Origin of the sequence: Terrimonas pollutisoli (assembly GCF_029360765.1) — a bacterium.
In the GTDB taxonomy this organism is placed as follows: domain Bacteria; phylum Bacteroidota; class Bacteroidia; order Chitinophagales; family Chitinophagaceae; genus Terrimonas_B; species Terrimonas_B pollutisoli.
The window spans coordinates 57,672-115,342 of record NZ_JARKNA010000010.1; the positions used below are offsets into that span (position 1 = coordinate 57,672).

General features: G+C 41.9%; 43 protein-coding genes (2 of these 43 cut by a window edge). 15 read left to right on the plus strand and 28 right to left on the minus strand.

Annotated features, from left to right (window positions below):
• Window positions 1-195: the beginning of an alanine dehydrogenase gene (locus P2W73_RS16170; protein WP_276503116.1), read on the minus strand. The gene continues 1,020 nt to the left of window position 1, outside the view; only the first 195 of its 1,215 coding nucleotides appear in the window; it begins with the start codon at window positions 193-195; the stop codon falls past the left edge of the window.
• A gap of 42 nt (window positions 196-237) precedes the next feature.
• Complete coding sequence (gene tsaE / locus P2W73_RS16175) at window positions 238-657, minus strand: tRNA (adenosine(37)-N6)-threonylcarbamoyltransferase complex ATPase subunit type 1 TsaE (RefSeq protein ID WP_276503117.1); 420 nt, start codon at window positions 655-657, stop codon at window positions 238-240.
• Between the two features lie 126 nt (window positions 658-783).
• Between tsaE and P2W73_RS16180 the strand changes: the two genes are divergently transcribed.
• On the plus strand, window positions 784-2,934 hold the full coding sequence (locus P2W73_RS16180; RefSeq protein WP_276503118.1) for a heavy metal translocating P-type ATPase: 2,151 nt from the start codon (window positions 784-786) through the stop codon (window positions 2,932-2,934).
• A gap of 66 nt (window positions 2,935-3,000) precedes the next feature.
• The gene (locus P2W73_RS16185) at window positions 3,001-4,980 is read left to right on the plus strand and encodes a RecQ family ATP-dependent DNA helicase (RefSeq protein ID WP_276503119.1); all 1,980 of its coding nucleotides are present in this window, start codon (window positions 3,001-3,003) and stop codon (window positions 4,978-4,980) included.
• A gap of 15 nt (window positions 4,981-4,995) precedes the next feature.
• Here P2W73_RS16185 and P2W73_RS16190 read toward each other — a convergent pair whose 3' ends face one another.
• The 4 genes from P2W73_RS16190 to P2W73_RS16205 form a co-directional block, all read right to left on the minus strand.
• Window positions 4,996-5,643, minus strand: a complete 648-nt coding sequence (locus tag P2W73_RS16190) for an SDR family oxidoreductase (protein WP_276503120.1) — start codon at window positions 5,641-5,643, stop codon at window positions 4,996-4,998.
• 51 nt (window positions 5,644-5,694) lie between these two features.
• Entirely contained in the window at window positions 5,695-7,245 is a 1,551-nt protein-coding gene (locus tag P2W73_RS16195) for a helicase HerA-like domain-containing protein (protein ID WP_276503121.1), read from the minus strand.
• Window positions 7,246-7,334: 89 nt separating this feature from the next.
• On the minus strand, window positions 7,335-7,868 hold the full coding sequence (locus tag P2W73_RS16200; protein WP_276503122.1) for a Uma2 family endonuclease: 534 nt from the start codon (window positions 7,866-7,868) through the stop codon (window positions 7,335-7,337).
• A 48-nt stretch (window positions 7,869-7,916) separates the two neighbouring features.
• Window positions 7,917-8,294 carry a co-chaperone GroES gene (locus P2W73_RS16205; protein WP_276503123.1) on the minus strand — a complete coding sequence of 126 codons (378 nt, stop codon included), beginning with the start codon at window positions 8,292-8,294 and terminating at the stop codon, window positions 7,917-7,919.
• Between the two features lie 145 nt (window positions 8,295-8,439).
• Between P2W73_RS16205 and P2W73_RS16210 the strand changes: the two genes are divergently transcribed.
• Window positions 8,440-9,135 carry a response regulator transcription factor gene (locus P2W73_RS16210; protein WP_276503124.1) on the plus strand — a complete coding sequence of 232 codons (696 nt, stop codon included), beginning with the start codon at window positions 8,440-8,442 and terminating at the stop codon, window positions 9,133-9,135.
• 91 nt (window positions 9,136-9,226) lie between these two features.
• On the opposite strand, the gene P2W73_RS16215 is transcribed toward P2W73_RS16210, so the two are convergent.
• Window positions 9,227-11,641: an outer membrane beta-barrel protein gene (locus P2W73_RS16215; RefSeq protein WP_276503125.1), complete on the minus strand. Its 2,415-nt coding sequence runs from the start codon at window positions 11,639-11,641 to the stop codon at window positions 9,227-9,229.
• 185 nt (window positions 11,642-11,826) lie between these two features.
• Entirely contained in the window at window positions 11,827-12,861 is a 1,035-nt protein-coding gene (ruvB, locus tag P2W73_RS16220; protein WP_276503126.1) for a Holliday junction branch migration DNA helicase RuvB, read from the minus strand.
• 52 nt (window positions 12,862-12,913) lie between these two features.
• Here ruvB and P2W73_RS16225 point away from each other — a divergent pair, with 52 nt between their 5' ends.
• Window positions 12,914-13,255, plus strand: coding sequence for a hypothetical protein (locus P2W73_RS16225; protein WP_276503127.1), 342 nt, complete (start codon window positions 12,914-12,916; stop codon window positions 13,253-13,255).
• 12 nt (window positions 13,256-13,267) lie between these two features.
• On the opposite strand, the gene P2W73_RS16230 is transcribed toward P2W73_RS16225, so the two are convergent.
• A complete protein-coding gene (locus P2W73_RS16230) occupies window positions 13,268-13,999 on the minus strand; it encodes a peptidoglycan DD-metalloendopeptidase family protein (protein ID WP_276503128.1) in 732 nt (243 codons plus the stop codon).
• A 162-nt stretch (window positions 14,000-14,161) separates the two neighbouring features.
• Here P2W73_RS16230 and P2W73_RS16235 point away from each other — a divergent pair, with 162 nt between their 5' ends.
• On the plus strand, window positions 14,162-15,202 hold the full coding sequence (locus P2W73_RS16235; protein ID WP_276503129.1) for a hypothetical protein: 1,041 nt from the start codon (window positions 14,162-14,164) through the stop codon (window positions 15,200-15,202).
• Between the two features lie 123 nt (window positions 15,203-15,325).
• Here the strand turns inward: P2W73_RS16235 and P2W73_RS16240 are convergent, their stop codons facing one another.
• Window positions 15,326-15,802 carry a hypothetical protein gene (locus P2W73_RS16240; RefSeq protein WP_276503130.1) on the minus strand — a complete coding sequence of 159 codons (477 nt, stop codon included), beginning with the start codon at window positions 15,800-15,802 and terminating at the stop codon, window positions 15,326-15,328.
• Between the two features lie 86 nt (window positions 15,803-15,888).
• On the minus strand, window positions 15,889-18,855 hold the full coding sequence (locus tag P2W73_RS16245) for a leucine--tRNA ligase (RefSeq protein ID WP_276503131.1): 2,967 nt from the start codon (window positions 18,853-18,855) through the stop codon (window positions 15,889-15,891).
• A 288-nt stretch (window positions 18,856-19,143) separates the two neighbouring features.
• Between P2W73_RS16245 and P2W73_RS16250 the strand changes: the two genes are divergently transcribed.
• The 3 genes from P2W73_RS16250 to P2W73_RS16260 all read left to right on the plus strand — a co-directional run bounded on the left by P2W73_RS16250 (window position 19,144) and on the right by P2W73_RS16260 (window position 21,348).
• Window positions 19,144-20,016 carry a cell division protein FtsX gene (locus P2W73_RS16250; RefSeq protein WP_276503132.1) on the plus strand — a complete coding sequence of 291 codons (873 nt, stop codon included), beginning with the start codon at window positions 19,144-19,146 and terminating at the stop codon, window positions 20,014-20,016.
• A 159-nt stretch (window positions 20,017-20,175) separates the two neighbouring features.
• Complete coding sequence (locus tag P2W73_RS16255; RefSeq protein WP_276503133.1) at window positions 20,176-20,415, plus strand: DUF3098 domain-containing protein; 240 nt, start codon at window positions 20,176-20,178, stop codon at window positions 20,413-20,415.
• A gap of 108 nt (window positions 20,416-20,523) precedes the next feature.
• Window positions 20,524-21,348: an undecaprenyl-diphosphate phosphatase gene (locus P2W73_RS16260; RefSeq protein ID WP_276503134.1), complete on the plus strand. Its 825-nt coding sequence runs from the start codon at window positions 20,524-20,526 to the stop codon at window positions 21,346-21,348.
• A gap of 300 nt (window positions 21,349-21,648) precedes the next feature.
• On the opposite strand, the gene P2W73_RS16265 is transcribed toward P2W73_RS16260, so the two are convergent.
• Genes P2W73_RS16265 through P2W73_RS16275 form a run of 3 tightly spaced genes read right to left on the minus strand, consistent with a single transcriptional unit; the run spans window position 21,649 to window position 28,316 of the window.
• Window positions 21,649-21,978 (minus strand): hypothetical protein, encoded by a 330-nt coding sequence (locus P2W73_RS16265; protein WP_276503135.1) that lies wholly within the window; start codon window positions 21,976-21,978, stop codon window positions 21,649-21,651.
• A gap of 22 nt (window positions 21,979-22,000) precedes the next feature.
• Window positions 22,001-27,751: a beta strand repeat-containing protein gene (locus tag P2W73_RS16270; protein WP_276503136.1), complete on the minus strand. Its 5,751-nt coding sequence runs from the start codon at window positions 27,749-27,751 to the stop codon at window positions 22,001-22,003.
• Between the two features lie 40 nt (window positions 27,752-27,791).
• Complete coding sequence (locus P2W73_RS16275) at window positions 27,792-28,316, minus strand: T9SS type A sorting domain-containing protein (RefSeq protein WP_276503137.1); 525 nt, start codon at window positions 28,314-28,316, stop codon at window positions 27,792-27,794.
• 528 nt (window positions 28,317-28,844) lie between these two features.
• Between P2W73_RS16275 and P2W73_RS16280 the strand changes: the two genes are divergently transcribed.
• Window positions 28,845-30,176, plus strand: coding sequence for an MFS transporter (locus P2W73_RS16280; RefSeq protein ID WP_276503138.1), 1,332 nt, complete (start codon window positions 28,845-28,847; stop codon window positions 30,174-30,176).
• A 68-nt stretch (window positions 30,177-30,244) separates the two neighbouring features.
• Window positions 30,245-31,108 (plus strand): MBL fold metallo-hydrolase, encoded by an 864-nt coding sequence (locus tag P2W73_RS16285; protein ID WP_276503139.1) that lies wholly within the window; start codon window positions 30,245-30,247, stop codon window positions 31,106-31,108.
• 29 nt (window positions 31,109-31,137) lie between these two features.
• On the opposite strand, the gene P2W73_RS16290 is transcribed toward P2W73_RS16285, so the two are convergent.
• Window positions 31,138-31,950, minus strand: a complete 813-nt coding sequence (locus P2W73_RS16290; RefSeq protein WP_276503140.1) for a DUF3108 domain-containing protein — start codon at window positions 31,948-31,950, stop codon at window positions 31,138-31,140.
• Window positions 31,951-32,022: 72 nt separating this feature from the next.
• Window positions 32,023-33,042 carry a lysylphosphatidylglycerol synthase transmembrane domain-containing protein gene (locus P2W73_RS16295; protein WP_276503141.1) on the minus strand — a complete coding sequence of 340 codons (1,020 nt, stop codon included), beginning with the start codon at window positions 33,040-33,042 and terminating at the stop codon, window positions 32,023-32,025.
• A gap of 105 nt (window positions 33,043-33,147) precedes the next feature.
• Between P2W73_RS16295 and ruvC the strand changes: the two genes are divergently transcribed.
• Window positions 33,148-33,726: a crossover junction endodeoxyribonuclease RuvC gene (gene ruvC, locus P2W73_RS16300; protein ID WP_276503142.1), complete on the plus strand. Its 579-nt coding sequence runs from the start codon at window positions 33,148-33,150 to the stop codon at window positions 33,724-33,726.
• A gap of 6 nt (window positions 33,727-33,732) precedes the next feature.
• Here the strand turns inward: ruvC and P2W73_RS16305 are convergent, their stop codons facing one another.
• The 9 genes from P2W73_RS16305 to P2W73_RS16345 form a co-directional block, all read right to left on the minus strand.
• A complete protein-coding gene (locus tag P2W73_RS16305) occupies window positions 33,733-34,128 on the minus strand; it encodes an HIT family protein (RefSeq protein WP_276503143.1) in 396 nt (131 codons plus the stop codon).
• A gap of 145 nt (window positions 34,129-34,273) precedes the next feature.
• A complete protein-coding gene (gene greA, locus P2W73_RS16310) occupies window positions 34,274-34,744 on the minus strand; it encodes a transcription elongation factor GreA (RefSeq protein WP_276503144.1) in 471 nt (156 codons plus the stop codon).
• Window positions 34,745-34,886: 142 nt separating this feature from the next.
• A complete protein-coding gene (locus tag P2W73_RS16315; RefSeq protein WP_276503145.1) occupies window positions 34,887-35,816 on the minus strand; it encodes an NAD(P)-dependent oxidoreductase in 930 nt (309 codons plus the stop codon).
• Window positions 35,817-35,866: 50 nt separating this feature from the next.
• On the minus strand, window positions 35,867-36,619 hold the full coding sequence (gene rsmA / locus P2W73_RS16320; protein ID WP_276503146.1) for a 16S rRNA (adenine(1518)-N(6)/adenine(1519)-N(6))-dimethyltransferase RsmA: 753 nt from the start codon (window positions 36,617-36,619) through the stop codon (window positions 35,867-35,869).
• A 217-nt stretch (window positions 36,620-36,836) separates the two neighbouring features.
• Window positions 36,837-38,882, minus strand: coding sequence for a T9SS type A sorting domain-containing protein (locus P2W73_RS16325; RefSeq protein WP_276503147.1), 2,046 nt, complete (start codon window positions 38,880-38,882; stop codon window positions 36,837-36,839).
• Window positions 38,873-39,199, minus strand: a complete 327-nt coding sequence (locus P2W73_RS16330) for a hypothetical protein (RefSeq protein ID WP_276503148.1) — start codon at window positions 39,197-39,199, stop codon at window positions 38,873-38,875. Before P2W73_RS16330 ends, P2W73_RS16325 begins: the two co-directional genes overlap by 10 nt.
• 259 nt (window positions 39,200-39,458) lie before the next feature.
• Window positions 39,459-41,462, minus strand: a complete 2,004-nt coding sequence (locus P2W73_RS16335; RefSeq protein WP_276503149.1) for a T9SS type A sorting domain-containing protein — start codon at window positions 41,460-41,462, stop codon at window positions 39,459-39,461.
• A gap of 92 nt (window positions 41,463-41,554) precedes the next feature.
• On the minus strand, window positions 41,555-41,974 hold the full coding sequence (locus P2W73_RS16340) for a hypothetical protein (RefSeq protein WP_276503150.1): 420 nt from the start codon (window positions 41,972-41,974) through the stop codon (window positions 41,555-41,557).
• 228 nt (window positions 41,975-42,202) lie between these two features.
• The gene (locus P2W73_RS16345) at window positions 42,203-45,625 is read right to left on the minus strand and encodes a PQQ-dependent sugar dehydrogenase (RefSeq protein WP_276503151.1); all 3,423 of its coding nucleotides are present in this window, start codon (window positions 45,623-45,625) and stop codon (window positions 42,203-42,205) included.
• Window positions 45,626-45,647: 22 nt separating this feature from the next.
• On the opposite strand from P2W73_RS16345, the gene P2W73_RS16350 reads away from it, so the two are divergent.
• The 3 genes from P2W73_RS16350 (at window position 45,648) to pdxA (ending at window position 50,306) form a co-directional block, all read left to right on the plus strand.
• Window positions 45,648-45,854, plus strand: a complete 207-nt coding sequence (locus P2W73_RS16350) for a hypothetical protein (protein WP_276503152.1) — start codon at window positions 45,648-45,650, stop codon at window positions 45,852-45,854.
• Window positions 45,855-45,986: 132 nt separating this feature from the next.
• Window positions 45,987-49,124, plus strand: coding sequence for a T9SS type A sorting domain-containing protein (locus tag P2W73_RS16355; RefSeq protein WP_276503153.1), 3,138 nt, complete (start codon window positions 45,987-45,989; stop codon window positions 49,122-49,124).
• A 93-nt stretch (window positions 49,125-49,217) separates the two neighbouring features.
• Window positions 49,218-50,306 carry a 4-hydroxythreonine-4-phosphate dehydrogenase PdxA gene (gene pdxA, locus P2W73_RS16360; RefSeq protein ID WP_276503154.1) on the plus strand — a complete coding sequence of 363 codons (1,089 nt, stop codon included), beginning with the start codon at window positions 49,218-49,220 and terminating at the stop codon, window positions 50,304-50,306.
• 45 nt (window positions 50,307-50,351) lie between these two features.
• Here pdxA and P2W73_RS16365 read toward each other — a convergent pair whose 3' ends face one another.
• Complete coding sequence (locus P2W73_RS16365; RefSeq protein ID WP_276503155.1) at window positions 50,352-53,132, minus strand: PQQ-dependent sugar dehydrogenase; 2,781 nt, start codon at window positions 53,130-53,132, stop codon at window positions 50,352-50,354.
• A 266-nt stretch (window positions 53,133-53,398) separates the two neighbouring features.
• Window positions 53,399-56,287 carry a PQQ-dependent sugar dehydrogenase gene (locus tag P2W73_RS16370; RefSeq protein WP_276503156.1) on the minus strand — a complete coding sequence of 963 codons (2,889 nt, stop codon included), beginning with the start codon at window positions 56,285-56,287 and terminating at the stop codon, window positions 53,399-53,401.
• 535 nt (window positions 56,288-56,822) lie between these two features.
• Between P2W73_RS16370 and P2W73_RS16375 the strand changes: the two genes are divergently transcribed.
• The gene (locus P2W73_RS16375) at window positions 56,823-57,203 is read left to right on the plus strand and encodes a hypothetical protein (protein WP_276503157.1); all 381 of its coding nucleotides are present in this window, start codon (window positions 56,823-56,825) and stop codon (window positions 57,201-57,203) included.
• A gap of 368 nt (window positions 57,204-57,571) precedes the next feature.
• On the opposite strand, the gene P2W73_RS16380 is transcribed toward P2W73_RS16375, so the two are convergent.
• Window positions 57,572-57,671 carry the 3' end of a winged helix-turn-helix domain-containing protein gene (locus P2W73_RS16380; protein ID WP_276503158.1) on the minus strand. It continues 191 nt past the right edge of the window, so only the last 100 of its 291 coding nucleotides appear in the window; its start codon lies off the right edge, out of view — the gene reads right to left on this strand; it ends in the stop codon at window positions 57,572-57,574.

The window sequence follows — 57,671 nt, forward strand, 5'->3', positions numbered from 1 at the left end:
CTCGATTACTACCTGGTGGCCGTTGCTGACCAATACACTGACTGCATCGGGAGTTAAAGCAACACGATTTTCCTGGAAAGCAAATTCCTTGGGAATCCCGATCATCATACCCTCTGCTTTCGGTTTGATGTCTAAGGTTTCCTCTAATGTTTCGTAGCTGAATGAAGTGCTTATCCTTGGTTTTTGCTGGCTCATGGAAGTTGGCAGTCAGTAACAATACTGTTTTTTCAAAAATAGTTAATTCCTATCTATTCTGAGCCGTCGTGAAGAGGAATCTACAGTATCGATGTAAACATGCACCGTATCCTCTGGGAAAATACCCTTAGCCTTCTCAGGCCATTCCACCAGGCATATATGATCACTGTATAAGCAATCTTCTACTCCCGCTTGTATGGCTTCTTCTTCATCTTTCAGCCGGTATAGATCGATATGAAATATCTTACCGGTTCCATTTGCGTAGATATATTCATTGATGATGGAAAAAGTGGGACTACCTACTACATCTTTCACTCCTCTCACATCACACAAGGCATGAATAAAGGTGGTTTTACCGGCTCCCATGTTGCCATGAAAAGCAAATACCCTGGCATTTTCTACTAATTTCCAAAACGTGGTTGCAGTTTTTTGAATGGTCTCCAATGAAAAAATAAGTTCCATCCGGCAAATTTAAAAGAATAGCAACCCTGTTGCCAATATTCATTGTTGTAAAAATAACCCCGTTATTACTGCTCAGTAAATTTGCAACAAGATAGCCTGCCTTTTGTTATATCAATAGTAGTTATTATGGAAAAAATTCAATGGAAAGTAGAAGGCATGGATTGCAATACATGCGCAATCAATATTCACCGTTACCTGGAAAAACAAGGTATGAAGAACGTGAAGGTGAATTTTGCTACCGGTGATGTAATCTTTGATAAAGAAGGGGCTGTCGCTGAAGACAAAATCAGCAAGGGCATCAACGATCTTGGTTATAAAGTGGTGGACGAAAAATTGGCTCGTGATGGCCATAGTCATTCTCACAAACACGAAGAAGGTGGTCGAAAAATTTTTCATTCTCACCTGCAGCGGTTCTGGTTTTGTTTTCCCTTCACTGCCATTCTTATGCTTGATATGATACCCGGTGTACATTTCCATTGGCTGATGAATCCGTGGTTGCAATTAGTTCTCACCCTACCAGTTTTTATTGTTGGCATGAGCTTTTTTGGTAAAAGCGCCTGGAAAAGTATTCGCAATGGCATGCCGAATATGAATGTGCTAATCGCTATTGGCGCCTTGTCATCATTTATCTATAGCCTGTATGGCACATTGACCGGGCAGGCCGAGCAGTATATGTTTTATGAAACGACGGCCACTATTATTACGTTGGTCTTCCTCGGAAATTATATGGAGGAAGCGTCGGTGAAGTCCACGCAAAAAGCATTAAACAAATTGGCCCAATCACAGAAGGTAATGGCCAACATGATCACATACGATGATCAGAAACAGGAACATATTTTCCCTGTCGAAAGCGATCAGCTCAGGAGTGGGGATTTGATCTTAATAAAATCCGGTGAACAGGTACCTGCCGATTGCAAAATACTCTGGGGTGAAGCGGATGTAAATGAAGCTATCATTACAGGAGAAAGTATCCCTGTTCATAAAGTAAGTAAAGACAAACTGATTGGCGGCAGCATATTGGTGAATGGAACGATAAAAGGTTATGTAACTGCTGCCGGCAATGATACCGTTTTATCCGGCATCATCAACCTGGTAAAACAGGCACAGGGTGAAAAACCACCAGTGCAACAATTGGCTGATAAAATAAGCGCTGTCTTTATCCCGGTTGTTCTTGGCATTGCAGTGGTTACTTTGATCGCCAACTGGATCATTTTAAAAGACTTTACTCCATCACTGATGCGCAGCATTGCCGTTTTGGTTATTGCTTGTCCTTGCGCCATGGGTCTTGCCACGCCGGCGGCTATTGCCGTTGGTCTTGGCCGGGGAGCAAGAAATGGAATTTTGTTTCGCAACGCAACAAGTCTTGAATCGTTTAAGAATATTCAACAAGTGGTCTTTGACAAGACGGGAACTCTAACAACTGGAGAGTTTATAGTTGGCAGTTGGCAGTTGACTGCCAATTACAGTGTAACTGAAGAAGAGTTTAAAAGAATTGTTTTTTCATTGGAGAAATATTCCAATCACCCGATTGCCAAAAGCATAGCCAAAGAATGGAAAACAAAAGATGAGATCCGTTGGAAAAAAATAGAAGAAATAAAGGGGCTTGGTATGAGAGCAGAGGATAAAGAAAGCAATACCTATACAGTCGGTTCATTCAAAGTAGCGGAGAAGTTTACAAAAGATGATGGCCATAATGTGTACGTCATCAAAAATGATGAACTGCTCGGATGGGTCGATGTCAAGGATGAGTTACGACCTGAAGCAAAAGCGGTAGTCGATTATTTACATGGAAAGAATATCAAAACCATTTTGCTCAGTGGAGACCGTTATGCAAAAACAAAAGCGTTGGGTGATCAACTGGGCATTGATGAAGTGATTGCAGAACAAACACCCGAACAAAAACTGGAAAAGATTGCGGAACTGAGTTCCGCAGTTCCTACTGTAATGGTTGGAGATGGCATCAACGATGCACCTGCTTTGGCAAAAGCCACTGTTGGCATTTCTATGAGTGACGCATCACAAATAGCAATGCAAACCGCACAGGTTGTATTGATGAATCACGGATTAAAAAAACTGCCAATGGCACTGGGCCTGGGCAGACATACTTTTCTTACGATCAAACAAAATCTTTTCTGGGCCTTTGCTTACAACATTGTTGCCATTCCAGTAGCAGCATTAGGTTTCCTGAAACCAGGTTTCGCCGCTTTGGTGATGGGCCTTAGTGACGTGGTACTGGCAATCAATTCAGGAAGACTATTCGTAAAGAAGGTAGATTAATCATAGTCATCGCACCTGCTAACCAGTAGGTCAATCTTTACTACCTTCATTTTACAACAGATTTACTTGCAGGATATTCACCAGATATTAAAACAACACTGGGGCTTTGATTCGTTTCGTCCATTACAGGAAGAAATTATTCATTCCGTTTTGAATGGAGACGACACACTGGCCCTAATGCCAACAGGAGGCGGCAAATCACTTTGCTACCAGGTACCCATCATGACCAAAGATGGCACCTGCCTTGTTATTTCTCCACTGATCGCTTTGATGAAAGACCAGGTGGAACACCTGCGAAAAAAAAACATTACTGCTTATGCTATCTACTCTGGCATGAGCTATAAGGAAGTGGTCAACACTCTCAAAGTCGTTACAGAAAGTAACTGCAAGTTTTTATATGTTTCACCCGAAAGATTAGAAACAGCACTATTCAAAGAATATCTACCCGGTATGGGTATAGAGTTGATCGCTGTCGATGAAGCCCATTGTATATCGCAATGGGGTTATGATTTTCGCCCGCCTTATTTGCGAATTGCTGCTCTTCGGGAAGAATTGCCGGGAGTTCCTATTTTGGCCTTAACTGCATCGGCTACCCCCGAAGTGCAGAAAGATATTTGTGAGAAATTAACGGCCCCCTCTAAATCTCCCCCCATAGGGGAGACTTACAACAGCCTCATAAAAGAAAAAGTAATAAAAACAGAGCTGATTGGGGCATGGAAAGTTTTTCGGCAGTCATTTGAAAGAGCCAATCTTTCTTATAGTGTGTTCCATGTTGATTCAAGGATCAATAAGATCATTGAAATATTAAACAAAGTGCCGGGTACAGGTATTATTTACTGTAAAAGCCGCAAGCGAACCAAAGAGATCAGTGAACTATTACATCTTCAAAACATTTCCAGCGATTATTATCACGCCGGCCTCACACAGGAAGAAAGAAACAGGAAACAGGAAGCCTGGATCAATAACAAAATAAGGGTAATTGTCTGCACCAATGCATTTGGCATGGGCATTGACAAACCGGATGTAAGATCTGTTGTCCATGCAGACATGCCGGATTGCCTGGAAAACTATTACCAGGAAGCCGGTCGGGCGGGCCGTGATGGAAAAAGAGCTTATGCAGTTCTGTTATATGATGAAAAAGAACTTTCAGAACTTGCTGAGTTAGCTGCATTGCGTTTTCCCCCGCAGGATGAGATCAGGAAAATATATCAATCCGTCGCCAATTATCTGCAGATACCTGTAGGCGTTGGTGAAGGGATCTATTATGATTTTGATATTGCGGATTTTCTGAAAAAATTTAAACATAACAGCCACACCGTACTTTATTCATTGAAGGCCCTGGAACAGGACGGCTGGCTTTCTTTTAATGAGCAAGTCTTTCGTCCCTCCACCGTGCAGTTTACTGTCACCAAGGATCGGCTATACAGTTTTGAAGCAGACAATTCCAAACTAGAGCCAGTACTCAAAACCTTGTTGCGGGCTTATGAAGGAATATTTGATCATCCTTCCTTTATTTCTGAACTGGTAGTCGCCCAACTAATAAAGAAAGACGTAGAGGAGGTCAAACAGCAACTCCATGAAATCGACAGGACCGGTGTCATCGAATATATCCCGCGAAAGGATACACCACAATTGTATTTTTTAAGGAACAGGATAAAAACAGAAGAGCTGACCATCAACATGGCTGCTTATAAGCAACGAAAAGAAAAATTCCTGAGCCGGTCAAAGCAAATGATCCATTTTGTAAAAGAAGAATTACAATGCCGCAGCCAGGTGATCGGTTTCTATTTTGGCGATGATGCATTAAGGCCATGTGGCATTTGCGACAACTGTCTTCGCCAGAAAACAGTTGAACTAAGCAGGCAGGAGTTTGATTTCATCCATACGGCTATTTTAAAAATCACACCAGGGAAAACTATACATATAAAAGATCTGCTGCTACAACTAAATGACGTTAAAAAAGAAAAAGCCTGGAAGGTGATTGAATTCCTCCAGGCTGAAAATAAAATTAAAATTGATGATAAAGGCTGGCTCAGGTTGACATAAGCTCTTCAACCACTCTCAACGAGCATGACGGATTTTTTTGATATCTATCACCTGCAACGGTAGCGATTCAGCTTCAACAGCCGCTATAAGCGTACGAGTCATTTGATGTATCGTAACCAAAGCCATCCCTCTTGCTTTCTGTCTCCATGCCGGAACTATTTCCGCAATACCGTATAACGGCAGCAATAAAACCGGCCAGTAATGTTTTGGACCTACCACGTACCAGGGACGAATAAAAGTGCAGTTTAATCCACTCGCTTTACAATACATTTCACCATTCTTTCGCACCTGCTGGCAACTTGCCATCAACCGCGACGGAGCCATAGCTACGCTGACATAGATAAAATGAGTAACTCCTGCTTTCACGGCGGCGTCAACAGAAGCAATTACACTTCTTAAATCGATTTCTTCAAACTGTTTTGCTTTAGCGGGAGAAGGATGAGCGACACCCAGCAGCTGTACAAATACTGAATCTTTAGGGATCGATGATTCGAAAGAAAGACTGTCAAAAGGATCGGCAATCACTGCTTTTACGCCGGTCTCAAGTTTTTGTTCACTGCCCTTTCTTACAAGGCCAATAACCTGGTGACCGCGATGCAGCAGTTGTTTTATTAATCGCTGACCGATATAACCTGTAGCTCCGGTGATAAAAACGGTTTTCATTGCGTGTGAGTTAAACGATCAATACGCAATCGTAGCAGGGAAAAACAATTCCTAAAACAAACTTCTTCTCCTGCTTCTTCCACCCAGGCCCAATGCTCCCAATAAAGAACGGACGATGGTATTACCAGCGGTACGGGTCATACTTTTTACAACCGGGTCATCAAAAAATCCTTTTTCCTTTTTGGTGGTAGTTCTTGTTTGCTTTTCTTCCTGCTTCCGCCGTTCGATCTCTTCAGATCGTTCAGCTGCTTCATTTAGCTTATCGGTTAATATTTCGTAGGCGCTCTGGCTGTCGACTACCTGGTTGTACTTAGTAGCAATTTTTGATTTGCCGATGATGTTATCTATTTCCCCTTCAGACAAAATATCCATCCTGCTTCGTGGCGAGCACAGCATACAATGTACTAATGGCGTGGGAATGCCTTTTTCATTCAATATTGTCACCAATGCCTCGCCAATTCCCAGTTGTGTAATCAGGTCTTCTGTTTTGTAGTATGTTGTTTCCGGGTAGTTTTCTGCTGTTTGTTTGATCACCTTGCGGTCAGCCGCGGTAAATGCACGAAGGGCGTGCTGCACTTTTAGTCCCAACTGAGCTAACACCGAAGCCGGAACATCCATCGGGTTTTGTGTGCAGAAATAAATTCCAATTCCTTTGGAGCGAATCAACTTGATGATCGTTTCAATTTGTTGCAGCAAAGCATCATTAGCTTCCTGGAAAATAAGGTGGGCTTCATCGATGAACATCACCAACTTCGGCTTGTCCAGGTCGCCTTCTTCAGGACAGGTGGCGTATAATTCTGCCAGCAGTTGCAGCATAAATGTAGAAAAAAGCTTTGGCCGGTCCTGCAAATCCGTTACCCTAACGATGGATATAATACCACGACCATCATCACTGATGCGCATGAGGTCATCCACCTCAAAACTTTTTTCGCCAAAAAAAACATCAGCGCCCTGCTGTTGCAGCTCGATCACCTTCCGCAGTATTGTTCCTGTGGAAGTAGTCGATATTTTCCCATAACTTTTTTCCAGCTCCGCTTTTCCTTCATCGCTGACGAACTGAAGCACTTTAATAAAATCTTTCAGGTCAAGCAGGGGCAATTTGTTGTCATCACAGTATTTAAAGATCATCGCAACAAGACCGCCTTGTGTGTCATTTAATCCCAAAATTTTTGAAAGCAGTACGGGACCAAATTCACTTACGGTGGCTCTCAGCCTTACTCCTTTTTGATGACTCAATGTTAAAAGATCTACAGGATAAGCAGCAGGCTTGTACTCCAGGTTGAGCTTTTGATAACGCTCTTTAATTTTATCATTTACTGATCCTTCAGCGGCAATACCGCTGAGATCACCTTTAATATCCATCAATAAAACCGGCACACTGGCGTCACTTAATGCTTCTGCCAGTACCTGCAACGTTTTTGTTTTTCCCGTTCCGGTAGCTCCCGCTATCAGCCCGTGACGATTCATTGTTTTAAAAGGTATCTGAACATCGGCGCCACTTACCACGTCTCCATCCAACATGGCACAACCAATCTTAAAACTATCGCCCTTGAATGTGTAACCTGATTTAACTGTTTCAAGAAATTTCGCCTGGTCAGACATAAGAAAATTTTGATGGAAGGTAATAGAATTGAGAGGAATAGCAAGGGCACATATCTTATTCAAACGAAAAAGTAAGCAGGCGCATAAATTCAAAATTTAAATGTCTTTTTCAAGAGAGCAGAAACTATTTTAGCATTCACCGCCTTTTGCTCTTCAAATTTTTTTCTTTTCAAATAATAGGTAATCACTTGCTTTGAAGATGGCTCCACAATGAAATACTCTTTTACTCCGCAACGCTCATAAACCGCTTTCTTTTTTACAAGGTCATGATCCTGGTTGCCCTTCGACAAGACCTCAACGATAAGTTCAGGCACTCCATATATCTTTCCATCTTCTTTAATAATAGACAATCTTGCCGAACTGATAAAAACAATATCAGGCTGATATGCGTTTTCATCATCTAAAAAAACGTCGATAGGAGAAGCGACACATTTACCGGTTTTTGACTTATTTGTCGCAAGCCGGATCTGGGTAAGAATTTCGGAAACAACATCCTGGTGGTTGAATGATGGTGCTGGCGACATATACAAAACATTTTCGATGACCTGGCAGTTCACACCTTCAGGAAGCATTTTGAATACTTCCACTGCTGTTCTAGGCGGATGTAACGGGTTTTTAATCATAAACTATTACCTCGTTTTAAAGTTACAACTTACTTTCACATTAAGCAATTACAGATCTTCTTCCCGCTCCAGCATCAGCACAGCACTCTGCGGCACGATAAAATATTTTTCATTTTCGTAGATCACTTCTGTTGCACCGCTTAACAGGAAAATAGCGAGATCGCCTTCTTTTGCCTGCAACGGTACATATTTCACCTGTTCTTCTTCACCTTTCCAGGCCTCGTCTTCTACGGGCATGGGGATGGCATAACCCGGACCTGTTTTAATGACATAACCTTGCTGCACTTTCTCTTTTTCCTGCACGCCTGGTGGCAGGTAAAGACCACTGGCGGTTTGTTCATGCGGTTTCGTGGGCTTGATCAGTAGACGATCTCCGATTACGATTAGCTTCTTCAGCCTGTTGTCAGGTGTTATATGCATTGCCATAGTAGTATTCTTGAACAGCAAAATTAAAAAATGAGCATGAATAGGGTAAATACAGGTACTCTTAACAAAATATTAGTTAGCTGCGGCCATGTTTGGCAAATGATTTAATTTTATTTGTACGTCTAACAACTATAAAATAAAAACTATGGAAGGAAAGAAACCCAAAATTTTGTTGTGTGAGGATGATCCAAACTTAGGAAGTGTACTGAAGAACTATCTTGAATTAAACGACTATGATGTTACGCTGGAAAGAGATGGCCGTTTGGGTCTTGCCGCTTTTCAACGGGAGAAATTTGACCTTTGCCTGCTGGATGTGATGATGCCCAACATGGACGGTTTCACCCTGGCTGAAGAAATAAGAGATGTAGATCCGGATATTCCGTTGTTTTTTCTGAGTGCCAAAACAATGAAGGATGATATCATCCAGGGTTATAAGCTGGGTGCGGATGATTATATCACCAAGCCTTTCGACAGCGAAGTGCTGATGCTGAAAATAAAAGCTATTCTGAAAAGAAACGAGGAGATCAACAAGGAAACAGAGAACAAGGAATTTGACCTGGCCAGCTATCATTTTAATCCCAAACTTCGTCAGCTGTCGCATAATGGCATAACGCAAACTTTATCACCCAAGGAAAATGAATTGCTGAAAATGCTGGCCGAGCATCTGAATGATCTTTTACCAAGAGACCAGGCCCTGAAAAAGATCTGGGGTAGTGATACTTATTTTAATGGCCGCAGCATGGATGTTTATATTGCCAAATTAAGGAAGTACCTGAAAGATGATCCAAAGATCGAGATCGTGAATATTCATGGTAATGGCTTCAGACTGGTGGTACAATAGTCTGAACGGAGATTTATGAGATTTTTGGGATTGAGAGGAAACTTTCAGTCCCTTTTTGTTATGGAATATTATAAAACTTGCCAGGTATTTATCAATTTGCTTCCTTCCCTATCAGGTCATCATTGGAGACGCCTTTTTTCTTCGATACTCTTTCCTTCAGTTTGCCAAAGTTGAAAGTAAAGCCAAACGTAAATACCTGGCCAGGGTAGATGGATTTTGATTTTTTCCAAAACAAATCTTCGTTGACCTGGTTGGTAAATATCTTTTCTTTCTCAAAAAAATTCAGTGCCGAGACAGTCAGGCTTAGTTTTTCTTTCATCATTTTATAAGTAAGTCCAGTATTGTACCACACATTGCTGTTTCTTACCGATTGAAAACTGACAGATGGCCGCCAATAGCTGACCCAGCCACTCATAAGAAATCTTTTTGAGAAAGCATAACTCGTATTCATGGTGGCATAACCACTAAATCCTTCGTTAGGCGGCCTGGTTGCGTATTTGTTTCGTGCCCGGTTGTAAGTAAGGTTTGTATTTAGCGAAAAACTCCATTTAGGATTAAATCTTGTGTTCAGGTTAGCATTCATGGCCACTCTTTTATCCTCTCCCAGGTTAGCGTTCGTGTTGACTGTGACACCCGTTGCCACATCAAAAAAAGAATAATAAACAATACTATTATTGCTATAGCTGCCTGTAAATGTAATCCCCAAAAAGGTGGAGCCCATTTGAAAACGGTTTTGCATGGAGACACTATGTGAAGTTTGTGGGTCCAGTTCAGGATTACCATAAGAAATATTCAACGAGTCATTTGTATTGATAAAAGGATTGAGGTTCCAGATATAGGGGCGTTGTAGCCGTTTGCTATAGGATAGCGCCAGGCTATATGCCTTGGATAGCTTCCAGGAAAATTGAACGTTGGGCAGAAAGCTAATATAATCCTGCTTCACCGTAGTTTTAGAAGTTACAAAATCTCCATGTACCAGGGTTTTTTCGACACGCAGGCCAAATTTATAACTGCTTTTTTTTGTTTTTAGATTATAGATGCTATAAGCACTGTAAACATCCTGTTCATAGTTAAAATAATCCGTATTCCTGGGCAATGGCTCATATTCCGCGGCGGCATCATATTTTACCAGGCTTTTAAAATCTGAACTGGCTCTTCGCATGATCAACTTTGTACCTGCTTCCAGCCGGTGATTATTTCTAAATGGAAGAATGTAATCCATTTGTGCTATGAATTGTTCATTATCCGCATCATTGTTGTTAATGATATATCGTTTGCCCGAATAACTATCCTGCACACTATTCATAATCGATCCATCTTCTCCCCTGTCGGCACTTAGCCTGATAGAAAATTCTTTTTCCTTATTCCTTCTTCCTTTCGAAATAAAATCAAGACCGATATTTTCTCCTGGATAAACCGTATGATTGGTTTCATTGAGATTCGCCGTGATCGGGGGGTCAGCCAGAAATTCCGTGGTTATATAGGTGTTCGAAAATGTTTTGTTATCGCTATTGTAACGCCCGGCATAGAGAGAAAAAGTGTTTACACTATCGGCTTCAAAAACCAATTCAGCATTTTCTGAAGTACCATATGAATTGACAATCGTTTTTCCCGCCAGCGTTCTGCGGCTGTATACGCTTGTAATAAAAGGGGTAGTTTGACTATAGGAACTGCTGGGCACTTTATCGCCATTATTAAGATAGTGAGAAAGACTAAGTCCCCATTTTCCCAGTTTGACCGACAGGTTGCCGCTATGATAGTACTCCTGGTTGGTAGTATAGTTTGCCGTCAACGATCCATTATAGCCCTTTGTTTTTTTCTTTGTAATAATATTGATAATGCCGCCCACTCCTTCTCCGTCATACTTTGCAGAAGGCGATGTAATCACTTCAATCTTTACGATAAGCGATCCCGGAAAACCCTTTAATGCATCTTTTACATTTCGGGCAAACATGGATGTCTCTCTTCCATTCAGCAGCACTTTAAAACTGCTTTGACCATTGACAGCAATATTATCCGAACCATCTACGGTTACAAAAGGTGTTTTTCTCAAAATATCCATCGCCGATTCTGTTTTGGCCAATGGATCGTTTTCAACATTAAAAATCACTTTATCTTCTTCCACTTCTACCAGCGGCTTTTTGGATTCAATCGTTACCGCCTTTAGTTCTGTTCCTTTTCTGGCTAATACTACTATCCCCAATTCTATCTGCTGACTAACAGTAATTGTTACTTGTTGTTGCTTTGCTGCAAATCCGGTATGTGTGATTTGCAGTAAATAGCTACCGGTGTCTACTTTCGAAAAATTGAAATGGCCTTTTTCGTTGCTGTAAGTAGTCTGTAAAAATGTCTGCGGGTTTTGCAGGTATGCAAGCGTTACAGTAGCAAAAGCGATTGGTTGATCAAGACTATCTTTTGCAATGCCGTTGATGCTTCCCGTTTTTACCTGCGCATGGATAGACAAACAAAGAAAATGAATAACGATCAGGGTAAGTGCTTTTCTCATCTGCTAGCTTTTGATTCATTGACAGATGATTCCTCATAGCAAAGGAATTAACGACTTTTCATAATGATGGAAATAAGGCCAGGGTTTCTTTGAGGAAAATGGTTGTAGCAGTAAGAATTATGCTCTCAAACTTACAATCTATTTAGGAATAGTGAAAGGATTGGGCCACCAATGTTTTACTTAGCCTAAGAAAATAAGGTGCCGGCAGTGTTCATACCGGGGTTGATCTTGCCAAGGTGCTGGTAGGCTTTTGCCGTTACCTCCCGGCCCCGTGGAGTACGTTGCATAAAACCCTCCTGTATCAGGAAAGGTTCATACACTTCTTCCAGTGTTCCAGCCTCCTCACCCACGGCGGTTGCTATCGTGGTGATACCAACAGGCCCGCCTTTAAATTTTTCGATAATGGCAAGCAGGATACGATTGTCCATATCATCTAGTCCATATTCATCGACATTCAACGATTTTAATGCATGTTGGGTGATGCCGAGATCAATATCTCCATCATTCAGCACCTGGGCAAAATCCCGTACCCGGCGAAGAAGGCCGTTAGCAATACGGGGTGTGCCGCGACTCCTGCGACCGATTTCTGCTACTGCATCGTTGGAAATGGTAGTTCCCAGGATTGCGGCTGACCTGTGAATGATCTTATTTAATGTTTCAGCAGAATAATATTCGAGTCGTGATTTAATAGCAAACCTGGATAACAAGGGAGCCGTTAATAATCCGCTTCTTGTGGTAGCACCGATCAGGGTAAATGGATTCAAATTTATTTGTATGCTCCGTGCATTGGGGCCACTGTCGATCATAATATCAAGCCGAAAATCTTCCATGGCTGCATACAAATATTCTTCGACTACAGTACTGAGCCGGTGAATCTCATCAATAAATAGAACATCATTCGGCTCCAGGTTAGTAAGTAGTCCCGCCAGGTCGCCGGGCTTTTCAATAACTGGTCCCGAGGTTTCTTTGATATTTACTCCCAGCTCATTGGCGACAATACGTGATAAAGTCGTTTTTCCCAAGCCAGGAGGACCATGAAACAATACATGATCTAAGGCCTCGCCTCTTATTTTCGCCGCCTTGATAAATATTTGCAGGTTTTCGATAAGTTGTGGCTGTCCTGAAAACTCACTGATATGTGCAGGCCGGATATTGTTTTCGAACTCCCGGTCGGCGGCACTTAAATTTTCTTTATCCTTACTCAGGTTGGGGTTTGCCATGCGGTAAAATTAACCCCTATCCCCTAAAGGGGAATTAAAAAAATAAAATACTTTGGCTGCTTTGACACGCAACTTTGTTTCTGAAGGATTGCTATTTTTGAAAATGAACTTTGAACAATTCAGGGAAAGTCTTTCACAAGTTTCCCCTCCTGCGGAACTATCAGTCTATCTTCGATCGCTTTGGTATGAAGGGAAGGGAGACTGGGAACAATCCCACAACATCATCCAGGATATTGAAGATAAAAATGCTGCCTGGATTCATGCTTACCTGCATCGCAAAGAAGGTGATATTTGGAATGCCGACTACTGGTATTCTAAAGCAGGAAAAAAAAGACCGGCCCTTTCCTTAGAACAGGAATGGGAAAATATTGCCAGTACTCTTATTGGACAATAACACATTTTTTATTCATAGATACTTGTTCATCTGTAAAATCAAATCCGGATCAGGACAATTACTCAACCATTTTTCTTTTTCTGAAAACTTGCAAACACCGGGATAGTCGCCTTCCCAACCTTGCAAATCAGCAATGATTTGAAAATGTAAATGTGGTGGCCATTGGCCATTCTCATGTGGCAAGCCAAATTCAGCAAATATTTCCCCCTGTTTAATCAGCTCACCTTCCCGTAAGTTTTTAATGGAATTTAAACTTAGATGTCCGTACAAGGTATAAAATGTAACACCCTTCAACTGGTGCGTTAAGATTATCGTAGTACCATAATCACCAAAGGAGTCATTGAAAGCAAAACTATGAACGATACCATTGCAAGGAGCCATCACGGCGGTATGAGGTTTGCCCCAAATATCTATTCCCAAATGCAGTCGACGGGGTTCATCCGCATTCGTTTTCACATTTTGCGTTTTTGTAATCTCGGATGAATCAAACAATTTACTTCGGCTATAAACCGTACGATGCTCAGCATATCCACCAATACCATATCTCGCATTAGCGGCCTGAAGTTTTTGATTGATCCATTGTGTAAACAGTCGGGTATCCTGTAAAACAGTTTCCGTCAGCTCAGTATTAGCTGCAGTAAAATTCAATGCCAGCAACTTGTCCCTTCCGGCGGAAAAAGGCACTACCGCTGAAAAATCCGTAGCATTTTCCTGTAGTAAAATAAATAAGGGATTTGCCTGCATAAAATACGTGTAAAGATAAAATCTTACCTATGAAAGACACGTCTATAACAAAAAAGCTTCTTAATATTCCGTGAACTATTTACAGTTTGGCAAAAATGTTGGCTATTTTCAAAATAATATTTTCTAAAACAAGTTTCTATTCTTTCACCAAACCGTACCACCTTGGAAAAACTAAAGTTCATCATCAGCTTGTTTCTTTTTTTTAGTAGTGGAACTATTGCCATTAAAGCCCAAATGATAACCGGTGTATGGACAGGAAAAATCAACCGGCAAAAAGTAGAAGTAAAAATTGTTCAGAAAGGTGGCAGTTTAACGGGAACTACTTACTATTATGAATCACCAAATAATTACCGGCGATATAGTATCAAAGGATATTTTGATCCCGGCACAAATGAAGCAGTGTGGTGGGATGATCAGTTGATTGAAGAAAACGGCCGCGGATCTTCAGGAGGTAAAACACCTCTTTTATCAAGAGCAGATTTCAATTGCCCTGGTTATGGTCGTATGATGTTGGGTGGAAAGGCTTCCAAAGTGGATAATGAAAATGAACGGGCCGGTGAAGTGAACCTTGATAAAACCGACTGGTCCAACTTTTCTGATGAATGGGATTTTGTGCTGGAAAATTTTACGGTGGGAGCGAATGACCCCGAGATCATTGATAGTGTTGACCTGATAGCAACAGCAAAAAAAACAATTGAAGATCAGCCTGTGAAACCTTTCAGGGAAGAAGAGTCCGTTATCTCAATACCTGAACCAACACCGACGCAAATTGAGTTTCCCAAGCCGGAATCTACAATTACAGTTATGCCGGTTGAGCCAATCAAACCATCAGGCATCGAACAAAAATATACTGCCCGCAAAAAGGTCTTTGCTACTGAAATTCCTGTTAGCGGTGACTCTGTAGAACTTCATTTCTATGACAACGCACAAATTGATGGAGACTCTATTTCCCTTTTCCTGAATGATAAACTAATTTTTGAACATATCCGGCTAACCGACAAAGCTTATTCAATTAAGCTGGCAGTCACGGAACTGAATTCCTCCAATGAACTCATTATGGTTGCAGAAAACCTTGGCTCTATTCCTCCTAACACATCATATATGGTGGCGAATGTTGGTGATAAAAGATATGAGGCGAGACTTGAAAGCACAGAAGGAAGCAGTGCCCTGATACGATTGGTGAAACCAACGGATGAGCGATAAGATTCATTGATCCGGCAGCAAGTTAAATGGCACTGGTCACCGATGATAACAAGTGACCCAATTGAACTTGTTAATAAATTCATGGGATCTTTGGTAAACCTTAGTTTTTATGGTTCACCAAAATTATACCTGTGCACACACCCGGGTCGCCAGGAGTTCTTTCACATTTATATTAACTGATTGAATTAATCTTTCTTCCAGCATAGCAGCAAATGCTTCGAAATAAAGGATCACATCTTCCCGCACATTTTTCCTTAGCCAGCGAAAACCACCGGGTAAATGTTCCAATACTTCCCGGTCTGTCAGGCATTCGATATGACGGATATCCACCGGCGTTAAACCAGCTTGCTCCAGTTTTGAGATTACCAGGCTAACCGGGGAATTGGTAACACCGCAATATTCCTCTGCCAATTCAGTCCATTCGCCAACCCCTGTATGAGCATAACGAAGAATTTCTCCTTCACTGAGTGGCGTGATCACCTGCAAAAGATTACCGCAATTGCAAGCGCCATGATGGCCCCAACTGTAATTAGCACCATTATGAAGACGGCGTGCCGTTTCTCTTAATGCTTCAATCAGTTCCAATGAAGGTTTTGCCATAGATCAAAGTTCAGACAAAAAACAAAACTGGAATCCTTTTCATTTGCACACCTGCCTGTCGGCAGACAAGTTTGCTCATTTGCACATTATACTACTACATTAACCATCTTTCCTTTGACAAAAATGATTTTTTTAGGCGGTTTGCCATCCAGCCATTTTTGTATCACTTCATTATTCAAAACAATCTGTTCGATCTCCGGTTGCGCTGCATCTAATGAAATATTCATCGTTGTACGCAATTTACCATTTACCGAGATTGGATATTCTTTACTGCTTTCGATCAAATATTTCGGGTCGTATACAGGATATTGTGCATCCAATATTGTTCCACTATTTCCAAGCTGCGACCATAATTCCTCAGCAATATGCGGTGCATAAGGCGTAAGCAGTATCAGCAATTTTTCCAGTATTTCTTTTTTGTGACATTTCAGATCCGTCAATTCATTGACAGCTATCATAAAACCACTGACACCGGTATTGAAGCTAAAGCGTTCGGTTACTTCTTCAATTTGTTTGATGGTTTTGTGCAGCACTTTCAACTCAGCCTCTGTTGCTTTTTCTTCATTCCAAACTTTCCCTTTCAACTCATCGTAAAACAGGCGCCAGAGTTTTTTCAGAAAGCGGTGAACACCTTCGATGCCCTTGGTATCCCAGGGTTTACTCATTTCTACAGGACCCAGGAACATTTCATACATGCGGAATGTATCGGCACCGTATTTATTAACCAGATCATCTGGGTTGACTGTATTGTAAAGACGTTTGCTCATTTTTTCTGTGAGGCTATCACAGATATACTTATCATCTTCTAAAACAAATTCCGCATTCTTATACTCTTCCCGCCATCCTTTAAAAGCTTCAATATCTAGCTCCACACCATTTACAATATTTACATCGACGTGTAGTTCAGAAAAAGAAACCTCTTTTACTCTTTGCAAGTCAATTCGGCGATCGCCAAATATTCTACTATAAACGACTTCAATGATTTGTTTTAACTCCAGTCCATCAATCTCTCTTTCCAGTTTTCTAAAAACTCCGAGTGAAACGAATCTTGTAGCTATAATTCCATCATCATTAGAGATAAACTGAACTCTTTTTACAAACCTGCTGCTCCCCTGGATCATGCCCTGGTTCACCAATTTTTTATATGGCTCATCATGGCCGATATAACCGAGGTCATACAAAGCTTTTGTCCACATACGGCTGTATAATAAATGCCCTACTGCATGTTCGGTACCTCCAATGTATAGATCCACCTGTCCCCAGTAATCGGATACTTTGCGGTCGCAAAATGTTTTATCATTTTGCGGATCCATATAACGCAGAAAATACCAGCTGCTGCCGGCATAGCCCGGCATAGTATTCGTCTCCAATTCCCTTGCCACCCATTCCGGGATATTCGCCAAGGGACCTTCGCCTTCCGGTCCGGGCTTATAACTTTCTACATGCGGCAATTCCAATGGCAGCTCTTTTTCATCCAGCGGATAAGCTGTTCCATTTTTCCATTGTATCGGAAATGGCTCACCCCAGTATCGTTGGCGGCTAAAGGCCGCATCCCGCATTTTATAGTTTGTTTTGCGGATACCAATACCGAGCTCTTCAATTTTTTTAATCACCACTTCAATCGCATCACGCATCAGCATGCCATTGATAAAACCTGAATTTTCCAGGATGGCATCCTTCGTAGGATTGGCTTCTTCACCATTGTAGTGCGAACCAATAATATTGGTGATCGGTATATTAAAATGTTTGGCAAACTTATGGTCCCTTTCATCGCCACAGGGCACCGCCATGATGGCGCCGGTTCCATAGCCTGCCAATACGTATTCGCTGATCCAGATGGGAATTTCTCTTCCGTTGAAAGGATTGATGGCATAAGCTCCGGTGAAAACACCCGTGATCTTTTTTTCCGCCATTCTTTCTCTCTCGCTGCGGCTTTTTACATAAGTTATATAATCTTCAACTGCTATTTTATGTTCTTCTGTAGTTATTTGTTCAACCAATTCATGTTCCGGTGCGATGACCATGAAGTCAACACCGAAGATGGTGTCGGGCCTCGTAGTATAAACTCTAAGCGCTTCATCCATTTCTGTTGTTACTGTGGATACAGTCACTTCAGAAAGCGACGAGTCTTTTTGAATAGTTTCGCCGGTTGTTGTTACAGGTTCGCCAATTTGGATTCTAAAATCCATCTCCGCACCGCTGCTCTTCCCTATCCAGTTACTTTGCATCTCCCTCATCGCCTCACTGAAATCAATCCGGTTCAATCCTTCCAGCAAGCGATCAGCATATTCGGTGATCCGCAAATACCATTGACGCAATTTCTTTTTTACCACAGGATGGCCGCCACGTTCACTCACTCCATTGATCACTTCGTCGTTGGCAAGCACAGTTCCTAATGCTTCACACCAGTTCACTTCGCCATAGCCGCAATAAGCAAGACGGTATTGCATCAATACATCCTGTTTCATTTTTTCATCAAACCGTTTCCAGTCATGCGAATTAAATGATGTGAACATGAATTGAGAGTTTGGCATTGGGTGTGAGCGGTTCCCCTCTTTCTCAAATGCTTTAATCAATTCTTCAATTCTTTCTGCTTTATTTGTTTTCCTGTTATAAAATGAATGAAATAATTGAAGAAATATCCACTGCGTCCATTTATAATACTGCGGATCACTGGTCCTTACCTCGCGGTCCCAATCAAAACAAAAGCCGATATTATCAAGCTGCTTGCGAAAATTGATAATGTTCGCATGGGTTGATACCGCAGGATGTATGCCATGGTCGATGGCATATTGCTCCGCAGGCAGTCCAAATGCATCATAACCCATCGGGTGTAATACATTAAAACCTTTCAGCCTTTTATAACGTGCATAAATATCACTGGCGATATAACCCAATGGATGACCAACATGCAAGCCGGCGCCGCTTGGATAAGGAAACATATCCAACACATAATATTTGGGTTTTGTGGACTCGTTGGAAACCTTATAAACTTTTGACTCCACCCATTTCTCCTGCCATTCTTTTTCAATTTTTCTAAAATCGTATTCCATAGCTATGCTTGATTCAATTTAATTCCGCAATGTATAATGCAGATTTTGCCGGAAACAACGGCGGTGATCCTTTGGTTACGTCCGGATTGCGCTACTGCCAACTCAACAAATCTTTAACAAATAACTTTTTATATACGGCAATATCAACCTGTTACAATCGTTTAATTGGGCAGCAAAAATACTGATTGTACCCTGAATCCGTTAATTTTGCCTGCCCCGGTTACATTTGATCGAAACAATAAATGAAAGCGGGGCGGCAACCCATTCATTTCTAAAAAATTCGATACTATGGCTCAAACTGGAAAAGGCTACGGCAAACGTGGCAAACCCTCCTATTTTATGTCTATCCTCGGGGTCACACTGGTATTATTTCTCCTGGGGATTATCGGCTGGCTGGTGATCAATGCGAACAAATTGGGCAATTATTTTAAAGAAAATGTGGAAGTGGGCGCCTATCTCCGCGGTGACCTGAACCCAAAAGACAGTGCCGCACTTATGGAATATATTTCAGCAAAGCCTTATGTAAGATCTATGGAGTTTGTGACCAAGGAGGCTGCAAAAAAGAAATATCTTGGCGATGGTAATGAAGACTGGGATAAGGTGCTTGAGGAAAACCCTCTACCCAACAGCATCAACTTTAAGGTAAAACAGGAGTACATGAATAGTGACTCGCTGGCTGCGATACAAACTGACCTGCAACAACAGACCTATATCAGTGAAGTAAGATACCCGAAAGCATTGGTTGACAATCTTAACAAGAATATTCAGCGCATCAGCGTTATTTTATTGGCTGTTGCCATTCTTCTTGCCCTGGTAGTGATCATCCTGATCGATAATACTATCAGGCTGGCCATGTTCAGCAATCGTTTCCTGATCAAGACTATGCAAATGGTAGGGGCGACCCGATGGTTTATTGCCAAGCCTATGAATATCAGGGCTATTATCAATGGCGCCTTAAGCGGGATTATTGCGATAACTGCCGTGGTTTTGGTGATTTTTGGAGCGGAAAGAATTTTGCCTGAAATGAAAGCTATTCATGACAATACCACACTGGCCTTACTTTTTGCCGGCCTTATTGTATTAGGCATTTGCATCACTCTTTTCAGCACCCACCGCAGTGTGTTGAAATACCTGAGAATGAAATTGGATGATCTGTATTAAACTAAGAGATAAAAAGAGAGAAGAAAAAAAAGTTAGTCGAAAGGTTCCTGCTGATACGGAAAGTCACTTTTTCGGGTCCGTGTCTTTTCTTTTACCTCTTTTCCTCTTTTAAACTCTTAGCCCATTTATCCCTATATTGCGACACCAAATCGATAAAAAATGGCTGAAAACAAGACTACACCCTCTATTTTTTCAAAAGACAACTATATCTGGATGGGCATTGGCGCCCTGGTAATCACCATTGGGATGTTCCTGATGTCAGGTGGCAGCAGCAGCGACCCAACTGTCTTTAACAAAGATGAAGTGTATAGTACAACAAGGATTACCATAGCGCCTATCCTGATTTTGGCCGGGCTTGTTATCGAGATCTATGCTATTTTCAAAAAACCCAAAGCATAATAAAAAAATAATCGGACTGACCGATTTGAAAATTTGAAAGTTCATCAAGTTTTTAAATCGGTTTTTTATTTTTAATTCGATCTCCTATTCAAATTTTCAACCAAGTCAATGAGCATTTTTGAAGCTATCATTATCGCTGTTGTGGAAGGGTTGACGGAATTTCTGCCGATTTCTTCTACGGGCCACATGATCATTGCCAGCACTTTTTTAAGCATTCACAAGGAGGAGTTTACGAAACTATTTGAAGTGGCAATACAACTCGGGGCAATATTGGCTGTGGTTGTATTATACTGGAAAAAATTCTTTGATTTTAGCCGCTGGCAGTTTTATATCAAACTGATCATCGGGGTAGTACCTGCTTTGGTGTTGGGTTATATTTTTTCAGACCAGATAGATATCATGCTCGAAAGCCCGATGATAGTTGCTATCACGATGTTGGCCGGAGGTCTTATTTTACTTTTTATAGACAAAGCATTCAACAAGCCCGCCATTGAATCAGATGATAAAATTACCTACGGCAAAGCTTTTATCACAGGCATCTGGCAAACCGTTGCTATGATCCCGGGAGTAAGCCGCAGTGCGGCTTCCATCATCGGTGGTATGCAGCAAAAATTCACCCGCAACCTTGCTGCTGAGTTTTCTTTTTTCCTGGCTGTGCCTACCATGCTTGCCGCCACGGCCTATTCATTATTCATAAAAAAATGGGAGCAGACGGGTGTTGTAAAAAAAGGCTACGAAATCATAATCGCTTCAAAAGAAAACAGCACGGCATTTATAGTAGGAAATATCGTGGCCTTTGTAGTAGCCATTTTAGCGATCCGTTTTTTTATTACCTACCTGAAAGTTTATGGCTTTAAAGTATTTGGCTGGTACCGGATCATTGCCGGGATTATTTTGCTGATACTCCTGTTTACCGGTTTTATAGAAAGATAAACTGCTGAATCCTCATTCGTAGAAATGACTCAACGGGTATTCCTGGAAAATCTATAGATACAATAATTGCGGTGAATGTTTTTTTAATTACGCAACCTCAAAGTATTATAGTCCGGTAAATAGCGCCATCCAGGCTTATTCCTGTAATTCTTATTTCCCGGACATTTTCCTCTATTAAATAAAAAGCATCAATGGAAAAGGCCCGAGGCGTTCCTCAGGATTGCCCCGGGCCTTTATCTAAGAGCTGCTATCTTTATAAAACTCATTTATCTGCGAAAGAAACTCCAAAGCTCAGTTTAATTACAACGGCTTCTTTGGAGCTCTCATAACCTGTTGTGAAGGTTTTAAATTAGCTGGTGCCTGGTTTGCTGCTGACGGTGCGGAAGTTGAAGCTGTGCCTGCGCCGGTATTTATATTCTGATCCGCTGGTCTCGGCGCCTGGCTTTCAACCGGGGTTGATTGCCGGATTTTATTGATATAATTATACCGTGCAGCTCTTTTTTCATTTACTTTTTTCATCTCTTCTTCAAATGTTATATCGCTTGCCTTTTTTTGCTGCGCATTGACAGCTATGGTACCGGCAAGGATTATTGTAGTAAGAAGAAAATATATTTTGATTTGCTTTTTCATAAAGAATGATTGATAGTTAAAATTATTTCACGCTGACTAAAATTTTGATCTTTCCTGTTCCTTCGCAGTTAAAACCCTCCAATGCTTTTCCGATAATTTGCCCGGGTTTTACTTTATCAGGATCTGCTTTCATGGCAACTCCCTTTATTGAAGAAGTAACGATAAGGTCGCCCCGTTTAATAGCACCGCCTTCCAGGCAAACTTTTGTGGGTATCACTCCAATCACACCCATTGGCACCATGTCATCTAACCGGTTCTGTTCTGCATTCCTTTCTGTCAGCAGCAGCCCTGGTTTTGTTGCGTATACACCGGCAACCAATGTAGAATAAGCAGTCGATGATTTTTCTACGGTGCGGTCAGACGATTCGGAGATCACAAGCACATCACCCGCTTCATATTCTTTTACATCACCTTCAACATCGAAATATTCCGCCACATCTGCGCCCCCAACCTGTGTTCCCCCGTTAAAAAATCCTTTACCGGTTTCATCAATCCGTGCGACGTTCACGCCATTCGCCATAAATACTGCAGGATTTCCCACATCTGCTCCTTCAATAGCCGCTACCAATGCATTACCGTTGACATAACCATTAGTGTTTGCCAGGGCCAACACACCTGTTGCACCATCTGCATCACCGATGCCCTGTACACCTCCAAATGTCCCGGTATTTCTACCTACGATGGCTGCTGCGCTATTGCTTCCTGTCAGACCGACAATACCTTCACCGCCACCAAAATTATATCCCAACAGTCCGGCAGAGGTTGGACTATAAGTAATACCCCAAACACCGTGACCGTTTTCGGAAATGGCCGAAACACCGCTACCGGTTCCTACATTATATGCACTTAATGCATCCCATGAGCTTGAATAATTAGAGATGTCAAAGTAACCAGCTATATTATCTGTACTGGTTCCGAAAACTCCAACTCCATTGGTTGAATTTCCATATACCCCGTTACCCGAAGTGGAAACTCCATAAACACCGGCGCCAGAACCATTGTGTGAACCCCAAATACCCACACCATTCACGCCTGTTCCATTATTTATTCCGCGAAGGCCGGCAGATGAACTTCCGGCAGCAGCTGAAGATATTCTTCCGATAACGCCGATTGTGTTTGCACCTGTTGAGCCATTAGTACCTTCTAAAGCCGCACCGGCTCCCTGGTTTGACAAGGAAAAAAGACTCGAAGCATTGGTGGCTGTGGCAGAATAAGGCAACGTAAGACCGGCATCAGCTGCAGGCGCCCATTGTGTGCCATTGAATTTTAATACCTGGCCGCTGGCTGGTACAGTATTGCTGACTGTAACTCCCTGCAATTTATTTACCGACGGGTTAGGATATGTTCCGGCTAAATCGCCTCCCGCACTTCCATTCGGTGGTAGTGTTGTTGGAATAACACCGGCCGCAAGTTTGGCGGAAGTCACTGAAGCATCGATAATTTTTAATGTCGATACAGAATTATCGGCAAGTTTTGTAGTTGTTATTACTCCTGTTCCAATAGTTGGATTGGGATAGGTTCCTGCTAATTCACCTCCTGCTGTTCCGCTTGGTGGCAAGGTTGTCGGAATAACTCCCGCTGCAAGTTTTGCCGAAGTAACGGACGCATCAATAATTTTTGAAGTCGATACAGAATTATCGGCAAGCTTTGCAGTTGTTACCACACCTGTTCCAATAGTTGGGTTGGGATAGGTTCCTGCTAACTCACCTCCTGCTGTTCCGCTTGGTGGCAAGGTTGTTGGTATAACACCCGCAGCAAGTTTTACCGAAGTAACAGATGCATCAATAATTTTTGATGTCGATACAGAATTATCGGCAAGTTTTGCAGTTGTTATCACACCTGTTCCAATAGTTGGATTGGGATAAGTCCCTGAAAGGTCACCTCCTGCTGTTCCATCCGGTGGTAATGACGTTGGAATAACACCCGCTGCAAGTTTTGCCGAGGTCACTGACGCATCAGCAATCTTCAAAGTTGTAACAGAGTTATCAGCAAGCTTGCCGTTGGTAACAGCTCCATTTATAATGGTTGGATTTGGATAACTGCCTGTAAGATCACCACCCGCTGTCCCACTCGGTGGCAGCGTTGTTGGTATAACACCGGCCGCAAGTTTGGCGGAAGTAACAGACGCATCAATAATTTTTGATGTCGATACAGAATTATCGGCAAGTTTTGCAGTTGTTATCACACCTGTTCCAACAGTTGGATTGGGATAAGTCCCTGAAAGGTCACCTCCTGCTGTTCCATCCGGCGGTAATGACGTTGGAATAACACCCGCTGCAAGTTTTGCCGAGGTCACTGACGCATCAGCAATCTTCAAAGTTGTAACAGAGTTGTCAGCAAGCTTACCATTGGTAACAGCTCCATTTGTAATGGTTGGATTTGGATAACTGCCTGCAAGATCACCGCCCGCTGTTCCACTAGGGGGTAATGATGTCGGAATAACTCCGGCTGCAAGTTTGGCGGCAGTAACAGATGCATCGATAATTTTTGAAGTCGATACAGAATTATCGGCAAGTTTATTTGTATTTACTGCGCCGTCAGCAATTTTAGGAGTGATGACAGCACCGTTTGCAATTTTTGAATTAGTTACCGATCCTGCACCAATATTTGGATTCGGATACGTTCCTGAGAGATCACCTCCTGCCGGACCTGTTGGACTGCCCCCTCCTCCAAACACTACGTCGGGGCCAAGTTTTGCCATGGTAATAGAACCATCCAATACTTTTGAAGTGGTAACTGCATCGTCCGCAAGCTTTGCCGTTGTTATTACTCCTGCTCCAATAGTTGGATTGGGATAAGTTCCCGTAAGATCACCTCCTGCTGCCCCATCCGGTGGCAATGATGTTGGAATGACTCCTGCTGCAAGTTTTGCTGAGGTCACCGAGGCGTCGATAATTTTTGAAGTCGATACAGAATTATCTGCAAGTTTGCCATTGGTTATTGCTCCATTTGTAATTGTTGGATTGGGATAAGTGCCTGTAAGATCACCACCCGCTGTTCCATTCGGTGGTAATGAAGTTGGAATAACTCCCGCTGCCAATTTTGCTGACGTCACTGAAGCATCAGCAATTTTTAAAGTTGTTACTGAGTTAGTGGCAAGTTTGCCATTGGTAATTGCTCCATTTGTAATGGTTGGATTGGGATAACTTCCTGTAAGATCACCACCCGCTGTTCCATTCGGTGGTAATGAGGTTGGAATAACTCCCGCTGCAAGCTTTGCTGATGTTACCGAAGCATCGGCGATCTTCAAAGTTGTTACTGAGTTAGTGGCAAGCTTGCCATTGGTTATTGCTCCATTTGTAATTGTTGGATTGGGATAAATGCCTGTAAGATCACCACCCGCTGTTCCATTCGGTGGTAATGAGGTTGGAATAACTCCCGCTGCAAGCTTTGCTGATGTCACCGAAGCATCGGCGATCTTCAAAGTTGTTACTGAGTTAGTGGCAAGCTTGCCATTGGTTATTGCTCCATTTGTAATGGTTGGATTGGGATAAGTGCCTGTAAGATCACCACCCGCTGTTCCATTCGGTGGTAATGAGGTTGGAATAACTCCCGCTGCCAATTTTGCTGACGTCACTGAAGCATCAGCAATTTTTAAAGTTGTTACTGAGTTAGTGGCAAGCTTGCCATTGGTAATTGCTCCATTTGTAATTGTTGGATTGGGATAACTTCCTGTAAGATCACCACCCGCTGTTCCATTCGGTGGTAATGAGGTTGGAATAACTCCCGCTGCCAATTTTGCTGACGTCACTGAAGCATCAGCAATTTTTAAAGTTGTTACTGAGTTAGTGGCGAGCTTGCCATTGGTTATTGCTCCATTTGTAATTGTTGGATTGGGATAACTTCCTGTAAGATCACCACCCGCTGTTCCATTCGGTGGTAATGAGGTTGGAATAACTCCCGCTGCCAATTTTGCTGACGTCACTGAAGCATCAGCAATTTTTAAAGTTGTTACTGAGTTAGTGGCGAGCTTGCCATTGGTTATTGCTCCATTTGTAATTGTTGGATTGGGATAAGTGCCTGTAAGGTCACCACCCGCTGTTCCACTTGGAGGCAATGTCGTTGGAATAACGCCGGCTGCAAGTTTTGCTGATGTTACCGAAGCGTCGGCGATCTTCAAAGTTGTTACCGAGTTAGTGGCAAGTTTGCCATTGGTTATTGCTCCATTTGTAATTGTTGGATTGGGATAACTACCTGTAAGGTCACCACCCGCTGTTCCACTCGGAGGCAATGTTGTCGGAATAACTCCTGCTGCCAATTTTGCTGACGTCACTGAAGCATCAGCAATTTTTAAAGTTGTTACTGAGTTAGTGGCAAGCTTGCCATTGGTAATTGCTCCATTTGTAATGGTTGGATTGGGATAACTTCCTGTAAGATCACCACCCGCTGTTCCATTCGGTGGTAATGAGGTTGGAATAACTCCCGCTGCCAATTTTGCTGACGTCACTGAAGCATCAGCAATTTTTAAAGTTGTTACTGAGTTAGTGGCAAGCTTGCCATTGGTAATTGCTCCATTTGTAATGGTTGGATTGGGATAAGTGCCTGTAAGATCACCACCCGCTGTTCCATTCGGTGGTAATGAGGTTGGAATAACTCCCGCTGCAAGCTTTGCTGATGTTACCGACGCATCGGCGATCTTCAAAGTTGTTACTGAGTTAGTGGCAAGCTTGCCATTGGTTATAGCTCCATTTGTAATCGTTGGATTGGGATAACTACCTGTAAGGTCACCACCCGCTGTTCCACTCGGAGGCAATGTTGTCGGAATAACTCCTGCTGCCAATTTCGCTGATGTAACTGATGCATTGGCGATCTTCGATGTGGTCACAGAGTTAGTGGCAAGTTTGCCATTGGTTATAATTCCATTTTTAATTGTTGGGTTGGGATAGGTGCCTGCAAGGTCACCACCGGCTGTTCCGCCTGGAGGTAGTGATGTTGGAATAACGCCGGCTGCAAGTTTTGCACTTGTTATGGATGCATCAGCGATTTTCGAAGTGCTGACAGAGTTATCTGCCAGTTTATTTGTTGCCACTGCACCATCTGCAAGTTTCAAAGTTGTAACAGAATTATCAGCGATTTTATCGTTGGTAATCGCCCCATTTGTAATGCCTGGATTTGGATAGTTGCCTGTAAGATCACCACCCGCTGTTCCGCCTGGAGGCAGTGATGTTGGAATAACGCCGGCTGCAAGTTTTGCGGAAGTCACTGATGAATCAACAATCTTTGAAGTGCTGACGGAATTATCGGCAAGTTTATTTGTTACAACAGCGCCATCTGAAAGTTTTGAGCTCGTAATAGCATCGGGTTTGATATCCGGATTTGGATAAATGCCTGAAAGATCTCCGCCTGCCGAACCAGTCGGCGTACTACTGGCAGCATTTCCTGCAAACAGTGCATAAGGCACTGACAGTAATTGACCGGCGCCAAGATCAAGAAAATTCGATCCACCTTCGGGATCAATTTCCACTTGCAGAAATTTTGCTCCTGCATTCCAGTTGATCCCTGATATAGTTCCTGTCACGTTAACTGCACCCGCACTTCCGATAGCTATACTAAACAGGCCCAGGTTGCTTGTAGTGACATTTCTTACCTCTCTGTATACTACTGTTCCCGTTGCATTGCCATCACGTATGGACAACCGAATTGCAATGTTTTTGCCTGGTATAACATTTCCAACCGCATTTCTTGCAATACCCTGGTAGTTGATCTGGTTGGGCACCTGTGCATTAAGGATCGAAGAATATAGGATCAGCAAAAAGAGTAAAATCTTTTTCATGCAGGTAGTTTTTGGTTCGTAAATAGAATTGGATGGTTTATTATTCAATTTTTAAAATTTTATACGTTCCATGCTTTGATAAGTATCCGGGGTCACCCTCAAGAATTATCTGAAGCAGATAGCTACCACTTGGCAAATTTGTCAAAGGAATACGATGTATAAGATCCACTCCATTACAAGTTATTTGTTGAGCGTAGACTTTCTTTCCAAGCATATCGTAAAACCCGAATGTGACCTGACCTTTTTGCTTGGTAAAAAAATTTATTTCAACGAAACGGGATGCAGGATTAGGAAAAACTTTGACCTCCTCTGTCGCAAACTGACCCTGACCATAGAAAGTTCCGGGAAACAAAAGATAAGGCTGCAGAAATCCATTTGAAACAATCAATTGATTGCCTGATTGCATTTGGTTCACTAATGCCATTTCACCAATACTCCATTCAAATTGATAGTAACCGTTTTTAGCTGTGCCGCCACTTACGTTGACAACTGAGGACGAAATGCTTTGAGCATCACAGATCGCGGAAATAAGAATACCTACGATAATGGTGGTGGCATTTTTCATAGTAGTGGATTCAAATATTTAACTGATACAACCTTAATGTATCAGGACGAAAATAAATAAATACTTATTATTGTGAAAGGTAGTTTTCACTACACTTCTCTTTAGTATAATTCCTACTTAACAAGCGCATAATTTATATAGTTACTTAGTAAAAAACAGTTTCAAAAGTTGCAAACCCGGATAAACTGTGTTCACCGGAAAATGATTGAAAGAGACAAAATGATGTTTCCCCTGATTTCATTTAAGTTTTTTTGATTCAATGGCGATAACTTTTAAAAAAAGTATTGATATTTTTATTTGTACCGGTTATTGTTTTTGCAAGTTGATTGGTTAAACCGGGGAATATTTTTAACGGTATTGATCAATTAGTCAAATTAAAAAGCAACTCCATTAAATTCCCTCTCTTCCGCTATTAAAGCATCATCACTAAAATAATCTCCCTCACTCTTTATCCCGTTTTTGCAAGATGGACCTTCTGTTTATCTAGCGTCAGCTAAATCCCTATTTTTACCGAAAGCATTTTTATATATGACGACGGCTCCGAAGAAAGTAGTAAATGGATGGGCCATGTATGACTGGGCCAATTCAGCTTACAATCTTGTTATCACTTCCACAATATTTCCTGCCTATTTTGAAGCCGTGACTGGCGATGGGATTGAAGCCACCACACAGGATACTATCACCTTATTTGGGAGGGAGTTTGTTAATACATCCTTGTACAATTATGCACTGGCATTCGCATTTTTACTGGTAGCGATTATTTCTCCATTGCTTTCCTCTATTGCCGATTACAAAGGCAATAAGAAAAACTTCATGAATTTTTTTCTTACCATGGGAAGCATTGCCTGTGCCTCACTTTTCTTTTTTGGAAGAAGCACTCTCACTATGGGCTTAATCAGCCTGGTAGTAGCTTGTGTGGGTTTTTGGGGAAGTCTTGTTTATTATAATTCTTTTTTGCCCGAGATTGCTGCGCCGCAGGATCGGGATCGCATCAGTGCCAAAGGATTTGCTTATGGCTATGTAGGAAGTGTGCTGCTCCAAATCATTTGCTTTGTGTTTGTTTTTAAACCTGAGCTGATTGGTGGTAATAAAGAAACATCTATCCAATACCAATTGTGTTTTTTATTGGTGGGGATCTGGTGGTGGGGATTTGGACAATTTTCGTTGAGCCGTTTACCGAAGTCGGAACCAGCCGGCACAGGAGACCTCACCCATCACATTATTGCAAAGGGATATAAAGAACTGCAAAAGGTATGGCGTGAAGTATGGCAATTGCCAGTCCTCAGAAGATACCTTCTTTCATTTTTCTTTTATAATATGGGAGTGCAAACAGTCATGCTTGCGGCTACATTATACGGCAAAAGTGAATTGGAAATTCCTACTACTAATCTTATAATCGCTATTCTTATTATCCAATTGATCGCCATTCCCGGTGCCTTTGCAATTTCTAAACTATCAGAGAAGATTGGCAATTTCCAGGCATTGATGATTGTGATTGCTTTTTGGATCGGCATCTGCCTGTCCGGCTACATGATTCCCAAAAAGGGGATTATGGAGTTTTATTTATTAGCAACCGTTGTTGGTTTTGTAATGGGAGGCATACAATCACTAAGCCGTTCTACGTATTCTAAATTGATGCCTGAAACAAAAGATACCGCCTCCTTTTTTAGCTTTTATGATGTCACAGAAAAAGTAGCCATCGTCATCGGCATGTTTAGCTTTGGGTATATCAATGAATTTACCGGCTCTCAACGTTCATCCGTTTTAGCACTCATGATCTTTTTTGTAATAGGCTTACTCCTCCTGCTGTATACAATTTCCACCAAAAATGGAAGCAAAGCAGCTGTGCAAAGCCAATAATTCGATTGTTTATTGCTTAGTGTTTAACTTCGGCTTTTAAGAAAATCTTCTGTTCAAAAACTGATATCATGAATCTTTATACGGTCAATACCGGTTATTTCAAACTAGATGGCGGAGCAATGTTTGGTGTTGTCCCTAAAAGCATTTGGAACAAGATCAACCCGGCTGATGAAAACAATATGTGTTCATGGGCTCTTCGTTCATTATTGATTGAAGACGGAAAAAGATTGATACTTGTAGATAATGGTATGGGTGATAAGCAGGATGCAAAATTTTTCGGCCATTATTATTTACATGGTGATGATACACTGGACAAATCATTGGCAAAATATGGTTTCAACCGCAATGATATTACCGATGTATTTCTTACTCACCTGCATTTCGATCATTGCGGCGGAAGCATTCTAAGAGAGGGTGAAAAACTGGTTCCCGCGTTTAAAAATGCCATTTATTGGAGCAATGAAGAACATTGGAATTGGGCCGTAAAACCCAATGAGAGGGAAAAAGCTTCTTTTTTAAAGGAAAACATTCTACCCATCCAGGAAAGCGGCCAATTGAAATTTACTGAAACCGCTAAATCCAATGGGAGCCAGTTAGCCCAGGTTTCGTTTGCCGATAATTTCTCCATTCGATTTGTAAATGGTCATACACAGGCAATGATGCTGCCTCAGCTAAAGTATAACGGCAAAACAATTGTGTATATGGCTGACCTGCTTCCATCACAGGGACATATTCCTCTTCCTTATGTCATGGCTTATGATATGTTCCCAATGACCACATTGAATGAAAAAAAAGCTTTTTTGACCGAAGCCCTGGAGAATGATTATATATTATTTTTTGAGCATGATCCATTCTATGAATGTTGCAACCTGCAACAGACCGACAGGGGTATTCGCCCTAAAGACTTTTTCAAATTGGAGGAAATGATTTAAGCCTATGATGTTATAGCTTGAGAACCTGATTAATCCCTTCTGCGGATAAGCGATGAAAGCGGGTAACGAAGATTTTCATGACTCATCATATCAATTTTTACTTTACCTACTGAGATCGGGCTTTCAATTCTTACGGGAATGCGGTTCAAATCATCGGTAACCCATACCGTCATATGCTCGCCACCTTCAAAGATTGTTCCTTTGAGAAGTAATGGCTTAAACTTGATGGTTCTGAATTTACCATACTTGGTTTTCAGCGTTTCCTGGCCAAGGTAGCGGATGTACATATGAAACACCTCGTTGTCAAGAAACATGGAAAAAGCAATCTTATCATTCGGCTGTAACCTCGAAAAGTCTACATTCCGGGCATAAAATACGGCACTCACTACGTCCTGCACACAGGTAGGAACATTGAACACTCCCTCATTAGTTATTGCGGTGTTGGCGGTTTTATTGAAAGTAACGTTTTGGTATTTCTTATACCCACCTTCATACACATTACGGATAAACTTTAGCGGCTGCATCGTCACAGTGTCAATATACGTTTCATACTTGTCTCTTACCTTATACAAAAAGTCATAAGACGAGTTCGTTTTTCCTTCACCGATGATATGATAAACCGGCTTATTATTTAATGTTTCCAATGTATTGGTAAACGTAGCAGTACCGGCATTAACATACACTCCTGCTACCGCATAGTATACCGTCATCGAAATTCTTTCACCGGCCTTAAAGGCTGTATTTTTAATGGAACACTGGTCCTGGTAATGTGTCTCTGCCTTTGTCGAAAAAGCCATTAATGCAATAACCGGTATAGCAACTAATTTTATTACTCCCTTCATTAGAAAATCAATTTATCAGTTTGATCCGCCTGGTTACTGCCAAACATCTATGCCACTTGCATGCCACAATTGCTATTGACCAGCCGAAGCATTATTATTTTTAAATATTTTTTTTATGCTCAAAATTAGCAAACTACCTGCCAGTGCAGGAATTATCAAATTAATAAACCAAATACTCACTGCCGTCAGGCTTATTCCGAGGCTGTTTTTACTAAACAACCCCACCAACAGCAGGCTCACTTTGCCTCTCAACCCCAGGTCAGTAAAAAGAGCAATAGTGGGAATAGCCGCCATTACCAGGAACGATACACTCACGGCCCACCATCCCTGCCACAACGAAACATCAACATCAAACAACCGGAACAAAAGGTAATACTGAATGATAAATACAATAAACCTAAGTGCAGATAAAGACATTATTTGCAATAGTAAAGTTGCATTAAATTCCTCTAATGTTTCAATCAGCCAGGCATACCTTCTGCTCGACGGAAGTCTGTCTATCCATCTAACTACCCATGACAGGCGAAAATAAAATACTGTTAAAAAAACCGTCACACCAATACCCCCATACAATAAAGTGTCAAACCAAAATGACGATAGCAAATGCCCATTTTCAATGGATGCCCGAAGAATGATCATTCCGGTAAGGCCCATATATAAGGTCACTATTAATTGACTGATACTTCCGGTAATGGTTAAAGAAATTGCTTTCAAACGATTGCCATCACTCATATATAACACCCTTCCGAGATATTCCCCTACCCGGTTTGGCGTAGTAACGGAAAAAGAAATACCGGATAATACTGCTTTGAATGCGGTAAAGAAATTTATCCGCTGTACTTTTTGAACGGCCAACTTCCATTTAAAAGTTTCAATGGACCAATTGGTCAGCATCAAAACGAAAACACCGGCAAGATTCCACATCGTTCCGCTGCTGAACGATTGTTTTATATGTTTCCAGGATTGCTCCAATCCCGGCTGAAGTAATATTTGCCGGTAAATAGAATAAGAAAGCCAAATAAAAAGAATTGGCCCCAGGAATGAATTGATAAAAATCCGCAGAAACTTTTTTTGCCTGTCTGTTATTTGCATAGGAACCCAAACTTTGCCAAACTATTCACCCTGTTTTTGTAGTTTCGGGCTGAAAATCTTGACCTGATCGCAGCGTTTAAATAATCCTGTAAAAATACACTTCACTTGCAAAAGTCTGCTAAAATAATCCTGGGCATTGATCCCGGAACTTTATTGATGGGATATGGCATTATTGAAATAAATGGCAATACTGTTAAAATGAAAACAATGCATGTATTGAAATTATCATCCCAAAAAGACAATTACAAACGCCTGCATTTAATACATGAAAAAGTTGATGAGCTTATAAAAAAATATAAACCACATGAGTTTGCAATTGAGGCCCCTTTTTATGGTAAAAATGTGCAGAGTATGCTCAAACTCGGCCGTGCGCAGGGCGTAGCCATTGCTGCTGCCATGCAGGCCGGCCTGCCTGTTACCGAGTATTCTCCCAAAAAGGTAAAGCAATCTGTTACGGGCAATGGCAATGCCGATAAAGAACAAGTCTGGAAAATGTTGCAACAATTACTTTCACTAAAAGAAGATCCGCATTCCTATGATGCAACCGATGCACTGGCAGTAGCTGTTTGTCATCATTTTCAAACCAATGCTATATTAAAAACAGCTAAGCCATTAAAAGGATGGGACGATTTTATTAAAAAAAACCCGGCACGGGTAGTAGTGACAGGAAATGATAACCGGTAAGAATACTTAGCCAGCCAGGTTATCAACGATCAATCGCTGTATTTGCTTCATCCTTTCTTCTGACACTTTTAATTTAGGTTGTGTAAAATTCAGATCATTTGCCTGGTTGATCGGTATCAAATGCATGTGTGCATGGGGCACCTCCAAACCAATCACACTAATACCGCAACGGTTGCAGTCAAATGATTTTTCGATTGCCTTTGCAATGGGTTGGGCAAATACAAGCAGTTCATCCAGGTACTCTTTTGGCAAATCAAAAAAGTTGTCGGCAGGTATTTTGGGAACCACTAAAACATGCCCTTCCCGCAACGGGAAAATATCGAGGAAAGCAAAGAATTTATCATTCTCAGCAATTTTATAGCTGGGTATTTCCCCCGCAATGATTTTTGAAAATATTGTCATACCACCAAAAAGTTTTGATTTAACGGAAAGCAAATAATAATAAATCCGTTTTAGCATATTTGCTATTTCGCTTACAAATCTATTGACTTATAAAATAAAAAAACCTCCGCTACCGGAGGTTTAAAATAAAACTTACTATTAGCTTTTATGCTGTAATATTATCGATCTTAAAACTGATAACACCCGCCGGTGCCTGTACATCGGCTGTCTCGCCCACCTGTTTGCCTAATATACCTTTCCCGATTGGAGATGTAACCGATATCTTGCCTGCTTTCAGGTCGGCTTCCGTTTCACTCACAATTTGGTAAGTCACCTGTTTTTTTGTTTTCAGGTTGGTCAGTGTAACCTTGGTCAAAATAGAGACCTTACTGGTATCGATTGCTGATTCATCGATCACCCTGGTGTTAGCCAACTGCCCTTCCAGCAAGGCGATTTTAGCTTCTAGCATTCCTTGCGCTTCTTTTGCCGCATCGTATTCTGCATTTTCTTTCAGGTCACCTTTCTCTCTTGCTTCTGCAATAGCCCTGCTCGCAGCCGGCCTGTCCACACCTTTCATGTGCTGTAGGTCAGCTTTTATTTGCTCAAATGTCTCTTTGGTAACGTATTGAATACTCATACTCGCCTCCTTTGATATAGATAAAAAAAAATAACAACGCCCCAGGGTTCACTGAAGCGTTGCACTATTGAGCAACGAAGATAGGAAACATATTTCTAAACAAAAAGCCGGCAGCCGCATATTTTATCCGGCAATGATGAAATCATTCATTCCCAAATATTTTATCCGTCAACACTTTGGCCATTTTGTACAAGGCTTCGTGACTATACCCGGCAATATGGGGAGTGATCAGTACATTAGGTTGTTCCAGCAGCCAATCCAGGTCTTGCTTTTCCTGCGCGGCGAGGGTATCTAGTTTTTCATTTTCCAACACGTCTAATGCTGCGCCGGCGATTTTTTTGGCTTTTAATGCCTCAATAAGATGGACGGTATGCACTACTTTCCCCCGTGATGTATTTAATAAAAAAGGAGTCTTTTGGAGGGAGTTAAAGAAAGACGAATCAGCCGCATGAAAGGTTTCTTCTGTCAGGGGTACATGCCAGCTAATAACATCCGCATAACGACCCAATTGTTCCATGCTGGCTTCTTTTATATATCCTTCACTGAAGCCAAATTTATACTTATCGTAGGCCAGTACGGTTACGCCAAAAGGCTCTAACAACCTGGCAAAGGAGCTGCCTGTGTTTCCAAAGCCGATTATACCTACGGTTTTTCCGTTTAATTCAATACCCCGGTTTTCATCTCTTCGCCAAAGACCTTTTTTTATTTCGCTGCAAGAAATATTGATGTTGTTCATCAGGTTTAACAGCATTCCCAGTGCATGTTCAGCTACCGCATTGGAGTTGCCCTCGGGACTGCTATAGCACTTTATTCCTTTGCTTTTCGCATACCCCGTATCGATCAATTCAAGTCCACTTCCAAGGCGCCCGATCCATTTTAAAGCAGTTGCTTTGTCCAATATCGCTTTGTCGATTCTCAGCCGGGTTGTAACAATCAATCCGCTTGCTTCCGAAATCGTATCGGCCAATTCATCATAGGTGATCTTTGGTTTGTTGATTATTTCATAGCCATGTTTTTGTAAAATGGTAAAAAGATAGTCGTGTACTTTGGCGGTTATAATTACTTTTTTCATGTCCCTATCCCTTAAAGGAGAATTTATTTTATTTGGTTTAAACGTATTCTTTACTTCATTCTAAATGTCAGGTCAGCAAATTGCTGAACTGATAATTGTTCTGCTCTTTTATTAAACAGATCATCTTTGAGTGTAGTTGCTTCAAACAACCCTTTCACCGCATTTCGCAATGTCTTTCTTCGCTGGTTAAAAGCTGTTTTTACTAAAAGGAAGAATTCTTTTTCACCTTTCATGACAAGTGACTGTCTCCTGGGCAAAAGCCTGATGACACCACTTTTGACTTTGGGCGGCGGAATAAAACTTTTTTCGTTTACATCGAACAAATACTCTACATCAAAAAAAGCCTGTACCAATACACTCAGAACACCATACGTTTTATTGCCTTCTTTAGCAGCAGCTCTTTGCGCTACTTCTTTTTGAAACATGCCGATCACACACTCCACGCTTTCTTTCCATTCGAGTATTTTAAAAAGTATTTGGGTAGAAATATTATAAGGGAAGTTGCCAATAACAGTGAAGGGCTCATCAAATGGCTTTTCTATTTCCAAAAAACTTTTATGAATGATTTTGTCATTCAGCGCAGGATACGTTTTTAAAAGGAAGTCAACCTTTTCATCATCCAGTTCTACCGCTTTAAAATCGACGGATTCCATTTGCACCAGGTATTTTGTCAATGCTCCCCCTCCCGGCCCTACTTCCAATAACTTTGAAAATGGATGCTCCTGTAAGGCAGCTACGATCTTGCGGCAGATATTTTCATCCTTTAAAAAGTGCTGGCCCAATGATTTCTTAAGGGTATACATAGCAGCAAAAGTAAATTATCCATAAAGCTTTATAAATTTAAAAACCGTTGCTTTAACAAATAAGACAAAAAGTGTCAATTATTCGACACCGGTGAATACTATTTTCACTTCTATTGCTTTTGTCAATATTCGCTATTTTATAAAAGCCAAACCAGGTAGAGAAATTAAGGCGGTAAATGACCTGCTTGTTTTTCCGTTTCCCGATAGCCAAATGAACCTATTTTTTGACTATCCTTGTTCTGATACTTTTTTCCTGGTCGGAAATTCTTAATAAGTATACACCGGATTGCAATGATTGGCTGTTGGCGAGGTTGATATTATTTACACCCGCATACAAAAGATGTTTACCTGATATTACAATTCTGCCGGCAATATCAATCAGGTCAACAGTAACCGTGCTGTTTCGGTGTGTTGTAATATCAAAAATAAGGCTGCTGTAAAATGGGTTGGTGAGAATTTTAAGTTCAAGTCCGGTGGCAATTTCCTTTTGTAATTTTATTACGGAAGAGTACTTCTTTTTTCCCTGTGCTGTAACCATCACTACCCTGTACCAGGTGTTGTCATCCAATAATGCAACGTCCTTAAATGAGTATTTATTTACTTCGTTCCCGTTATTGTAATTGAAAATTGATCCGATCAATGAAAAGTCCCGCCCATTCATGCTTTTCTCAACCAGGAATGTCAGCGCAGCTTCTTCTTTTGTTGTAGTCCAGAAAAGATTGGCCCTTTCATTTTCACTTGTCGCACTGAATGAAATCAGATCGGTTGTCAATACGGGGGTACAATCTATTACATTCAGAGTGATAATATTTGTTGGATCGTCAGTGACCTGGCAACCAGTCTGACTAAGATTAGAAGAGGTTGTGGCTACGATAACACGGTAAAGATCTGCACTGTCTGCTAAGGTAGTATTGCCGGGCGGGAGGGTATAAGTTGTTACATACTGGTAACCATTTGCGGTTAATACAGGGCTTCCTGTTGCGGGAGATGTGATATTGGTCCAGGTATTACCACCATCTGTACTTCGCTGCCAAACATAATGTATGTAATTATCAAAATATGATCGTACCGTATCAGAGATGGTGAGAGAATTGCCTTCGCAGACATTAGGAGAAATTGAAGGAGAGTAACTCATTGTGGGCAAGCAAGTGGTAATGGTGATATCGTCCATTACCCAGTCATTTCCTCCACCACCCTGCCCGTTATTTCGAATAGAAAATGTCATGCTCGTTTGAGCCGGCCCCGTGCGGAAAAGAAAGCCCTTTTTCTGCCATCCGGATACAATGCTCAGGTATCCGCTGCTATAGCGGTCGATGTTATCCAACACAAAAGTGAGGTTTGGTAAAACCCCGGGATAACCAGCGGCAGGAGAAGTAACTGTTCCTGCAAACTGGGCGCCGGTGGAGTCAATACCACAGGTAGGACAAATATTTCTTACCCAGGCCGAAAACTCGTAATCAGTATTGGGGCATAGGCCGTTAATAGTTTGACGATATACTTCAGAAGCCACATAATCGGCATTTACCATCAGCATATATCCGCTGGTGGTTCCCGCGGCAGGCGGGAGATTGCCTGCAGAAGTAAGAGTGCCGGAGTGATCGCCATCTATATCCCAATGTCCGTTGAACATTCGGTTATTACAGTTATCAAACACGGTTGGAGCAGGCGGGCCGGCACAGTATGGAACCCTTTTGGCCACTTGGTTGGTACTGCTCCTTGGACTGATATTATTTACCAATGCATAATTACCATCCCCAACGGCCTGGGTGGCTGAAACATTGTTGAGGTAATTATAACCAGGAATAGGAAAGGTAGGACCGCTTGACCTGTTTAGTGTATTTCCTGAGCCAAAAGTACCACCGAACTCACCGGCGATGTTTACACCGGTGTTGTCCTCGCATAAATTACTGGGTTGGCTAACCAGGATCTGGTATTGTGTGGCAAGCAAAGCAGGCCTGTCGGAGGTAGCTGAGCTGCTGGCTCTATAAAGTATGCGCCCGGCGCCTAAGGTGATAATGCTTCCGGCACTGCCTGTTACCCGTACTCTGAAAGCTGTTGCAAACAACAAGCCACTACCCCCTCTCGGCCGGGCGGTGCTAATGCCCTGGGCTGCGCCTGTAAGGTCGGTAGTAGAATTAGAAAGAGGTATTCCCGGCGTAGTTGCAGCAGTTGCAGGTGTACCAAAACCTAAGTTTAACCGGATATTAAAAAGACCAGCCGCAGGTGCAGCAATATAGGTGGCGGCGTCGTCACCTAAAGCCAAGGTATATTTTTATAAGTTAAGCCCTCGTTGGTAATTACCCGGATGGAATCAGCAGTTCCTGTCAACATTTGCGTATTAGTGGGAACATTGTCCAAATAACGAAACCGGTATGCAGTTCCGGCGGTAATATGTACGGTCATCCTGATCTCAAGCGTATCGCCTGGTTCCACGACTCCGCCAGTATTTTTCTTTGAAATATTTACATAGCTATTACCAATACGGATAGTTTGAGCTTGTGCAAAAAAGGGAAGAATCAACCATATGACCAACCGCAACATGCCCTTCAACGGATGTTGAATTTCCTGTAAAAGTTTCATAAGACGATTAGTTTTTCTGGCATAGGACACTACAAAGTAAGCCCTCAAACGAATGGTGGCCAATAGCAGTATTACTGTCCAAAATGAGGAGGTTTACTATTGAGTTTTTGGTGGGAAAGCTTATCATCACGTGAACAAGGACCGTGAGCTTTAAATTTATTCAGGATATTGTTTGTTGTTTTAATCGCAAACAAAAAGGTGGAAACCAATGCTTCCACCTTTTGCCTTCTTAAATCGTAACCTTGATTAGCCAGTTAAATTATCTTGTCAGTAATATTTTTTCATGGAAGGTATCATCGCCCACATGTACTTGTGCGAGGTATACACCCCTTGGTTGTTCTTTTAACTGATCTATGGTGATAACATTATAACCACGCTGTACGGTAGTATTGGTAACATGAATTAGTTTTCCGGACAATTCAAATATTTCCACCCGTATTTTGCTGCTGGTCTTTGCATCGACCTGTATTTGAACAATATCTTTTACCGGGTTAGGGAAGATGTTTACTATACCTTGCCCGGCAATTTTAACTGGTATATTGATGATACTGCTATACTTATTGGCGCCACTCACGTTCACCAGTTTAATTCTATAATAAACGTTTGGACTATTTACTTTATCCAGCATGTCCTCGTAATAATAAGGTTTAGAACCTGCGGAATAAAGATGTGTTTCGACACGGTCAATCGTAGTAAAGTTGATGCCATCGAAACTTCTTTCTACTTCAAAATATTTTACCTGGCCATCGCTTAAAAGCTTCCAGCTTAGTTTACTGATATTATCCGACAGCACGCCACGGAAATCAAAAAGATTACTGCTTAAGGTGGTGCAGGTGTTAAATGGCAACACCTGGACTGTGTCAGTGGCATATACAGAACAGCCAGCCTGTAAATATTGTGTTACGATATAAGTACCTGCATGGTCGACATAAATAGAAGGACCTGTCGGGCTGCTAATGATACTACCGTCGGTGGTCGTCCATTGGTAGGTAGAAGTTGCAAGTGGGTTCGTCACATATATTTCTGCCACTCCCGATCCGTCATCGCAAATCATCGGCGTTTCTGTCAGTGCCACGGCTCTTGGAGCCAGGAACAAATCAGTAGGCGCCACAAAATCTTTTAATTCCGCTGTAAAGGAGGCGGAAGCACGGGTTTTCACAACAATCCGGTTGAAAGGTGAGCTACATATATCACCGCCAAGTAAGGTTACCGGGTCGAGCCCCAGCTTGGTCAGGTTCACCGAAAATTCTATAAACTGGTTGGCTATATATTTACCATTCAATGTTGAAGCAGGCCCCGGGTTTGTGTAAGCGAGGCTGTTATCCTGCAATACAAGACCAAAAGGACCGGACCATGTACTATTGCTACTTCCCAATCCCGTGTAAAAAGAGCCTGTTGAGTTGGGGGCTATGCTGGCATAACCATAGGTGGCACCAGAACCATCCCCATCAAAAAGACCTCCCCAGTTAAAGGAGGACGGTACTATAGCTTGCCAGTCCGTTTTTTTAACCCATATCCGGGCTTCTATATTGGTTAGGGTACCGCTTTGAAACTCCCCGCTGAAAATGATATCACCGGGTCTTGTTATATTTCCTGCGGCATCAAATAACCAGGCCGTATGGCCAGCATCAGCTCCGTAACCATAAAATTTTTGGGAAACCCTGTCGTAGTAAATATCGGTCTGGTACATTTCAAAATCGAAATACCGGTTACCGGTAGTATTATCAAGCGATATACCACCAAACATCCATAAGGAATCGGTCGTATTAGGGCCCGCCCTTCTCACATGCACCATCATGTCAAGGATATCATTCTTGTCAGGAACGCCCTGCACACCTCCTGTCCACATGGCCGGACTCATCCCGTTTTTGTCGGAACCCGACACGTACACAGTTGTATCGGTTGCATGATAATCCCTTACAAAGATAGCGTCGAGCCAAAGCCTGTTTTGAACCACACTAAAGGAGGGTTTACTCATAGTGCGGTAAAAAGAGCTCATTCTTTTTTTCCATGGTGACGCATCAGCAAGATAGGTCGCAATCATCGCCGCAGCACCGGTGGTATCAATCACAAATTCGCCGGTGCCAGCCGTTCCATTATTAAACCAGTCATCGTTGCCCGAAGCAACTGCTCCATTGGTATAATTAGCCCGCAGATCCCCATCTACCCCAAACCTTGCTTTGGTGGCAGGCCAGGTTATTTGTGCACTACCACTTGTCCAGCTAATCAGAACCAGTAAAATAACGTGTAAAAATGTTTTCATAGAATGCTGTTTTTAATAACAGGATGTTCCCCAACACCTCTCTATAAAGGATTATTGCAAGGCAAATGAGCCCTGCAATAATCGTGACTCATTTAATGACTTACAATGCGTACTCCTGTGTATGCTGACGTAATGGATGTACCATCACCTTTTAGTCCTACCACCCGGTATGTGATATTACCGGGATAAACGCCGTTATCGGTGGCTTTGTAAGAACGGGAACCATTGCAGGGCGTAGAGGTTACGTCTTCCCACACTGCGTACTCATCGTTAGGATCTTCGTAAGTTTTTTGCAGCAGGAAGGTAACAACTCCCTCGCTGGCGTCAACAGACCAGGATGTGGTAACACCTTTACCCTGGCGGTGCGATCTAACATTTGAAATGCCATTTGCTGTTGGCTTTTCAGCTGTTACTACCGTAGCCTTTGTTGATCCTTCAGTTGGTACAGGTGCTGTCCAGGCAGCAGTGAAAAGAATTGCTGTAAATCCAATAATTGAGAATTGCGCTTTCATAAGGTTGTGATTTTTATGAGTTAAAACTAAGGGGCGTGCAGTTCATAAAAAAGGTAAGAACGCCTGCAATTTGTACCATTCTTTTCGGCATCCATTTGCGTTAAACAACATCAGGGCCGAATGGGGTTATTACTAGTAAAAAGCCCCTCCGGGCAAGAGGGGCTAAAATTCAAAACTAAACTAAAACTAATAAACCTACTTTAACACACTGAGATTGTGTACAATGCTTTATAATTTTTGGAATTTGATATTTTGGTCCAGGCCTGCTCCTGAAACTTGCAGGTAGTATAAGCCAGCTGACAGGCCAGCTACCGGAATAGACACATTGTTATTACCCTTTTTGATATGAACAACATTTTGTTTCAATACGCGGCCACCGTTATCAATAAGTTTCCAGGTTGCCTTTCCGCTTTTAGTGGCAGTAATGTTCAGCTTTGTTTCATCGGTAGCCGGGTTTGGTGATACAATTATCTTATTAGTAATGTCCGCCAGGGCAATCGTAACAATCGATGAATACTTATATTGACCGTCTGCATCAACCATTTTCAACCGATAATAAATGATTGTTGAAGAAAGGGTATTGACATCATGATCTATATGTGAGTATTGAATAGCGGCTGTACTGTTACCATTGGCGGTCACTTTACCTATATTTTCAAAATTCCTGTTATCTATACTTCTTTCAACTATGAAATGCGAGGCATTGTTCTCGTTGATTGTTTCCCATTGCAGAACAGCCGAATTGTTTTGTAAAGAGCCTTTGAAGTAAACCAGTTCGACCGGTAAGGTAATAGCACTCGTGCCAAAATAAAATGAAGAGAAGGAGTTGATATTCGCTTGCAACATATACCCGTTTGCTCCATGTGCTTCTGCATACGCAGGAGTGATCAATTGGGTATTTGATGCAATGGCCGAACCGCAGGCATCATTATTTTTCAGAATTTTCAAGTCAGTGATCGCTGATACACCGCTTGCGGCATCAGCATCCATCTCATCAAATTCCGCTTTGGTCATATAAAGTCTTATAGCAACCGAAGAAGAAGGTTGTACAGCAGGGGTGATGGTTATGTTTCGATGCAAATAACGTTTTCCAAATTGCTGGCGTATGGCTCCCGATTTGGTGTAAAAGGATGAGGTGACGGCTCCAAGATTATTTCCATTGGCCTTGATCTCGGCCAGGATATTTCCATCGGCCCCGGTAATGGGAACCCAAAGATTATTGTTGGTATTATCAATGGTGATGGTGGTTCCATCGGCGCAATTATTTAATGTACCTGTCGTAACATCAATGGAAGCGGGGATAGAACTTTTGCCAGCGTTATCATTATATCCCAGGAATGTATATTTCTGCACACACCCTGCGCAGTTAGGAACGACAGGATTGGCTGATCCCGGACCCGATGTAGTGGAGCTATTATCCATTATTACAAAAATATCTTTACCATCAGGAGAAAAAGCAAGGTCCCTGAAACGGTTTTGACTATTAAAATAGCTTATGGTATCGCTAACTGAATTGGTAGGCGCCGTAGCCGTGCCTGCTGCATCTAATCTTATTCTCAAAAGCCGGCCCCATTTTAATGAAGCTGCCACCAAAGAATTCTTCCAACCGGGAATTAAAGTATTTGTATAAACATCTAACCCCGACCACGCTTCTGTAGGCCAACCAGGCGCAGGGGTTGCATTACCAGGATTGGTTTGCCAGATACTAGTGACGGTGGCCTGTGGTACAGCATAAGCCGAAAAAAGAGGATCTTTATAAAGCCCGTTTCCTGATGCATCTATAGTGGCCTTGTTTGTAGCCTCATTGCCTATAGGCGGACAGCTCGAAACGCCACTGTTATCAGTCCATGGTGCACCGGCAGAGATGCTGGTATTGGTGCCTTGTGCTGAATTACCATTATAATTGCCGTCAACAAAACCCTGTATTAATGGATGTCCGTAATTTCTAAAGGGTTCTATAATGTTTATCTCATCATCACTATATGGACCGTGAGAGGAACCATACAAAGTATTTGAAGTTGAATCGTATGCAAAGCCCTGGTTATTTCTTATACCAATACTATACACAGCGCTGGTAGTTGAATATGGATTATCACTTGGTATCCACGATCCGCTAATCGGTTCAAGATTAAATCGTAAAATTTTCCCTTCGTACGAATTGGGATTTTGTGCATTGTTAGGACGCAGCCTGTTGGCAAACTGACCTGAGCCCATATCACCTGCAGCGTAAAATAAATAGTTCGGTCCGCCGGGAGTAACGGGAGCAATTATCATTCTTTGAGAATTATGATCCTGCCCTCCTGGTATGGTATCACAAACTACTGCTGGCGAACCCAATTTTCCTGTGCCACTATTATAGGTGAACCTGACAATTTTATTTCTAAAGAATATTCCTCCTGAACCGGATGCAGTAGATAAGTATCTGTGAACATAAGATATATACACAAAATCATAAAGGCCCGTTCCGTCCAAAAATTTTGGATGAATTGCCAAGCCCGCCAAACCACCCTGCGGCCAGGCATTAGCGCTACTGTTCCAGTTTGATGTGCTTGTAAGATTCACAGCTCTCAAAGAATCTGCCCCCCAGGCACTAAGATCAGTGCTTGTTGAATTAAGATCTAACACAGTTGTTTTAGTTCCGGTACCGGGGTCCATCCTATAAACTCTATATCCTCTCGATTCAGTTATCCATAATTTATCGTCGGGACCGTAAGTAATTTCCCATGGATATTGTAAAACGCCGGAACCTGAAAGAATCGTCTGTTTATAAACTTCATTCATACGGCCTGCAGCTACCGTCACAGGTGGTGTGGGATGGGTTACGCATATATTAAATCCTCCATTACTGCCAACACTGCTGCCGATATTTGAAATTCTTACATAATAAGTAATACCAATGGTCAAAGAAGATGAAGTTAACGAGGTGGTACCACAAGTAAGAGAAGTTAGTGAACCACATGTTCCACTGTACAATTGTATTTCAGGATTGGTGAAACTAGTTCCCTGCCCGCTGATTGTAACTGTATGGGAGTTATTTGAAGCAACAAATTTGTACCAAACATCATAGTGTGTTCCAATGCTTTCGCAGCCAGCAGGAAGACCTGCTGAAGCGGTGGCATTTACAATTGTACCAGACGTGGGAGACGAACAACTGGTAGCTGAAGTTAATGTTGTCGCTCCACTGCAATCATCGTTTGATGGAGGAGGTGTTGGATGCGTGAGGCAAATATCAAATTTTGGCGTTTGACCTGAGCCAGAAGGGCTAGCTCCGACGTTGGAAACTCTTATATAATAAGTAATGCCAATTGTTAACGAATTTGCTGTTGCCGTAGTAGAACCACAGGCTTGAGAAGTAAAATTTGCATAAGCGGTTCCACTGAATATCTGTACTTCTGGATTGGTGACGTTGTTTCCAAAATGTCCGATTGTAACAGTTTCTGAAGTACTTGCCGCAACAAATGAGAACCAGACATCGTAGTGTGTGCCGGCACTGCAACCAGCAGGTACGCCGGCACTTGCAGTTGAACCATTTAAGGAATAAGTAGGGTTACCATTTGTAGGAATAGTACAGGATGTGCTTGAGGTTAATGAAACAGGGCTAGTACTATTGAACTCATCCGTCTGACTAAAACTTTGTTTAGGTAAAAACAAACTGAAAAAAGAAACTAAGAAAATGAATAAACTGGTAATAATACCGGTTCTGGAAGGTAGACACATGGTTTTAAAAGGACTTGAAGTAGAGCAATTGTCATTACCCGGTGGCGTTGCAAATAGGTGGTTTGAAATAAAAAGAACTAAAAGAACGGTGGTTCGTTTAAAAACTGATAACATGGTTTTTCTGGTGGATTTAGCCCCAAACTTAGGAATTGTATTTTTTTAAACATAAGTAGTATCGCCCAATTATTACAAGTAAAAACACTTATTAATTTAAAGTGGAAGTTCTATTGTCAATTAAAAATGCTTGCCTTTATTTTGGCGTTTATCCATCATCCAAAAAACCAATCACCATCTCATGAAACGTTATTTCCCGTTTCAAGCTCTTTCGTCAGCTCTTTTTTCTTTTGGGCTTGTACTATTTTCTTCACTGAGTTCATTTGCACAACCTTCTAACGATGCTTGCGCATCTGCGATTAGCATAACACAAGGTGCCAGCTGCACTAATACATCAGGGACTTTAATAAGTGCCACATACGCCGCAATTACAGGCCCGTGTGGTCAAGGTACAGGCAACAAACCAGATGTTTGGTATTCGTTCGTTGCGGCTACAAGTAATGTCTCTGTGACGCTAAGCTCAACAACGTTTAACAAGCCTGGTCTACAACTTTATTCTGATTGCCCTGCTGTTACTTCGATAATTTGTGGTTACTCAAATGGCACCAGCACTTCAATAAACGCCACATCTTTGACAGTTGGTGCTACCTATTATATTCGGGTTTACGATCATAATGGTAGTACAGGAACTTTCAATATATGTGTTACAACTGTTGCCTTAGCTGGCGATGAATGCGCCACCGCAACTTCATTAGTTTCAAACGGCGGCTGTATCAACACATCCGCCACTCTTATTGGCGCTACTGCCAGTGGTGGTATCCCCACAGGTTGTGCTTCTGCGGGTACTCATTATGATGTATGGTTCAGTTTTGTTGCCGTACAATCGTCAGAACTTATCACTTTTAAAAAGAATAATCCAAGTAATATTTCAAATCCGGAATTGCAATTATTCAGCGGTGGCTGCGGAACCTTAACCTCCCTTCAATGCGGTACTACTTCCATAGCAGCTACGGGATTGACACCAAGCGCAACATATTATGTAAGAGTATCTCAGGTGGGGGGAAGCGCACTTGCAACCAGGGGAGGTTTTGATATTTGCGTCACACATTCCGCTACTCCACCGGCAACAATTGATTATAGCAAGAGCTATGTAAATATAAGTAAGGGCACTGGTGGGGGTACGGTCAATCCCGGAGACACCCTTGAAATACGGGCTACTTTTGTTGTTCGTTCCGGTACTGGCACTGCAGACAGTCTCGCCTTTTTTGATACTTTATATGCAGCAGAGGGTTTGGCCCTGGTCCCCGGGTCCCTTGCCTTACGGACAAACGAGGGTAAATTGTATAAATCATTTACAGATAACTACGATACAGATGCAGGTTGGAAACTAGAGTCAGCAAACAATACTTTAGACACTGTCATTCAAATAAATTTTGGTGCTAATGCTTCCAATGTAAGGAGAGGAAGTTTGACCAATACTTCAAGACCATCGGTCTTCGGAAGCACTTGCATCATCATGGCCACATATAGGGTAGTTGTTACTGCGTCTTATAACAACCTGATAAATATGGGCGGTGGATCTTTGACCCTATTAAACGGAGGAAATTACAGCGATTTAAAATTCAACTCCACCAATGTAATGGTATACTCCAGCCCGGGCCTTTGCCCGAACGCTGTTTCACCAACAAATGCTTTAGGTGCAGAATCAAATGGAACATTCGGAACTCCTTCAGGTAGTGCACCATTGGCAAGAAACCGCGGCACTTCTCCATATACTACTTATTTGTACCGACCATTTACAGCGACTGGTGGCCCTAACGATTATTATTATGCCGTAGCTAATAACACCAGCCAGATATATACAACATTAAATGATTGGGCAAAATCAGATGGGACTAATCACCGCCTTTTTGGTCATTGGGACATTACAGGTGATCACACCAACGCAAGCAATTCTTTAGTTGGGAACCTGGCCTGTGATACCACTCAGCCCGTTAGTCCCTCAAACCCATGTGGCTATATGCTGGTTGTAAATTCCGCTTATAAAGCAGATACAGCATTCACTTACACCGTTGCTAATCTTTGTCCTAACACCTACTATGAAATTTCAGCATGGTTTAAGAACATTTGCTATAAATGTGGATGTGATTCAACCGGAACGGCTTCTGGAAATGCCGGATATATTCCAACAGCCACTGGTGATTCTTCGGGAGTAAGACCTAATATTGCCTTCGATGTAAATGGTTCCGATTATTATACTACAGGCGACCTTTTATATCTTGGGCTTAGTGGCGGACAAACAGGATCCGATGCTGCCAATCGATGGATAAAAAAGGGATTTACCTATCTCACAGGCGCAGCTGAAACTTCATTTACATTAACACTTAGAAATAATGCACCAGGAGGTGGTGGTAATGATTGGGCCTTGGATGATATTGCAGTAGCCACCTGCTTGCCTTCAATGAGCTATTCGCCTTCACTGGCGCCAAATGTTTGCGAAGGAAATGCCCTGGCTATTCATGATACGATACGTTCTTATTTAGATAACTATATCCATTATATATGGCAAAAAAGTGTGAATAATGGATCTTCATGGTCAGATGTAACAGCACCGGCTTCAGTTACGCTTGGTGCCCCTGTAAACGGACAATATGAATTTGTAACCTCCTACACTATTCCGCCCGCCAGCACAACAGTTGCTGATAGCGGTACTTTATATCGTGTATTGGTGGCTACAGCAGCCAGCAACCTTGGCACCTCTTCCTGCCAGGTCACCGATGGCATCAGCATTATCAACCTGGCGGTAAATGATTGTACGCCGATATTAGCAACAGAATTATTATCCTTTAACGGAAAATTGTTAGACAATAAAGCATCCCTTGCCTGGTCTACATCCAAGGAAGACGCACCACTGATATTCATCATTGAAAAAAGCAGTGATGGTACCAACTTCGTTACAGCCGGTGAATTGTCCGCTTATTACAATAACAATGAAACCAACCGCTATATCTTTCTTGACCCAATAGCAGCGGGTGATAAAACATGGTATAGAATTGTGATGATAACACCGGCAGGAAAGAAGAAGTATAGCTCAGTGATACAATTACGCAATACCATTCCGGACTTTGCCATTACCAATGTTATTAACCCTTTTAGCGGCAACCTTAAATTTGATATCATGACAGCCAATAATTCATCAATAATCATTGACCTGATAGATATATCCGGCAAGACGGTTATGACAAGTAAGCAGCAAGTTTATGCCGGTATCAATAGTATGAACTTAACCAATACCCAATCATTAGCATCAGGTATTTATACATTACGGATCGCAAACAAAGACATGTTTATTACCAAACGGGTTGTAAAAAGAAATTAAGAAAAGAATCAACCGGAAGTTTAAACGGGAATGCTGGTCAGCATTCCCGTTTGCTTTTAAAACAGTATTTTTACAAACTTTAATTATTCATAAATGAACCCAGATTATAAACCGGTTATTGGCATCTCTTGTGGCGATCTGAATGGGATAGGTATTGAACTGATCATAAAAGCTCTTTCAGACAACCGGGTTTTGGACCAATGTGTACCTGTTGTCTTTGCTTCCAATAAAGTAATTAATTTTTACCGCAAGTCGATAAGCAACTCAACTTTCAATTATCAAAATATAAAGGATTACGAACGGCTTAACAATAAACAGGTCAACCTTTTTAATTGCTGGGAAGAAGAGGTGGCGATTGCTCCTGGTCAGTTAAGTGAAGTAGCAGGCAAATACGCCGTACTTTCATTACAAACTGCTGTCGCGGCTTTAAAACAAAAACAGATTGATGGGCTGATCACCGCTCCTATTCATAAAAAAAATATTCAGTCAGCAGATTTTAACTTTACTGGCCACACTCCCTTCCTCAAAAGTTTTTTTGACGTAAAGGATGTGGTAATGATGTTGTGTGCCGGCAATTTCCGGGTTGCCTTAGTGACAGAACATATACCGGTGAGCGAAATAGCCAGGCATATTACCAAAGAATCTATCTTAAGTAAGTTAACGATCATTCACAAAAGCCTGCAAAAAGATTTCGGCATAGATAAACCACGCATTGCCGTTTTGGGATTGAACCCGCATGCGGGTGATGAGGGATTAATCGGCAATGAAGAAGAAACAATCATCAAGCCTGCTATTAAGGAAGCAAAGAATAGTAATATGCTGGTGGTTGGTCCGTTTAGCGCCGATGCTTTTTTTGCAAGGGGCCAGTATCAAAAGTTTGACGCTGTCCTGGCCATGTATCACGACCAGGGTCTTATTCCTTTCAAAACCTTGGCAAGCGGTGAAGGTGTCAACTATACTGCAGGTCTGCCTATGGTAAGAACTTCGCCTGATCATGGTGTTGCCTTCGATATCGCCGGGAAAGACAAGGCTGATCCTTCGTCATTTATTACAGCTCTGTTCGAATGCATCGATATTATTAAACAACGCAACGAATACGAGGAAAACAGAAAAAACCCGGTTCGCAAAATAAGTTCTGAAGCATTTGCTAAGCTGGAAGATGAAGAGGTGAAAGAAGGCTAAACCAAAAATTGCCGCTATCTAACCTTCCTTCACACAGACATAAGGTTATTTCGTTTTGATAAATTTGGCTTGCTTTATTTCATTTTTGTTTTGAACTGATATAAAGTAAACACCGGATAACCAGGTCGGTAAATTTTGTATATATATCACATTTTGCCCCTTGTGCACTTCTTCGCTCATGCTGTGCACTGTTTTCCCGCTTATATCTTTTATTTGAATAGTGACGCGGTCTTTATCAGGTGATAAATAAGTCAAAGAAAAATTATCAACGACCGGGTTCGGTACGACTTTTAATTCACTTTTTTCACCATCGGTCGTTGTCCGGATTATCACTGAATACCTGATAATATTTCCATCTTCTACAATTTTCAGCCGATAATAATTGAGCCCTGGCGGAAAAGAATTATCACTAAAACTGTAATAATTAGGGCCGGCATTGTTAAGTGCCGCTTGTTTATTAATAGGTAAGAAATTGATTCCATTTTCGCTTCTTTCTAACTCAAAATATTCAATCGATGACTCCAGTTCTGTTATCCACTTTATAAGATTAGAAGAACCGCTTTGCGTAACACTGAACTTGTGCAGGAAAATCGGCAAAGGCTGTGTACAATCTGGATAGATTTCAGAAGTATCAATTTTATAAAGGCCGGCATCATCAGTAACTTTTAACCGGATGAGCCAATGATAATTATCCCCCTGACAACCTACCAATGAAACCACCGACGAAGTCTGTGGCTCGGGATCGGTGGACTCAGCATGAGTATGCTCATCATGCACCAATATTGTTTGCCACTCATATTGATTAATATTATTTTCCGCATCATTGATAATGGCTTGAAGTGCTAATGTACTATCTCCGCCTACCTGGTATTTTGAATTTTTAATAGGGCTGATAATACTCGCAACCGGAGGAGTATTATTAAGCGATACGATGAAATCCTGCTCAGCAGAAGCACCTCCAATGTCGGTTACGGTCAATTTTACATCAAATTTTTTAGGACTTCCCGACGGATTGGTAAAGGTATGGATCGGCTTTGGCTCCGTACTTGTTGTTCCATCATCAAAATCCCATGCGTAACTGGCAATGCTGCCACCCTGGTCAGGGTCGTAGGAATCGGTGCCGTCAAACTGCACGGTTAAATTAGAAGCAGCAGCAAAATACTTATCCGCTTTCACTTTTACCACAGGAGGTTTGTTACCCCCAAAGGCTATTTTATTTATAAAAGCAGTTCCTGACGTTCCACTTCCATAATCTACATAAAAAAGAGAACCATCAATTGGATTTTCTGCCATGCATACAACGGTAGTGTTAGAAGCAAAATCATCGACTTTAGTTACTTTATTGTTATTAAGCGTTACCCGTTTTATCCATCGGCCACCGTAGTCGCTCATAAAAAAACTGTTGGCATATTCTGCCGGAAAATTTCCACCCCCACCCGTGTACCATATGCCACCGGTGCTGGCATTGCCATTGAATACATTGCCTGTTACATTTGATGCTGGTGTTCCGATTGATGCAGCATCGGCATCACCTGAAGAAGTAAAGATCCCGACTCTTGCATTTGCCCCTTCATTTTCTGCCGCGTGAAGCCATTCTAAAACTGGCCGGGCATGGATATACCGGATATCATCACCCATTAGCGTGGAAGAGCAGGGATAATAAACCCTTGCATCTTTTGCTGCATTATCTTGTCGTAGTTGCTCATGAAATCTTACATAGGGTCTGCCACAATCGATGTCTGCGGGTATTGGCAATTCAACATTCCCAATTTTGCCCAAGCCATCATATGCATAAGAAATATTATTTCCTTCAAATAAGGGCCAGCCAAAATTCATACCCCTCTCTTTGACTATGTTTAATTCTTCCCAACGCCCAAAGCCAACTTCCCCTACAAAAATTTCACCTATATGACCAGACGTGGGATTGGTGGAGCCCTGTCCGGGTTGTATAGAAATGCGAAAAGGATTTCTTAAACCAAATGCCCATATCCTCGACCTGGTAGAACCCGGTGAGCTCTCTTCATAAAATGGATTACTTATAATTCCATTTCCTGTTAGTGGATCCAACCGAAACAATTTGCCGTTCAGGGATGTCAATTTTTGTGAACGCCAGGCACCCACATTTTCATCGGCCCTGATAATCCCATCAGCCAGGGCATCCTGGAAATAGGTAAATGGGGAAGAACCTTCATCTGAATCATCAAAGCTTGCACCATCTCCCATTGAGGCCAATAGTGTGCCGTCGGCGGCAAACACAAGGCTTCCTGTACCATGCGATTTATGCAAGATAGGCACACCTGTTTCTTTCGTGTCACCTAGTAAAACAATTCTGCTATCCAGGTTCGCCGATAAAACTCCGGCATTTGTAGATGTGGTATAACTTGTAATACGACCTATGGTGGCACCAGGCTTGTCTATCTTGGTTGGCGTAGGATTGTAACCCGGTTTTCCATAGTTTAAAAGGTAATAGCGGTCAACTACATACGACAAGTAAATTTTGCCATTGCTTTCAAAGTTAGGATCCAGTGCAAACCCTGTTAATCCATAATCACTGTAGTCACCTACTTCTGCTGAAATGTCGATAACGGGAGATGCCTGCCTTTCGTATTCACCTCCACTGTTCCGATTGCATACATATACTTTACCGGCTTTTTCCCAAACAAAAAGCTTATCTCCATTTTTAGAAAATAAGAGGCCAACAGGTTGATTCCATGAGCTGCTGTTGGTGGCCGAAGTGGAAACAAAATCGTCGTCAGCGAAAACGATCTGAGCGAAGCTGCTTCTAACGCATAAAATTGTAAGAATCAAGAGTACAGAGACTTTCATCGTAAAATAATTGTGCCGCTTTAAAATTGGTTACTGCCTGGAGCGGTAACCCTGGTTAATGCCATAACAGTCCGGTACGTTACAAAGGATTGGAGAAAGAGTACTAAAAAAACCCGTACATGTTAGTCAGAGATATTGTAAATAGAGGTTGAAAACAGGAAGATGGAGCTATTTGGGAGCTTAAAGTAAATAAGAATAGTTGAAATATAAAAGGGGCGGACAAAATTTATTGTCCGCCCCCTGCTTATTATTTTTTACCGGTTAGTCTAGTCTTTTCCAGCTTTTACAAATTTTGCTTGCTTTATGCCATCATTGTTTTTGATAGCCACGGTGTATACACCAGCCGGCCAGTTCGGCAGGTTCTGCATATAAATTACATTTTGTCCCCTATTGACTTTTTCTTTAAGACTATGCAGCAGACGGCCGGCAATATCCCTGACTTCAACTGTAACTATATCGTCCCGTTGTGAATTATAGATAACTGAGAAGTTTTCTACGATCGGGTTGGGAACAACTTTCAATGCAAGATCTTCACCTTCCGACATAGTTCTTACAATTACTGAATAACGGATAATTGAACCGTGCTCAACAATCTTCAAACGATAATAAATTAAGCCGGGTGTTATGTCATTATCCGGATAGCTATAGTTGCTTGTACCTGCGATATTACGGGCCTCCTGCCGGTTGATTGCATAAAAGTTCACACCATCGTAACTTCTTTCCACTTCAAAGTACTCAATATTAGCTTCGAGTTCAGTTGTCCATTGCACAAGGTTTACAGACGTTTTTTGCGTTACACTGAATGAACGCAACATTAATGGCAATGCTGCGGCACAATCAGGAGTCAGCCTGACACTGGTAGTATCAAAAAGTCCTGCATCGTCAGTAACCTTCAAGGTTATCAGCCAGGAGTAAGTGTCACCATTGCAACCTATCCTGGAAATAGCTGCACTTGTTTCCACTGCCGGGTCAATTGGACCTGGATGAAAATGGTTATTATGAGCCAGGGTTGTTTGCCATGCATAAGTTAATACCTGTGTCGGATTATCAACAACATCAGCCCGAAGGGTATAGGTAGTATCTGGTCCTATTTTGTATTTAGTACCGGGTCCCGGCTCGACAATGGTCACCACAGGTGGCACATTATTTAAAGACACAATGAATGTCACCTCCTCAGATTGTACTCCTTCATTGTCGGTGACAATGAGTTTAACAATATACTTTTTCGGTGCGCCGGATGTGTTATGAAACTCATGAGTTGGAAATTTTTCCGTACTCGTATTATCAGCGCTGGTCGGATCTCCAAAATCCCACGAGTAAGACACAACCGTACCGTTTTGATCGTACGATTCACCGCCGCTAAAATTGACAGTCAAGTCTGACGTTGCACTATAATACTGATCAGCTGTTATTTTAGCCACGGGTGGTACATTGCCACCATATACAATTTTCCTCACAGAGGAGCTTGAATAATATTGAGGAAGGCCCACGCAAACATACACGAGAGAACCATCTATAGGATTTTCAGCCATAGAAACAACAGCTCCATCCGGCCGATTCCCTTCATTACCGGCGGGAATTATGAAAAAATTATTTACTGATGTGACAACATCTGAAAATTCAATCCCGATTCTCCTGATCCAACGGCCGCCAAAATCTGATACCAGAAATTTGTCCTTGAATTCGGGAGGGAACATATTACCAGCTCCTGTGTACCATATACCACCTGTTGAAGCATTACCTTTAAAAGTAGTAGTATCGGTAGTCACCCCGGATTCAGGAGACCCTACCCTATAACCAACAGCATTACCGTCCGCATCAAATCTTGACACAAACACATCGCCATCAACGTGAGCCCAATCTAAGGCAGGACGGGCATGAATAAAACGAATCCCTGATCGAATAACGCTACCGTCACAATCTGTGTGATATATTTCTGAATTTTTTGCAGCATTATCTTGTCTGATCAATTCATGAAAGTACATCGTATCTCTTGAATCAGCCGGACACGGAGGCCTCAATTCATCCCTGTTTTTTGTGTATATATAGCCCCAGTAACTCTTGTTTGGCTCGGCAGAAGGTCCATTTCCTTCATATATAGGCCAACCGAAGTTCTGCCCCGGGGATTTTACAATATTTAATTCTTCCGACAAACCAAAACCAACATCACCAACGAAAACCTCTCCAATATCTCCAGCAGTCGGATTTGTCGAACCCGCACCCGGCTTTACTGACATACGGAAAGGATTTCTAAATCCTAAAGCCCATACCCTTGACTTTGCAGAACGGGGAGCAGCAGGATCAAAAAAAGGATTGCTTGACATGCCATTGCCGTTTTCCTTATTCAATCGCAATAGTTTTCCACTCAATGAACTTAACATTTGACTTCTAAAAGCGCCTACATCTTCTTTTGGCGTTATGATACCATCTGCAAGTGCGTCAATGTAAAAAACATTATTGTGAATATTAGGATCAGCATTGGTAACGGCACCAACATCAGTGTCATCATAACTTGCACCATCTCCAGTTGTAGCCAGCAGGGTACCGTCTGCTGCAAAAGCGAGGCTACCTACACTATGTGACTTATGCAAAATTGGAATACCGGTTGTAATCGACTCCCCTAATAGCACCTCCCGGCTATTTAAGTCGGCTGATAAAATACCACCGGAAACAGTGGTATTGTACCTGGTGATCCTGCCGATCGTAGCACCTTGCTGATCTATGTTCGCAGGTATTGGATTATACCCATTGTCCGGATCACCACCCGTTTTTAGGTAATGCCGGTCTACCACATACAGCAGGTAGATATAACCACCATTGGTAGTTGTGAAACCAGGATCCAGTGCAAAACCAAGAAGCCCCATATCGGACCAGTTTCCAACTTCCTCATGAATGTCTATAACCGGCACCAATTGCTTGTTGTAAATTGAATTGCCATTCCCCTGGTCATACCTGTTGTTTACATAGACGATACCAGCTTTGTCCCATACAAATAATTGCAAACCGTCTTTTGAAAAAACGGCTCCAACCGGCTCACTCCAATCTGAAGTGTTTGTCGCATTAGTAGTAAAGAACCCTTCAGGAAGTCCCGCCACCTGGCTATGCACCACCAAGCCGATGAAAGAGGCGCATACAAAAAGTAATATTCTTTTCATTCAGATAATGTTTATCAGATCAATAAAAAAAATAGGGTGGTACTAATTCAAAGTTGGCTTTATCCTAATGGGTAATTTAAAGGATTGGAGGTACGGTATGTTTTGCCTGCTGGATAAGCTAGCGAATCAGAAGTATTACCGGGATATTCAGAGGAAATGAGGACGTGAAAATATATGCTAAGATAAAAAAAGGACGATAGAAACAGGTTAAATTTAGAAATTTCTTTTTCCAGAGTTTACCGGCACATTGCAAAAGGCGTCACTTAACGTTAACGGATTATGGCTGTTTATATGAACGGGATAAAACTCTGTTGGGATTTTCAGGCATTTTTTTTTTGGAAAGGCTTGCATTTAAGACAAGTAGTTATTAGGTTTGTGGAGATTCAGTATTACAGCACTCCTTAATTAAGGTTCTGTTCCAATGGGAATTTTACTACTATAACCCAGCGCTGATTCATCCTCCACCCATCCTTTTTAAACCATCCCCTGATCATCCAATTTTCTGTGGCCCTTTGAATCACTCAAAACCCTGAAAATGAAAACTTTTTACACCCTGCTTATTTGCCTGGTAGTATCAGGCTACGCAAACGCCATCATCGCACCTTTTGATTCTGTAACGGCTTCGTTCTACATTGACGGAGACACCCGCATCAAAAACCTGAATTGCCAGGTGAAAAACGAAAAGCTAATGATTTCCTGGAGCACCGAAGAAAACGAAAAAACAAATCGTTTTGAATTGGAAAAAAGTAAAGACGGAAAGCAATTTTTGCTGGCGGCAATAGTCTTCGGAACGGACAAAAAGGATACGGACAATTATATGTTTTATGAAAAAGCCAGCAAGAAAAAAATATTTTATCGTGTGAAGATTATTCAAAACGATGGAAGTGTTGGCTACTCGCCCATCGTTACTCCGTAACGTTTCATTGCCTCAAACCCAACCACACTATGTCTGAAAAAATCGGGAAAAATCTTAAGGACAGGTATAACCGTCTGAAGAAGGCATTAAAGACTTTATCGCTTAAAAAACAAAAGCAAGTACCATCTTTTGTGTTACAACCGGTGAGAAACAGGCAGCAGTTTTACCGATAGCTAAATAACATACATCGCAAAACTCTTTTATACAATAGAGCCCAATAGAGAGAAAGCCCTTTTTCCAAAGGGCTTTCATATTTGTAGCAGATGCGTATTGATATTAACTCTGGCGGAAAATAAATTCTGCGGACCGCATTACTTCATACAAGTTTATGTACTAAACAAACGAGTCTAGCATACCCAACAAATCTGTCAACGATTCACTCCGAGATAACCCTGCAGCGCCTTTACATATTGCTCAAAAGCTTTGGTACCTAGCTTTGTTATTTTACAAACTGTTTGCGGGTAATTG

Bases quoted from the DNA above. Each gene is read 5' to 3' on its own strand.
- P2W73_RS16280 (WP_276503138.1), top strand. From the start codon at position 28,845: ATGACGACGGCTCCGAAGAAAGTAGTAAATGGATGGGCCATGTATGAC.
- ruvB (WP_276503126.1), bottom strand. From the start codon at position 12,861: ATGGCAAACCCCAACCTGAGTAAGGATAAAGAAAATTTAAGTGCCGCC.
- P2W73_RS16370 (WP_276503156.1), bottom strand. From the start codon at position 56,287: ATGAAAAGAATATTACTTTTTGTATGCGCCTCTTTCATCGGCTTGGTG.
- P2W73_RS16340 (WP_276503150.1), bottom strand. From the start codon at position 41,974: ATGAAAGCGCAATTCTCAATTATTGGATTTACAGCAATTCTTTTCACT.
- P2W73_RS16335 (WP_276503149.1), bottom strand. From the start codon at position 41,462: ATGAAAACATTTTTACACGTTATTTTACTGGTTCTGATTAGCTGGACA.
- P2W73_RS16350 (WP_276503152.1), top strand. From the start codon at position 45,648: ATGAATAAACTGGTAATAATACCGGTTCTGGAAGGTAGACACATGGTT.
- P2W73_RS16365 (WP_276503155.1), bottom strand. From the start codon at position 53,132: ATGAAAGTCTCTGTACTCTTGATTCTTACAATTTTATGCGTTAGAAGC.
- P2W73_RS16275 (WP_276503137.1), bottom strand. From the start codon at position 28,316: ATGAAAAATGCCACCACCATTATCGTAGGTATTCTTATTTCCGCGATC.
- P2W73_RS16285 (WP_276503139.1), top strand. From the start codon at position 30,245: ATGAATCTTTATACGGTCAATACCGGTTATTTCAAACTAGATGGCGGA.
- P2W73_RS16240 (WP_276503130.1), bottom strand. From the start codon at position 15,802: ATGGCAAAACCTTCATTGGAACTGATTGAAGCATTAAGAGAAACGGCA.
- tsaE (WP_276503117.1), bottom strand. From the start codon at position 657: ATGGAACTTATTTTTTCATTGGAGACCATTCAAAAAACTGCAACCACG.
- P2W73_RS16245 (WP_276503131.1), bottom strand. From the start codon at position 18,855: ATGGAATACGATTTTAGAAAAATTGAAAAAGAATGGCAGGAGAAATGG.
- P2W73_RS16230 (WP_276503128.1), bottom strand. From the start codon at position 13,999: ATGCAGGCAAATCCCTTATTTATTTTACTACAGGAAAATGCTACGGAT.
- P2W73_RS16295 (WP_276503141.1), bottom strand. From the start codon at position 33,042: ATGCAAATAACAGACAGGCAAAAAAAGTTTCTGCGGATTTTTATCAAT.
- P2W73_RS16270 (WP_276503136.1), bottom strand. From the start codon at position 27,751: ATGAAAAAGATTTTACTCTTTTTGCTGATCCTATATTCTTCGATCCTT.
- P2W73_RS16375 (WP_276503157.1), top strand. From the start codon at position 56,823: ATGAAAACTTTTTACACCCTGCTTATTTGCCTGGTAGTATCAGGCTAC.
- P2W73_RS16315 (WP_276503145.1), bottom strand. From the start codon at position 35,816: ATGAAAAAAGTAATTATAACCGCCAAAGTACACGACTATCTTTTTACC.
- P2W73_RS16195 (WP_276503121.1), bottom strand. From the start codon at position 7,245: ATGTCTGACCAGGCGAAATTTCTTGAAACAGTTAAATCAGGTTACACA.
- P2W73_RS16290 (WP_276503140.1), bottom strand. From the start codon at position 31,950: ATGAAGGGAGTAATAAAATTAGTTGCTATACCGGTTATTGCATTAATG.
- pdxA (WP_276503154.1), top strand. From the start codon at position 49,218: ATGAACCCAGATTATAAACCGGTTATTGGCATCTCTTGTGGCGATCTG.
- P2W73_RS16250 (WP_276503132.1), top strand. From the start codon at position 19,144: ATGGCTCAAACTGGAAAAGGCTACGGCAAACGTGGCAAACCCTCCTAT.
- P2W73_RS16330 (WP_276503148.1), bottom strand. From the start codon at position 39,199: ATGAAACTTTTACAGGAAATTCAACATCCGTTGAAGGGCATGTTGCGG.
- P2W73_RS16265 (WP_276503135.1), bottom strand. From the start codon at position 21,978: ATGAAAAAGCAAATCAAAATATATTTTCTTCTTACTACAATAATCCTT.
- P2W73_RS16260 (WP_276503134.1), top strand. From the start codon at position 20,524: ATGAGCATTTTTGAAGCTATCATTATCGCTGTTGTGGAAGGGTTGACG.
- P2W73_RS16305 (WP_276503143.1), bottom strand. From the start codon at position 34,128: ATGACAATATTTTCAAAAATCATTGCGGGGGAAATACCCAGCTATAAA.
- P2W73_RS16205 (WP_276503123.1), bottom strand. From the start codon at position 8,294: ATGGCAATGCATATAACACCTGACAACAGGCTGAAGAAGCTAATCGTA.
- P2W73_RS16355 (WP_276503153.1), top strand. From the start codon at position 45,987: ATGAAACGTTATTTCCCGTTTCAAGCTCTTTCGTCAGCTCTTTTTTCT.
- P2W73_RS16180 (WP_276503118.1), top strand. From the start codon at position 784: ATGGAAAAAATTCAATGGAAAGTAGAAGGCATGGATTGCAATACATGC.
- P2W73_RS16255 (WP_276503133.1), top strand. From the start codon at position 20,176: ATGGCTGAAAACAAGACTACACCCTCTATTTTTTCAAAAGACAACTAT.
- greA (WP_276503144.1), bottom strand. From the start codon at position 34,744: ATGAGTATTCAATACGTTACCAAAGAGACATTTGAGCAAATAAAAGCT.
- P2W73_RS16210 (WP_276503124.1), top strand. From the start codon at position 8,440: ATGGAAGGAAAGAAACCCAAAATTTTGTTGTGTGAGGATGATCCAAAC.
- P2W73_RS16200 (WP_276503122.1), bottom strand. From the start codon at position 7,868: ATGATTAAAAACCCGTTACATCCGCCTAGAACAGCAGTGGAAGTATTC.
- P2W73_RS16190 (WP_276503120.1), bottom strand. From the start codon at position 5,643: ATGAAAACCGTTTTTATCACCGGAGCTACAGGTTATATCGGTCAGCGA.
- rsmA (WP_276503146.1), bottom strand. From the start codon at position 36,619: ATGTATACCCTTAAGAAATCATTGGGCCAGCACTTTTTAAAGGATGAA.
- P2W73_RS16215 (WP_276503125.1), bottom strand. From the start codon at position 11,641: ATGAGAAAAGCACTTACCCTGATCGTTATTCATTTTCTTTGTTTGTCT.